The organism is Methylobacterium sp. Leaf361 (assembly GCF_001424445.1).
In the GTDB taxonomy this organism is placed as follows: domain Bacteria; phylum Pseudomonadota; class Alphaproteobacteria; order Rhizobiales; family Beijerinckiaceae; genus Methylobacterium.
Genome location: NZ_LMPY01000023.1, coordinates 278,712 through 333,960, shown reverse-complemented (window position 1 = coordinate 333,960; position 55,249 = coordinate 278,712). Strand labels below are relative to the sequence as shown.

Sequence of the window (55,249 nt, the reverse complement as noted above, 5' to 3'; positions counted from 1 at the left end):
TACATGCCGGCGGCATCCCCAAACCGGAGAGTCCCATGCCCGTAGACGTGAAGTACCGTACCACCGCCACGGCCACCGGCGGCCGCGACGGCGCCGCCCGGACTGCCGACGGCAGCTTCGAGGTCAAGCTCTCGACCCCGAAGGAACTCGGCGGCGCGGGCGGTCCGGGCGCGAACCCGGAGCAGCTCTTCGCGTCCGGCTACTCGGCCTGCTTCCTCGGCGCCATGAAGGCCGTCGCGCCGTCGCTGCAGCTGAAGGTCCCGGCCGAGACCACCGTCACCGCCGACGTCGGCATCGGCCCGCGCTCTGAGGGCGGCTTCGGCATCACCGCCGACCTGACCATCAGTCTTCCGGGCCTGGACCGCGCCGACGCGCAGAAGCTCGTCGACGCCGCCCATCAGGTCTGCCCGTACTCCAACGCGACCCGCGGCAACGTCAACGTCGGCCTGAAGCTGGCCTGATCCCGCCCGGGGCCGGCCCGCGGACGCGTCCGCGGGCCGCTGCGCCGCTTTTGCCCGCGCGCGGCGCGACGGCGGTGCCGATTCCGGCCTGGTCTCGGATGCGGACAGAGCGTCCGCGGCCGCTCACCCGTCGGCCCGGGCCCGCATGCAGACATGGCCCCCCGCGCCGAGGGTCACGCCCTCGAACGCCGTCCCGGCGACCCGCCCGCAGACTCGAAACACCTGGTTCGCCGTCATCGGCGCGACGCCGCGATACGTGAACGTCCGCGGCACGCGTCCGAGGAGCGTCGCGGCGAGGTTCATCAGCAGCGTCGCCTGCATCGGGCCGTGCACGACGAGGTCGGCGTAGCCTTCCACCCGCGTCGCGTAGGGCTGGTCGTAGTGGAAGCGGTGGCCGTTGAAGGTCATCGCCGAGTAGCGGAACAGCAGCGTCGGGGTCGCCGGCACCTCCCAGATCACCGCGTAGGATTCGGAACCGTCGCGCTCGGGCGCAGCGCCGGTTCCCGTCTGTGCACCCGCCGCCTCGCGGTAGACGATATCCTGCCGCTCGCGGATCGCGACGCCCCGTTCTGTCGAGACCGTGTGGTCGACGGTGACGAAGCACAGGCTCCCGCTCCGCCCGCTCTTGAAGGCGACGTCCCGCACGGTCTCGGTGCGCGTGACCGTGTCCCCCGCGCGCAGGTCCGAGAGCGTCTCGATCTCGCCCCCCGCCCACATCCGCCGCGGCAGCGGCACCGGGGGCAGGAAGCCGCCCTTGGCGGCGTGGCCGTCGGGCCCGAGGGAGTCGGCCGGCGGCGTCTCGGGCGCGAGGCACCAGTGCAGGGCCGGCGGCGCGATCCCGTCGGCGACCGGCGCCAGGTGCGGCGCGAAGGTCGCGCGGAACTCGGCGAGGAGGCGCGGGGTGACGAGGTCGGACGCCGCCCGGGTCCGGCCGATCCAGGCGCTGAGATCGGTCATGTCAGTACGAGCGCGGCAGGCCGAGGACGTGCTCGGACAGGTAGGCGAGGATCAGGTTCGTGGAGATCGGCGCGACCTGATAGAGGCGCGTCTCGCGGAACTTGCGCTCCACGTCGTACTCCTCGGCGAATCCGAAGCCGCCATGGGTCTGAATGCAGGCGTTGGCGGCCTCGAAGGACGCGTCGGCGGCGAGCATCTTGGCCATGTTGGCCTCGGCCCCGGGATTGGCCCCGCCCTCGTAGAGGGTCAGCGCCTCGCGGACCATGAGCTCGGCCGCGCGCATGTTCGCGTAGGCTTTGGCGATGGGGAACTGCACGCCCTGGTTGGCACCGATCGGCCGGCCGAAGACGGTCCGCTCGCCGGCATAGGCCCGGGCCCTGTCGATGAACCACTTGGCGTCGCCGACACACTCGGCGGCGATCAGGATCCGCTCCGCGTTCATGCCGGACAGGATGTAGCGGAAGCCCCTGCCCTCTTCGCCGATGAGGTTCTGCGCCGGAACGCGGAGATTGTCGAAGAACACCTCCGTGGTGGCGTGGTTCATCATCGTGCGGATCGGCCGGATCGTCAGGCCGTTGCCCTTCGCCGCGCGCATGTCGACGAGCAGCACCGACAGCCCGTCGGTGCGCTTCATGCCCTCGGCCCGCGGCGTGGTGCGGGCGAGGAGCAGCATCAGGTCCGAGTGCTCGGCGCGGCTGGTCCAGATCTTCTGGCCGTTGACGACGTAGTGGTCGCCCTCCAGGCGGGCCGTCGTCTTCAGGCTGCCGGTATCGGTGCCGGAGGTCGGCTCGGTCACGCCGAAGGCCTGGAGCCGCAGGCGACCCTCCGCGATGCCCGGCAGGTACTCGGCCTTCTGCGCCTCCGAGCCGTGCCGGAGCAGCGTGCCCATCGTGTACATCTGCGCGTGGCAGGCGCCGCCGTTGCAGCCCGCCCGCTGCACCTCCTCGAGGATCGCGGCGGCCGCCGAGAGCGGCAGGCCGGAGCCGCCGTACGCCTCGGGAATCAGCACCGACAGGTAGCCGCTCTCGGTCAGTGCGTTCACGAATTCGGTCGGGTAGGCCATCTCCCGGTCGAGGGCCCGCCAGTACGGTCCCGGGAAGCCGGCGCAGAGCTTGGCGACCGCCTCGCGGATCTCGGTATAGGCTTCCATCGGGGGCTCCTCAGGCCGTGCGGCCGCCGTCGACGGGGAGATCGACGCCGGTGATGAACGCCGCCTCGTCGGAGGCGAGGAACAGGGCGGCGGCGGCGATGTCGCTCGCCTCCGACAGGCGCCCGAGCGGGATCGTGGCGATGAAGCGGTCGCGGTTCTCGGGCGTGTCGAGGACGCCCATGAAGTGCTCGAGGAGCCCCGTGGCGCCCATGACCGGGCAGAGGGCGTTCACCCGGATCTTCCAGGGCGCCAATTCCAGGGCCAGCGATTTCGAGGCGAGGCTCGCCGCACCCTTGGAGGCGTTGTACCACGTCAGACCCGGGCGCGGCCGCAGCGCCGCCGTCGAGCTGACGTTGAGGATCGCGCCGCCGCCCGCGTCGCGCATCAGCGGGGCGACTTCCCGGACGTAGTGGAAGATCGACTTCACGTTGACCCGGAAGACCCGGTCGAAATCGTCCTCCGTCACCTCCATCAGCGGCTTGTTGCGGTGAGTGGTGCCGGCGTTGTTGACGAGAATGCTCGGCACGCCGAAGCGCTGCCGCGTCTCGGCGACGCTGGCGGCGACGTCGGCGGCCAGACCGACATCGGCGGCGATCGCGATGGCGTTCTCGCCGAGCGCCGCCGCGACGCGCCCGGCCGCCGCGCCGTCGATGTCGACGCAGGCCACCCTGGCGCCCTCCGCGGCGAAGCGCTGGGCGATCCCGGCCCCGAAGCCGCTGCCGGCCCCCGTCACGAGCGCGATCTTGCCGTCCAGTCTCATCGTCTCCTCCCGCCCATTCCGATGCGCTGTCAGATCACTGTCCTCGAGCCCGGGGCGCGAATTCCTCGCGGATCCGCGCCCCGTGCTCGTCGATGGCCGGGACCGGCCCGAGGGCGCGGACCGCGCCGTCGATCAGCACCGGCGGCGCCACGATCCGGGCCGGCCCCGAAGGCGTCCGGACCTCCGCGCGGATCAGCGCGGGGTGCGTGGCGAGGTCCGCCAGCGTGTTGACGAAACCGTAGGCGGTGCCCGCCGCCTTCAGCCGGGCGGCGGCCGCGTCGCGGGTCAGCCGCACCAGCGCGGCGCCGATGCGCAGGTCGACCGCGGCGCGGTTGGCCACACGGGCGTTGTTCGATGCGAAGCCCTCGGCCCGGGCGAGCTCCGGCTCCCCGAGCACGCCGGCGCAGAAATTCGCCCACTCGCGCTCGTTCTGGATCGAGATCAGCACGAGGCTGCCGTCGGCCGTGGGGAAGGCGCCGTAGGGGCAGATCGACGGGTGCGCGAGGCCGACCCGCTGGGGCGCCTTGCCGGTCCCCTCGAAGTAGAGCAGCGGGACGTTCATCCAGTCGGCGGCGCCACTGAACAGGCTGACCTCCAGGGCGCAGCCCTGCCCGGTGATCCCGCGGGCGATCAGCGCCTCGAGGACCGCGGCGTGGGCGTCCATCCCGCAGGCGACGTCGCAGACGGAGACGCCGACGCGGCCGGGCCCCGCCGGGTGGCCGGTGATCCCGGCGAGCCCGCTCTCAGCCTGGACCAGCAGGTCGTAGGCCTTCATGTCGCTGTAGGCGTTGCCGGCGCCGTAGCCGGAGATGTCGACGGTGATCAACCGGGGGTAGCGCGCGCGCAGCTCCGCCGAGCCGAAGCCCGCCCGGGCCGCCGCGCCGGGGGCGAGGTTCTGCACGAACACGTCGGCCTGGGCGAGGATCGCGTGCAGGAGGCGGGCGTCGGCCGGATCCTTGATGTCGGCGACGAGGCTCTCCTTGCCGCGGTTGAGCCAGACGAAGTAGCTCGCCAGCCCGTTGACCGCCGCGTCGTAGCCGCGGGCGAAATCCCCCTCCGGCCGCTCGATCTTGATGACCCGGGCCCCGGCATCGGCGAGCCGCGAGGTGCAGTAGGGCGCGGCGACGGCCTGCTCCAGGGCGAGCACGGTCAGCCCTCGCAGCGGCAGGTTCTGGCTCATCCGCATCCTTCGGCTTCCCGCGGTCTCAGAGGGCCGGTGCCGCATGAACTGGAACGGCGAGAAGCCCCGCCAAGCGGGCCGCGGTGACAGGGCTGCCCGGCCATCGGCTTCGGGACGCCTCTTCCGCGACGCTCAGCGTCTCTGCGCGCGGAGCGAAGCGATCCAGATGCGCCACGCTCGCCGACGGCGCGCTGCCCTGGATCGCTTCGCTCCGCTCGCAAAGAGGGCGGTCGGCCTCACTCCGCCGCGCGCAACGCCGGCGGGCCGCGGACCTCCTCCACCGGCTCGGGGTCATCGAGCGTCGCGTCCACCGCCTGCGGCTTGTCGCGGAACGAGAAGCGGTGCGCCAGCCGGTCGAGGTAGATGTAGATCACCGGCGTGGTGAACAAAGTCAGCACCTGGCTGACCGCGAGGCCGCCCACCATGGCGTAGCCCAAGGGTTGCCGGATCTCCGAGCCGGTCCCGGTGGCGACCATCAGCGGGATGCCGCCGAGCAGGGCCGCCATCGTGGTCATGAGGATCGGCCGGAAGCGCAGCAGCGCGGCCTTCCGGATCGCGACCTCGGGCGAGAGACCCTCCTCCCGCTCGGCGACGATGGCGAAGTCGACCAGCATGATGCCGTTCTTCTTCACGATGCCGATGAGGAGGATGATGCCGATCAGCGCGATCAGGCTGAAGTCGAACCCCGCCCACATCAGCACCGCCAGGGCGCCGACGCCGGCCGAGGGCAGCGTCGACAGGATGGTGATCGGGTGGATGAAGCTCTCGTAGAGGATGCCGAGGATCAGGTAGACCACGAACAGGGCCGCCAGGATCAGTAGCGGCACCGTCGAGAGCGATTGCTGGAAGGCCTGGGCGGTGCCCTGGAAGCCGCTCACCACAGTCGGCGGGACCTGCAGCTCCCGCATCGCCCGGCCGATCGCCTCCGTGGCCTGCCCGAGGGCGACGTCGGGGGCGAGGTTGAAGCTGATCGTCACCGCCGGGAACTGCCCCTGGTGGTTCACGGCCAGCGGCGCCACCGGAACCGTCGTCCAGCGGGCGAAGGCCGCGAGCGGCACCTGCCCGCCGCCGATCGGCGCCTTGATGTAGATCTTGTCGAGGCTCTCGACGCTGCCCTGCAGCGCCGGCAGCACCTCCAGGACGACGTGGTAGCTGTTGAGCTGCGTGAAGTACTGCGCGATCTGGCGCTGGCCGAACGCGTCGTAGAGCGTGTCGTCGATGAGCTGGGGCGTGATGCCGTAGCGCGAGGCGGCGTCGCGATCGATCGACAGCGTCAGCGTCGTGCCGCGGGTCTGCTGGTCGGTGGCGACGTCGCGCAGCCCCGGCAGCGTCTTCATCTTGTCGAGGATGCGCGGCGCCCAGGTGTTCAGCTCGGCGAGGTCCGGGTCCTGGAGGGTGTACTCGAACTGCGTCCGCGAGGTGCGGCCGCCGGTGCGCACGTCCTGGGTCGCCTGGATGAAGGTCCGGATGCCCTCGACGCGCTCCAGCTTGGGGCGCAACCGGCCGATCACCTGGAAGGCGTTGACGTCGCGCTCGTCGCGGGGCTTCAGCGTGATGTACATGCGCCCGGAATTGAGCGCCTGGCCGTTGCCGCCGAGCGACATGCCGACGGTGGCGACCGCGGGATCGGCCTGGACGATCGCGCCGACCTTCTCCTGCAGCGCCTTCATCGCCGAGAAGGAGATGTCCTGCGACGCCTCGGTGACGCCGATCATGAAACCGGTGTCCTGCTGCGGGAAGAAGCCCTTCGGGATGGCGACGAACAGGTAGCCGGTCAGCGCCAGCGTGGCGAAGAAGACCAGCAGCGTGACGCGGCGGAAGCGCAGCGCGACGTCGAGGGCGTCGGCGTAGACCGCCAGCAGCCAGTCGAAGGCGGCCTCGCTCATGCGGTAGAGGCGGCCGTGGCGCTCGGCGTCGTGGGACTTCAGCAGCCGCGAGGCCATCATCGGGGTCAGCGTCAGAGACACGAAGGCCGAGACCGCGATGGTCATCGACAGCACCACGGCGAACTCGCGGAACAGCCTTCCGATGATGCCGCCCATCAGCAGGAGCGGGATCAGCACGGCGATCAGCGACACCGAGATCGACACGATGGTGAAGCCGATCTCGCCCGCGCCCTTGAAGGCGGCCTCCATGGGCCGCATCCCCTCCTCGACGTAGCGGCTGATGTTCTCCAGCACGACGATGGCGTCGTCGACCACGAAGCCGACCGAGATGGTGAGCGCCATCAGCGAGAGGTTGTCGAGGGTGTAGCCCGCCATCCACATCAGCGCGCAGGCGCCGAGCAGCGCGAGCGGCACGGTCACGCTCGGGATCACGGTCGCCCAGAAGCTGCGCAGGAAGACGAAGATCACCCCGACGACCAGCGCGATCGTCAGCAGCAGGGTGAACTGCACGTCCTCGACCGAGGCGCGGATGGTCTGCGTGCGGTCGCTCAGGATGCCGACCTTGATGGCGGCCGGCAGTGTGGCGGTTAGGCGGGGCAGCTGGGCCTTGATGCTGTCGACCGTGTCGATGACGTTGGCGCCGGGCTGCTTGAACACGACCAGGAAGATGCCGCGCTTGCCGTTGGTCCAGCCGGCCTGCTTGGTGTCCTCGGGGCCGGCGACCGCCTGTCCGATGTCGCGGACGCGCAGCGGCGCGCCGTCGCGATACGCGACGATGACGTCGTTCCAGTTGTGCGCCGCGGTGAGCTGGTCGTTGGCGTAGATGGTGTAGCTGTGGCTGCCGCCGTCGATGCTGCCCTTCGGGTTGTTGACCGTCGTGAGGGTGAGCTGCGCGCGCACGTCCTCCAGCGACAGGCCCTTGGCGACGAGCTTGGCCGGGTCGATCTGGATCCGCACGGCGGGCTTCTGCTGGCCGCCGATGAAGACCTGGGCGACGCCCGAGATCTGGCTGATCCGCTGGGCGAGCTGGACGTCGACCGCGTCGTCGACGTCGATCAGCGGCATGCTGTCGGAGGTGGCCGAGAGCAGCAGGATCGGCGAATCGGCCGGATTGACCTTGCGGTAGGTCGGCGGGGTCGGGAGGTTCTTCGGGAGCTGGCCGCTGGCGGCGTTGATTGCCGCCTGGATGTCGCTCGCGGCGCCGTCGATGTTGCGGTTGAGGTCGAACTGGACCGTGACCGTCGAGATCCCGAGGGAGCTCGTCGAGGTCATCTGCGACACGCCGGGAATCTGCGAGAACTGCCGCTCGAGGGGCTGCGCCACCGACGAGGCCATCGTCTCCGGGCTGGCCCCGGGGAGCTGCGCGGTCACCTGGATGGTCGGGAAATCCACCTGCGGCAGCGGCGCGACGCCGAGCAGCGGGTAGGCCACGATCCCGAGGAACAGGATGCCGACCATGATCAGCGTGGTCGCCACCGGGAACCGGATGAACGGTGCCGAGATGCCGCCCTTCATGGCCGGGCCCCGCGCTGGGACGCGCCCGCCGTGAGGCGTGCAGCGCGCGTCACTGGACCGCCTCCGCCTGCGCGGTGTGGGCCGCGTGCGGATCGGCCACGAGGCTGCCGTCCTGCACCTTGTACTGGCCGGCGACGATCACCCGCTCGCCGGGCCGGAGGTCGCCGCTGAGAACGCGCGTCCGCCCCGAATCCGAGCGGCCCGCCTTCAGCGCGCGCTGATGCGCCCGGCTGGCATCGTCCACCACGAAGGCGAACAGCCCGTCGGGCCCGTGCTGGATCGCGTCGTCCGGCACGGTCGTGGCGACCGCGACCGTGCCGACCCGCATCTTGGTGGAGACCGACAGGCCCGGCCACAGCGCGTGGTTCCTGTTCTCGTAGACGGCCTTGAGGCGGATCGTGCCGGTCGCGGTGTCGACCTGGTTGTTGAACAGGGCGAGCTTGCCGTCGGCGAGCTTGGTCAGCCCGTCCGACGTCCAGGCCTCCACCGGCACGTCACCGGCTTTGAGGGCCGCGGTGATGGCGGGCAGCTGATCCTCCGGGGCCGTGAACACCACGAAGATCGGCTCGACCTGGGTGATCGTCACGATCGGGGTCTGGCCGGCCGCGTTGACGATGTTGCCGATATCGACCTGCCGGAAGCCCGTGACGCCGTCGATGGGCGCGCGGATCGTGGCGTAGCCGAGCTGCGTCGTGGCGTTGTCGATGGCCGCCTGGTCGGACGCCACCTGCGCGGTGAGCTGGGCGACCAGGGCCGTCTGCGTCTCGGTCTGCTGCCGAGAGGCGAAGGCGCCCAGCCCGGTGTAGCGGACGAGGTCCGCCTTCGCGTTGCCGAGGTTGGCCGTGTCCTGCTCCTTCTTGGCCTTCGCCTGATCCAGCGCCGCCTGGTAGGGCCGCGGGTCGATCTGCACGAGCACGTCGCCCTTGCGGACGGTCTGCCCCTCGCGGAACGCGACCTGCTGGATCTCGCCGTCGACGCGCGTGCGCACCTGGACGGTGTTGTACGCTTGGACGGTGCCGAGGCCGTTCGACACGAGGGCGAACGGCCCCTGCTCGACCGTGCCGAGGGTGACGGGCACCGGCAGCGGGGCCGCCGCCCGGGACTTCACCGCGGGCTGATTCAGGCGCGTGTAGCCGTAGGCGCCGCCGCCCGCGACGGCGAGCAGCAGGAGGATCAGGCCGGCCGCGCCCGAGCGCTTCTTCGCCGGTTTGGTCGCGGCGCGACGCGCGTCGCCGTGGCTCCGGTCCGTGACCGTCTCGTCCGCGCGAGACCCGTCGCGGTCGTGCACGTCCTCACTCAGCATGCGCCGCTATCCGCCCGTTGATCCGACCGCTTCGCGGACCGGGATAATTTTGCATTCAATAGCATACAATGGCCGCGCCGGACATCGCGGCGCTCCCCGGATCGCGGCAATGTTCCGTGAGCGGAAAGCGTGCTACCGCCGCCGAGAGTGGGCCGCGCCGCGGCGCCGGACGCTCCGCGCGGACGACAGGCGCCCGGCGTGCCCGCGCGGGATGGCCGCCGACGCCGCGCCGAGGATGTGAGACCGGGACGCCGCATGGCCTCGACCCTGGAACTGGACGGCCTGAACGAACTGCGCGACGCGCTGATCGAGGAGCGGCAGATCATCGTCGCGTCGGTGCGCAAGCTGCGCGACGCGCGGCGGCAGAAGGGCACCTTCGTGCTGGGCGACGGCGCGGATGCCGGGCCGCGGCTGGTCGCCGTGCAGGAGCAGATCGTCGTGGTCGAATCCATCATCGCCGCGCTGACGCGATCCCGGGCCTGAGGTGCTCGCGGTCCGATCGGACGCACCCGTGCGGCGCCCGGGCCCTGGCCGATACCGGTCGGGATTGTCACAGTTCGGTGTCCGAGATGTTTCTGAGGCTCGCGGCGTGCGCGGTCCCGGGCGGACACTGTTCGAGGCGACGGGCTGCGTGGCCGGTCGCGTATTCATCGACTATCGTCAATAAATTATTGAATTCATGTCCCGGCGGGCGCCGAAACAGCGGCTCCGGATGCAATTCGGTCGAGCCGGATCATCGCCCCGGTCGATCGACCGCCGTCAGCCTCCCCATCCTCGCCGATCTACGATCCGGTGTTCGATTTGCCGGCGATGGATTGCGCCGCGCGTGACGATCCCGTCGGCTTGTACAGGATCTGCTCAACTTTCGGGCTGGACGATCGCGATCTTGTCCTGTTAGCGGACCGCACCTCAAGGCGCGGAACCTCGAACATGGACGCCTTCGATCACGCCAATATCGCGCGCGATGCCGACGAAACCGTCGATTCGCCTCTCGAGGATGAGCTCGTCGTGCTCTGGCGGGCGCTCGCCGCGGACCGGCGCGCCCAGGACGAGCGGACCGCGCGCCTGCGCGTGATGCGCCTCATCGGCGGCGAGGACGGCGCCGACTGATCACGCGGTCTCCGGCGCGCCGCCCGGCAGCCGGCTCGCCAGCACGAAGCCGACCGCCATCGCCATGGCCTCGGCCTGCGCGATCAGCGTCGGCTCGCCGGCCTCGCGCGCCGCCTGCAGCAGCTCGATCGCGTGCCGGCCGAGGCGCAGGTCCACATCGTCGCCGGCCGGGACCCCCTCCGGAATCCCGTGATTCTGGCTTCGGTCAGTCATTGGCGTGCGTGGGTCTCGAAGCTGTGGGCAGGGGCCTGAAAGGCGCCGAGGCCGCGATCCAGGATTGCGTGTCGGTGACGTCGCCGAACACCCGCATCACCGCGCTCACCGACCGGTGGATCTCGTCGGCGGAGATCCCGTCGAGGTCGTGGCTCGCGGAGGCGTCGGACAGGAAGGTCACGTCCTGGCCGCGGTGGAAGCCGTCGACCGCCGTCGCGAGGCAGGACGACTCGCCGGCGAAGCCCGCGATGACGAGCGGCGGCGATCCCCGCTCCATCGCGTCCGCGAAGGCGGGGCTGGCGTAGCAGGACGGGCGGTCCCGGTCGAAGATCATGTCGCAGCCGTGCGGCTCGAACCCCTCGATCCAGCGGACGAAGCGGCTGCCCGCCTGGAACAGCGGCGCGCCGATCCAGCGGACGTAGACGACCTGCATGCCGCTCGCGCGGGCATGCGCGAGGGCGCGCCGGCAGTTGGACAGCGCGGGCTCGATCCCCGCCAGGGCGAGCGGGCGGCCCGCGATCTCGTATTCCTGCTGCATGTCCACCAGCACCAGGGCGGGGACGCTGCGCGGCCGGCGATACAGCGCCGGGTTGATCGGCCGGTTCATCGCGCGGCCACCGCCCGGTCGACGGACGGGCGGGTCACGGCGCGGCTCCGCGAGCGGTCGAGGGCGCCCGCCCGGTGCCAGCGCCCCTCCGGCCGGATGATGACGTAGGGGTCGGCGCCGAGGCCGATCGCCTGCGGGTGTGGCTCCGCCTCCATCAGCATCTCGACGTAGTCGAAATCCGAGAAGACCAGCTCCTGCGCGCCCTCGAAGACGCGGAAGCCGAAGCGGCTCCAGAAGCCGACGAGGCGCTTCTGGGCGTGGCCGTAGAGCCGCCGGTAGCCCTTGACCCGGGCCAGCTCGATCCCGGCGCGGACCAGCGCGAAGGACAGGCGCGTGTTGCGGAACTCGGCCCGGACCGCGAGGCGCTCGATCTTGGCGAAATCCGCGAAGAACCGGATTCGCAGGCAGCCCGCCGGCTCGTCGCCGAGGTAGCTGATCAGGTGCGTCGCCGAGAGGTCGTTGCCGTCGAACTCCTCCTCGTACGGGCAGGCCTGCTCCGCCATGTAGACGGCGGCGCGCAGGGCGATCACGCGGGACAGGTCCTCCATGTTCCGCGCGACCGCGACGCTGATGCCGGTCCCGCCGGACCGGTGGGTGTCGTACGGGGGCGCCGGCTCCGCCTTCGGCGCGCGGGCGAAATGGTACAGGGCACCGCGGGCGGAGGTCTGCGCCGTGAAGCCGAGGGTGGTCAGGAGGTCGGCGCCCTCGGGCGTGGCCGCGCGGGCGTAGAAGTCGACGCCCCGGTAGGTCGGGCTCGACAGACGGTCGAAGACGAGACCGACGCCGCCGGAGAGGCGCCGCCGCGCGTAGACGGCCCAGACGTAGATCCCGGCCGGACGTTCGTGCTGGCCGGCCAGCATCGCGGCGGGCGGATCGGACGCGTCGAGCGTCCCGGCCTTGAGCGCCGCCAGGCCGTCGGCGTTCAGCATCAGGCAGGCCACGAACCCCTCGCCCCGCGGATCCGCGGCGTCGAACCGGTGGCGCTGGGCGATCGCCAGGACGCTGTCGGGATTGAGCGACATCACCCGCTGGACGGTGCGCAGGGGCGCGAGATCGGGCAGATCCGCGCGCGCCGCCGCGATCAGCCGCGCCAGATCGTCCGGGGTCGGCGTGAAGATGACGAGGTGCCGGGCAATTCGGCCGACCTCGAGCGCATTCAGCGCGTGCCGCGGCTCGGGAGAGACTAGCGCTGTACCGAGTTGATCGGCGTCCTTGGCCACGAACTGCGCGCGAGCAATGTGCACCGTCATCGGATGACCTGTCATTCGGGTACGGATTGACGGTTAAGCACTTCGCATCTAGCGCTCTGGCTGTATGTGCAAAATTTGAAACAGGGGTGTTCCGTCGATGGAACAGGCGGAGGCGATCCGGGACCCGATGCCCGACTGGCAGAGCATCCGGGTCTTCCTGGCGCTCCAGCGGTCCGGCAGCTTCCGCTCGGCGGCGACGAAGCTCGGCCTGTCGGTGAACTCGGTGCGGCGCCGGATCGACGATCTCGAGGCGCTGATCGGCGCGCCGCTGCTGACCCGCCACGTCGACGGCATCCGCCTCACCGCCGAGGGCCACGCGATCCTCGAGGCCGCCGGCCGCATGGAGGCGGCGGCGTTCAGCCTGGTGCGCACCGGCGAGGGCGCGCCCTTCGCGGAGACCGGCGAGGTGCGGATCGCCGTGACGGAGGGGCTGGGCGCCTTCTGGCTCGCGCCGCGGCTCGTCGAGTTCCAGCGCGCCAACCCGCGCCTGACCGTCGACCTCCGCTGCGCGATGGAATCCGCCGACGTCCTGCGGCTGGAGGCCGACGTCGCGATCCAGCTGACGCGGCCGACCAGCCCGGACCTGCGCATCGTCAAGCTCGGCCGGATCCACATGGTGCCCTACGCCGCGCGGAGCTACGAGGAGACCTACGGGCTCCCGGCGCGCCCCGAGGACCTGGAGCGCCACCGGATCGTGGTGCAGGACGGCGGCCAGACCGTCGCCCTGGAGGATTACGTGCGCACGGTGCCGGGCTTCCCCGCGAAGGTCCCGATCACCCTGAAGATCAACGTCAGCAGCGCCTATTACTGGGCGATCGCCAAGGGGGCCGGGATCGGCCTGCTCCCGACCTATGCCAGCGCGATCGGCGCCCAGGTCGTCCCAGTGGACAATCTCGGCCGCTTCAGCGTCGACATCTGGCTGACCTATCACCCGGACGCCGAGCGGATCACCCGCGTGCGGCGGACGATCGACTGGCTCCGGGCCTCCTTCGATCCGAAGCGCTATCCCTGGTTCCGGGACGAGTTCATCCACCCCCGCGACCTGCCGGGTGCCGTGAAGGGCGCCCCCCTGCCCGACCTGTTCGCCGGCTTCATCGCCATGACGCCGTGACGCCTCCGTGGTTCCGGCGGGCCGCGACGGCCGCTGGTCCGGGTCCTGCAACGGCCGACGCCCGCCCTTGACCGCGCCGCGCGCATGATCCTTGCTCCGGCCGCCGCGACGACGAGGTTGCCCGTGCTGCTGACGCCCCGTGAGAAGGACAAGTTGCTCATCGCCATGGCGGCGCAGGTGGCGCGCAACCGCCTCGCCCGCGGCGTGAAGCTCAACCATCCGGAATCGGTGGCGTTGATCACCGACTTTGTGGTCGAGGGCGCGCGGGACGGCCGCACCGTGGCCGACCTGATGCAGGCCGGCGCCACCGTGCTGACCGCCGATCAGGTCATGGAGGGCGTGCCCGAGATGATCCACGACATCCAGGTGGAGGCGACCTTCCCGGACGGCACCAAGCTCGTCACCGTGCATCACCCGATCCGGGGCGCGGCCTCGTCCGACATCCCCGGTGCGGTGACGACGCTGCCCGGCGAGATCGTGTTCAACCCCGGCGCCGAGCGGACCGTGGTCGAGGTCGCCAATGTCGGGGACCGGCCGATCCAGGTCGGCTCGCACTATCACTTCTTCGAGGTCAATCCGGGCCTCGTGTTCCCGCGGGAGCAGGCCCGGGGCAAGCGCCTCGACATCGCGCCGGGCACCGCCGTGCGGTTCGAGCCGGGATCGACGCGGGAAGTGGCGCTGGTGCCGCTCTCCGGCGGGCGCACCGTCTACGGGTTCCGCGGCGACGTGATGGGCAAGCTCTGACCATGGCCAACACGCCCAAGCCCGCCAGCCTGCCGCGCTCGGCCTACGCCGACATGTTCGGCCCGACCGTCGGCGACCGCATCAGGCTAGCGGACACGAGCCTGGAGATCACGGTCGAGCGCGACTTCACCACCTACGGCGAGGAGGTGAAGTTCGGCGGCGGCAAGGTCATCCGCGACGGCATGGGCCAGAGCCAGGCCACCAACGCCGACGGCGCCGTCGACACGGTGATCACCAACGCGGTGGTCCTCGACCACTGGGGCATCGTGAAGTGCGATGTCGGCATCGTGCGCGGCCGGATCTTCCGGCTCGGCAAGGCCGGCAACCCGGACGTGCAGCCCGGGGTCGACATCGTGGTCGGGCCTGGCACCGAGGTCATCGCCGGCGAGGGCAAGATCCTGACGGCGGGCGGCTTCGACAGCCACATCCACTTCATCTGCCCGCAGCAGATCGAGGAGGCGCTCTGCTCGGGCGTCACCACGATGCTCGGCGGCGGCACCGGCCCGGCGCACGGAACCTTCGCCACCACCTGCACGCCGGGCCCCTGGCACATCGCCCGGATGATCGAGGCGGCAGATTCCTTCCCGATGAACCTCGCCTTCGCCGGGAAGGGCAACGCGTCCCGTCCGGAGAGCCTCGTCGAGATGGTGCGGGCGGGTGCCTGCGCGCTGAAGCTGCACGAGGACTGGGGCACCACGCCCGCGGCGATCGATACCTGCCTGTCGGTGGCGGACGCCCACGACATCCAGGTCATGATCCACACCGACACGCTCAACGAATCGGGCTTCGTCGAGGACACGATCGCGGCGTTCAAGGGCCGGACCATCCACGCCTTCCACACTGAGGGCGCGGGCGGCGGCCACGCGCCGGACATCATCAAGGTGGCCGGGCTGCCGAACGTGCTCCCGTCGTCCACCAATCCGACGCGGCCCTACACGTGGAACACGATCGACGAGCATCTCGACATGCTCATGGTGTGCCACCACCTCGACCCGTCGATTCCCGAGGATCTCGCCTTCGCGGAGAGCCGGATCCGGCGCGAGACCATCGCGGCCGAGGACATCCTGCACGACATTGGCGCGCTCTCGATGATGTCCTCCGACAGCCAGGCGATGGGCCGGGTCGGCGAGGTCATCATCCGCACGTGGCAGACCGCCGACAAGATGAAGCGCCAGCGGGGCGCCCTGCCGGGCGACGCGTCCGGCACCGACAACCTGCGGGCGCGCCGCTACGTCGCCAAGTACACGATCAACCCGGCCATCGCGCACGGCATCTCCCGGCATATCGGCTCGGTCGAGGCCGGCAAGCTCGCCGACCTCGTGCTGTGGAGTCCGGCCTTCTTCGGCGTGAAGCCCGACCTCGTGCTGAAGGGCGGCAGCATCGCGGCCGCGCCCATGGGCGACCCGAACGCCTCGATCCCGACGCCGCAGCCGGTCCATTACCGGCCGATGTTCGGCGCCTACGGACGGGTGCCCTTCGCCACCGCCCTCACCTTCGTCTCCCGGGCGGCGGTCGAGGATGGCCTGCGCGAGCGGCTGGGCGTGCAGAAGGAGCTGGTCGCCGTTGAGAACGTCCGCGGCGGCATCTCGAAGAAGAGCATGGTGCTGAACGACGCCACGCCGGTCATCGAGGTCGATCCGGAGACCTACGACGTGCGCGCCGACGGCGAGCTGCTGGTCTGCGAGCCGGCCGAGGTGCTGCCGATGGCGCAGCGCTACTTCCTGTTCTGAGGTAGGATGGGCTCGGTGGCAGGAGAGCCGCGATGACGAAGACCGCCCAGTTTCCGGCGAGGGACGACCTCTACACGACCGATCTCTGCCTCTGGACCGAGGAGCAGGCGGCCCTGCTCCGGGCCGGGCGCTGGCCCGATCTGGACCGCGCCAACGTCGCCGAGGAGATCGAGAGCTTGGGCGGATCCCAGAAAGCCGAGATCCGGAGCCGTCTCGCCATCCTGCTTCTGCACCTGCTGAAGTGGGAATTCCAGCCGGAGAAGCGGAAGTACGGCTGGCGCGCGACCATCCTCGAGCAGCGCATCCGGATCGATGACCTGATCGACGTGAGCCCCAGCCTCCAGTCCTGGCCGGGCGCGGTGCTCGCGAAGGCCTATTCCGTCGCTGTCCTCGGGGCCGCGAGCGAGACGGGCTTGCCCGGATCCGTCTTTCCGAAATCCTGTCCCTACGTGATCGAGCAGATCCGTGAGCTCGGCTTCTATCCGGGCACGCCGGAGACGGACGTTGTCTGACCGCGCCCGAGAACCCCACCCGAACCGTCGACCATGATCCGCGCCACCCGCATCCTCCGCCGCGACGCCCTGTCGGGTGGCGAGATCGTCGACCGCGTCGTCCTCGATCACGGCGACCGCCACCGCCGCCGCGTCGCCATGCGCGGCGCCGGGGGGCTGGGCTTCCTGCTGGATCTCTCGGAGCCGACCGTGCTGGAGGACGGCGACGCCCTCGTCCTCCAGGACGGGCGCCTCGTCTGGGTCGAGGCCGCGCCGGAGCGCCTGCTCGAGATCCGGGCTCCCAGCGATCACGCCCTCAAGCGCCTGATCTGGCACATCGGCAACCGGCACATCGCCGCCGAGATCGGCCCGGACGCGGTCTGGATCGCGCACGACCACGTCCTCGCCGAGATGGTCCGGGGCCTCGGCGGCACCGCCGAGCCGGTGGTGCGCCCGTTCCGGCCCGAGGGCGGCGCCTATTCCGGGGATCATGGCCACGGTCACGGGCACGACCACCCGCATGGCGGCCACCAGCACCACCATGCCGCGGGCTGAGGCCGTGGAGGCGTTGCGCCTGATGGCGTGGCTGTCGCCCGGCTACCCGGTCGGGGCCTACGCCTACTCGCACGGGCTCGAATGGGCGGTCGAGGCGGGCGACGTCCGCGACGAGGCGAGCCTGACCGCGTGGCTCCGGGACGTCTGCGACCGCGGCGCCCTGCGCAACGACCTGATCCTGGCCGCCCACGCCCACGCGGCGGCGCTGTCCGCGGACGGCGCCGCGCTGGTCGCCGTCAACGACCTCGCCCTGGCCCTGGCGCCGTCGCGGGAGCTGCACCTGGAGACGAGCCAGCAGGGCCGCAGCTTCCTCGACGCGACGCGCGGCGCGTGGCCCTGCGACGCCCTCGACGCCCTGGCCGGCAATCTGCCGGGGCCGGTCGCCTACCCGGTCGCCGTCGGCCTCGCGGCCGGCGCGCACGGCATGAATCCGGGGGCCGTGCTCGCCGCCTACGGCCTCGCCTTCCTGCAGAACCTCGTCTCCGCGGCCCTCCGGGCGGCGCCCGTGGGTCAGGCCGCCGGCACGCGGGTCGTGGCAGCCCTCGCGCCGCGCCTCGCCGGGCTCGCCGAGGCGGCCGCCGCGGCGGATCTCGACGCCCTCGGTGCCGCCACTTTCCGCCTGGATCTCGGCTCCTTCCGCCATGAGACCCAGTATTCCCGCATCTTCCGATCCTGAGCCCGTAGCATGACCTCCACGAACGGCCCCCTCCGCGTCGGCATCGGCGGACCTGTCGGTTCCGGCAAGACCGCCCTGATGGAGCAGCTCTGCAAGCGCTTCCGCGACCGCTACGAGATCTGCGCCATCACCAACGACATCTACACGAAGGAGGACGCGCGGATCCTCACCGTCGCGGGCGCCCTGCCGGAGGAGCGCATCCTCGGCGTCGAGACCGGGGGATGCCCGCACACGGCGATCCGGGAGGATGCCTCGATCAATCTCGCCGCCGTCGCCGAGATGAGCCGGCGCTTCCCGAAGCTCGACCTCGTGCTGATCGAGTCCGGCGGCGACAACCTCGCGGCGACGTTCTCGCCGGAACTCGCCGACATCACGCTCTACGTGATCGACGTCGCCGGCGGCGAGAAGATCCCCCGCAAGGGCGGTCCGGGCATCACCCGGTCCGACCTGCTGATCGTCAACAAGACGGATCTCGCGCCGCTCGTCGGCGCCGACCTGTCGGTGATGGAATCCGACACGCAGCGGATGCGCGGCACCCGGCCGTACGTGTTCGCGTCCCTGCGCGAGGGCGCGGGCGCGGACGCGGTGGCGCGTTTCGTGGAGGAGGCGGGCGGCCTGGGCCGCTGAGTCGACGCGCCGGTCCGGGCGGCCGGCGGGTCACGTTTCCTAGCGGCCGGCCTCGGCCGAGCGCGCGCGGACCGACGACCTGCTCGGGGTACCCATGAGCGCGTCCAGGCGGCTCATCCGCGCATTGAAATCGTTCAGGACGGTCTGGCGCGCCTTGATCGCGGCGCTGGGCTGCGCCTTGGCGGGGGTGTGCCGCGGGCGGGCCTCCGCCTGGACCGCCGGAACGGCGAGGAGCGCGGCCAGCGCCGCGATGGTCAGAGTGCGGGTCATCGTGAAATCCTTCGGCGGCCGCCGTGTCGGACGGCGCGACGCTGGGCTGAGGATATGCGCGCCCGGAGCGCGGCCGCGTGCGCGAGCGCACAGCACGCAGACGTGATCGGGATGAGCGCCGTTGGGCAATCGCGGCGTTGACAGCGGTCCGTGACTGATTCAACCCGCGATATCGGGGCCTTCTGAACGGTATCGCGCATGCGAAATCTGCGGTGGCTGGCCGCCCTTCCCTTCCTCGGTATCCTGGTCGGCCCGTTCTTCCTGAACCGGGTCGAGCCCTTCGTGTTCGGCTTGCCGCTGCTCCTCGCCTGGCTGGTGTTCTGCGTGATCGGAACCTCGGCCGTGATGGGGGTGATCTACCTGACCGACCCCCAGAACCGCGCGCCGGAGGATCCCCGATGAGCATCGCGCTCGTTATCGTGGCCGCCGGCTTCGCGCTGGCGATCGGGCTCGGCCTCTACGCGCGGGTCGGCCGCGAGATGGGGCTGGAGCAGTGGACCGTCGGCGGCCGCGGCTTCGGCACCGCCCTGGTCTTCCTGCTGATGGCCGGGGAGATCTACACGACCTTCACGTTCCTCGGCGGCTCCGGCATCGCCTACGGCAAGGGCGGCCCCGCCTACTACATCCTCTGCTACCTGACGCTCGCCTACGTCACCTCGTACTGGCTGCTGCCCCCGGTCTGGCGCTACGCCAAGCTGCACAACCTCTACACGCAGCCCGACTTCTTCGCGCGCAAGTACGGCAGCCGCGCGCTCGGCATGCTGGTGGCGCTCGTGGGGATCGTCGCCCTCGTCCCCTACCTCGTGCTGCAGTTCAAGGGCCTCGGGATCATCGTCTCGACGGCGTCCTACGGCGCGATCTCGTCGACGACCGCGGTCTGGATCGGCGCGGCCGCGCTCACCGCCTACGTCGTGGTGTCGGGCGTGCACGGCTCCGCCTGGACGGCCGTGATCAAGGACACCAGCATCCTGCTCGTGGTGGTCTTCCTCGGGATCTACCTGCCGGTCCACTATTACGGCGGCTACGAGGGCCTGTTCACGGCGATCGAGGCGGCGAAGCCCGGCTTCCTGGCCCTGCCCGACCGCGGCCAGAGCCCGACCTGGTTCACCACCACGGTCCTGCTGACCGCGCTCGGCGGCTACATGTGGCCCCACACCTTCGCGTCGCTCTACACGGCGCGGGAGCCCGGTGCCTTCCGCCGCAACGCCGTGATCCTGCCGATCTACCAGCTGATCAACCTGTTCGTGTTCGTGATCGGCTTCACCGCCGTGATGCAGGTGCCGGGCCTCACGGGGCCCGACGTCGACCTCTCGCTGTTCAAGCTCGCCCTCGCGACCTTCCCGCCCTGGGTCATCGGGCTGATCGGCGCCACGGGGGTGCTGACCGCCCTCGTCCCGGGCTCCATGATCCTGATCGCCGGCGTCACGCTGGTCGCGAACAACCTCGTCCGGCCGCTGCGCCCCGGCATGGACGACGCCGCGACCGCGCGGCTGTGCAAGATCCTCGTTCCGGTGCTGGCGCTGGTCTGCGTCGGCTTCACCCTGTCGGGCGGCGACACGATCGTGCAGCTCCTGCTCATGGGCTACAACTTCGTGACGCAGCTCTTCCCCTGCTTCATCACCAGCCTGATGCGCCGCAATCCCCTCGACCGCCGCGCCGCCATCGCCGGCATCGTGGCGGGCGTGGCCACCGTGGCGGCGACCGTCCTCTCCGGGTTCAGCCTGGCGAAGCTGCCGGTCCTGGGACCGCTCCAGGACGTGAATGTCGGCATCGTGGCGCTGGTGGTGAACGTCGTCGTGACGGTCGCCGTGGCGCAGACGGTGCGCGGGGGCGCGACCGCCGCGCAGGCCGCGGAGTGACGCCGCTTAGCCCTGTCCGCGGCGGGCGGTCAGCCAGGACGCCAGCAGCACCGCGACGCTCACCAGCCCGACGAGGAGGGTCGAGGCCGCGTTGATCTCCGGATTCACGCCGAGGCGGACCTGGCTGTAGAGCCGCATCGGCAGGGTGGTGGAGCCCGGGCCGGAGACGAAGCTCGCGATCACCAGGTCGTCGAGCGACAGGGTGAAGGCGAGGAGCGCGCCGGCCGCGAGGGCGGGCGCGAGCAGCGGCAGCGTCACGGTCATCAGCACGCGCGCCGGCGCCGCCCCGAGATCGGCCGCGGCCTCCTCGAGGGACCGGTCGAGGCCGCGCAGGCGCGCGCCGACCACCACCGCCACGAAGCCGGTGCAGAAGGTCGTGTGCGCGATGACGATCGTCAGGAGGCCGCGGTCCAGCCCGATCCCGATGAACATGAGCAGGAGCGACAGCCCGATCATCACCTCCGGCATCACGATCGGCCCGAAGACGAGACCCGTGAACAGGGCGCGACCGCGGAAGCGCCCCTGCCGCTCCAGGGCGAGCGCGGCCAGCGTCCCCAGGATCGTGGCGAGCAGGCTCGCGAGGAAAGCGACCTTCAGGGAGACCCAGGCGGCCGACAGGAGCGGCGCGTCGGCGAGCAGGGCGCCGTACCAGCGGGTCGAGAACCCGCCCCAGACCGTCACCATCGGCGAGGCGTTGAACGAGTACACGATCAGCACCGCGATCGGCCCGTAGAGGAAGCCCAGGCCGGCCACCAGGGCGGTGCGGGTCACCCAGGTCACGGCGCCTCGCCCTCGCCCGCGCGCAGGCTGTCCCGGAACAGGACCACCGGTCCGATGACGATGGCGAGGATCAGCACGGCGACCGCCGCGGCCAGCGGCCAGTCGCGGTTCGAGAAGAACTCGCTCCAGAGCACCCGGCCGAGCATCAGCGTCTCCGACCCGCCGAGCAGGTCCGGGATCACGAATTCGCCGACCATCGGGATGAAGCAGAGCCCCGTGCCGGCCGCGATCCCGGGCAGGCTGTGCGGCACGGTCACGGTCCAGAACACCCGGCTCGGCGAGGCGCCGAGATCCGCCGCGGCCTCGCGCAGGGTCGGATCGAGGCGGTTCATCACCGCGTAGAGCGGCAGCACCATGAAGGGCAGGTAGGCGTAGACGAGACCGACGATCACCGCCGCGTCGGTGTTGAGGATCGTCAGCGGCGCGTCGATCAGGCCGAGCCGGCGCAGGGCGAGATTGAGCAGCCCCTCGGGCTTCAGGATCGCGATCCAGGCGTAGATCCGGATCAGGAAGCTCGTCCAGAACGGCACGATCACCAGCGCCACGAGGAGCGGCTGCCAGCGGGACGGCGCTTGCGCCAGGGCGTAGGCGAGCGGCGTCCCGAGGGCGACGAGGATCAGGCTGGCGACGCCCGCGTAGGTCAGGGAGCCCAGGGCGGCGTCGCGGTAGAGGGGGTCGGCGGCGAGCGTGCGGTAATTGTCGAAGTTCAGGGCCTCGAGGAAGGCCGACCAGCCGTCGAGCCCGCCGCGCCAGTCGAGCAGCGGCAGGTAGGGCGGGATCGCCGTCGCCGGCTCCGAGAGGCTGATCTTCAGGGTGATGACGAAGGGCAGCAGAAAGAACGCCGCCAGCCACAGGAAGGGCGGCAGGCGCGCCAGACGGTCGAACAGCCGGCCGCGCTTGCGGACGCGCGCGGACCCGGCCTCCGTTCGCCCGGTCGCGCGGTCGGCCTCCGCTCCGGCGGCCCTCATGCCGGCAGGATCACGGCGACGTCGGCGGGGAAGCTGGCCCGTGCGTCCGAGCCCGGCGCCGCGGCGGCCTCCGCGGGCCGCCCGCTCGCCCGCAGCGTGGCGCCGTCGGGCAGGCGCAGCGTCCGGCGCACCCGGTCGCCCAGGAACACGGCGTCGGCGACGACCACCGGCAGCCCTTCCGCGCCCAGCACCACGTCCTCGGGTCGCACCGCCACCACGACCGCGGCCCCTTCCGCGAGCGCGGCCTCCGCGACGCCCCGCACGGGACCGTGCGCGGTCTCGACCGTGCGGACCGTGTCGGCGCCTCCGGCGCCGACACGGCCGGGGATGAGGTTCACGTCGCCGAGCAGGCTGGCGACGAAGCGGCTCGCCGGGCGCCGGTAGAGATCGGCCGGCGGCCCGACCTGGATCAGGCGGCCCGCCTCCATGACGCCGATCCGGTCGGCGAGCATCATCGCCTCCTCGGGATCGTGCGTGACGACGACGAAGGCGGTGCCGAGGCGGCGCTGGACCGCGCGCAGCTCGCCCTGGGTCTCCTCGCGCAGGCCGCGGTCGAGCGCGCCGAGCGGCTCGTCGAGCAGCAGCAGCTTCGGCTCCCGGGCGAGCGCCCGGGCCAGGGCGACCCGCTGGCGCTGGCCGCCCGAGAGAGTCTCCGGTCGACGGTCGCCGAACCCGTCCAGGCGCACGAGCTTGAGCAGTTCCGACACGCGCTCCGCCGAGGCGGAACGGCCGAGGCCCTTCAGTCCGTAGCCGATATTGCCGGCCACGCTCATGTGCGGGAACAGGGCGTAGGACTGGAACATCATGTTGACCGGCCGCCGGTGGGGCGGCAGCGCGGTCAGGTCCTGCGCGCCCAGCAGGATCCGTCCCGAGGTCGGGCTCTCGAAGCCCGCGATCATGCGCAGGAGTGTGCTCTTGCCGCATCCGGACGGGCCGAGCAGGCAGAAGAACTCCCCCGCCTCGAGGTCGAGGGACACGGCGTCGACAGCCCGATGGGTGCCGAAGCGCTTGGTCAGCTCCTCCAGTCGCAGGCGCGGCGCCGGCCCCTCGGACAACGGATCAGGAATCCTCGCGCAGCGCCTCGGCCACGCGCGCTTCCAGGAGGTCCGGCCGGCGCAGGACCAGGGCGCCGCGGGTGCGGTCGACCAGTCCCTCCGCCGCCATCGCGGTGAACTCCCGGGTCACCTGCTCGCGGCGGCAGCCGATCCGCGCGGCGAGGACGTGGTGGTAGGGCGGCGGCGAGACCACCCGCTCGCCCGCCGTGCCGGCCCGGGGCACGGAGAGGCGGAGCAGCTCGGCGTAGAGCCGGTGCTTCAGGTCGAGCAGGGCGTGTTCCATGAGCCGCGTGTTCAGCTCGCGCACGCGCTTGGCCAGGAGCCGGAACAGCCGGTCGGCGATCGCCTCGGAGGCGAACACGATCTGCCGGAAGACCGGCGCCGGCACCACGCAGACCTCGCCGCGGGTCAGCGCCGTGACGTTGGCCGAGCGGCCGATCCCGTCGATGGCGGCGAGCTCGCCGAAGAAGGCCCCGCCCCGCATCTCGCCCAGGATGACTTCCTTGCCGGACTGGGTCCGGTTCAGGATGCGGACCTCGCCGGAGGCGATGAAGTACACGTCGGTGGAGATATCGTCGAAGTCGACGAGGACCTCGTTCTCGTCGAAGCGGCGCCAGTGGCAGCGGGGCTCGTAGGGGCTGAGCTCGATGCCGGGATCCTTGAAGAAAGGTATTGTCCCCAACCGCGCCATCGATCGTGTTCCCTCAACTCCGGCCTCCGTCCCTGCCCTGACGGGGGCCGGCCAGCAGATCTGGGGACGGGAGCAGCCCGCACAGTGAAGCCGCGCCCCGCCGGGGCGGTGCTGGATCGATCGGGCGTCGCAATCGTGACGGTCGCGGGCGGGGCGGTCAAGCCGCGTCCCGATGAACAGGAGTTTATTAGCGTGGATCAGGTATCAGGGCTAAATTCCTGGCCCGCCGAGGCGGGCAGTATCGATGCATCAAGACGTACCTTTCCCGCGCTCGACATCCTCCACCGGTCCCCGCCAGCAGGCGACACTCGCGCGCCCCTTCGAGCGTTCGGGCCGCAGCCTCCATTCCGGGCGGCACGCCACGGTCCGCGTCAGCCCCGCCCCGGCCGGCCACGGCATCGTCTTCCGCCGCCACCTGAGGGACGGACGGGCGGTCGACGTGCCCGCCCACTGGCACTACCGGGAATCGCAGCCGCTCTCCTCGGCGCTGCGACGCGACGGCGTCCTCGTGCGCACGATCGAGCACCTGATGGCCTCGCTCAGCGCGCTGCGGATCGACAACGTGCTGGCCGAGATCGACGCCGACGAGTTGCCGATCTTCGACGGGAGCGCGACGCCCTGGTGTGAGGCGATACGGATCGCGGGCCGGCGCGAGCAGAGCCTGCCCTGCCGGGTGATCCGCCTGCTGCGCACGGTGGCGGTCGAGAACGGGCGGCGCCGCCTCGAGATCGAGCCGGGCCCGGGCCTGCACATCGCCGGCCACGTCGCGCTGGCGCATTTCGGATCGATCGACTGGTCGGGCGCGATCACGCCGGAATCCTTCGAGCGGGAGATCGCGCCGGCGCGCAGCTTCGGGCGCTACGCGCGGGCCATGGCGGGCCGCGCCTACGGCTACCTGATGCGGAACGACTTCCTGCAGGGCGTCTCACCCCGCTCGGCAGCGCTGCTGGTGCGCGGGCACGTGCTGGGCGGGATGCGCGTCCCCGGCGAGCCGGTTCGCCACCGCATCCTCGACCTCGTCGGCGACCTCGCGCTGGCGGGCCACCCGGTCGAGGGCCGGATCTCGGCGTTCCACACGGGGCACGAGCTGAACCACGCCCTCGTCACCGCCCTGATGCGGGACGGCAAGGCCTGGGAACTCGTCTGAGGGTCGGGTTCAGGCGGAGGCGCGGCGGGGCGTCTCGCAGGCGACCGCGACCGCTCCGAAGGCGCGGACGAGGTCCGCATCGAGCTTCGCCCTCATCGACTCAAGGATGGCGTAGGCCTCGCGCGGGGCCTTCGGCGCCTTGTAGGGGCGCGCCTCGATCAGCGCGGCGAAGATGTCGGCGATGGTGATCAGGCGGACGAGGTCGGGGATCTGCTGCCCGCGCAGCCCGTCCGGATAGCCCGACCCGTCGAGATACTCGTGGTGCGAGCGGACCACCGACAGGGTCAGCGCGTCGTAGTCGCCCGTGAGCAGCATCTCGTGTCCGAGCGCCGGGTGGCGAGCCATCTCGGCGCGCTCTGTCGGCGTCAGCGGCGCGGGCTTGTTCAGGATCGCGAGGGGGATCTTGGCCTTCCCGATGTCGTGGAGCAGCGCGCCTTTGACGAGGTAGCGGGAATCCGCCTCGTTGAGCCCCAGGACGCGCGCGAACTCGGCCGCGATCCCGGCCACGCTCAGGCAGTGGCGGTGCGTGACGTCGTCGAAGCTCGCCACGACCCTGAGCCATTCGCGCACCTTGGCCTCGCGGATCGCCTGGTTGACCAAGTCGGCGCCGTTCTCGACCAGCGCGGCCGGGGGCGCCTGATCGGCGCGGAACAGGCTGACGAAAGCCGAGCGGGCCTCGTTCACCTGCTCCTGCCAGTTGCCGGTCTGCGGCGGGGCCTTGGCGGTGCCGATCAGGGTCGCGACCGCGTTCAGCAGCATGGCGCTGACCGCGGCGGCCGGCATCGCGCGTGTCGCGCCGAGGGCGGTGGCCTGGATCTCGCCGCGGCCGAGGTTGCCGTGGATCAGGGCCAGGAACGGGATGCCGGGCCCGCGCGCGGTGGACAGCGCCTGGCGCAGCCGGCGCACGGATTCGGAGGTCAGCGCGCTGACGTCGCTGATGATCAGCCCCGCCCCCCGCGGCGGGACGGCGTCGCCGTAGAGGTCGTGCAGCACAACGGGCGTGACGACGCCGAGATTGCGCGCGAGCCTCTCGGCGCGCTCGACATCGTCGGTCAGGATCAGGGTCTGGCCCAAGATTCCCCCCTGTGGCTCGCCCCCGCCCGGGCGCTTTTCCGGCTCACGTGACGACGTTCTAGAGCCGATGAACGCCCTATCAGCGTCTATTTGCGCAGCACTCGCCACAGGTTTGACGGCATTCCGTTAAAAATCCGACAGCCGAAGCTGATGTTTCAAGCTTAAAATAGGCGTCGCGTTGTGTCGGAGGGCGACACGGGGATGCCGGCCTGCCCGCGCGACGGCGGCGCTTGCCTCGCGGCGTCCGGACCGCCAGAACGCCGGCATGCTGCGCGTCAACGACCTCACCTACCGCATCGGCGACCGTCTGATACTCGATTCCGCGAGCTTCACGATCCCGGAAGGCGCCCGCGTCGGGCTCGTCGGGCGCAACGGGGCCGGCAAGACCACCCTGTTCAAGGCCATTCTCGGCGACCTCCCGGTCGACGCGAAATCGGTGGCGCTGCCCAAGGGCATGCGGATCGGCGCCGTCGCCCAGGAGGCGCCCGCCGGACCGGAGACGCTGCACGCCGTCGTGCTGGCCGCCGACACGGAGCGCGCCCGCCTGATGGCGGAGGCCGAGCACGCCGACGGGCTGCGCCGGGCCGAGATCGAGACGCGGCTCGTGGATATCGGCGCCCACTCGGCGCCGGCCCGGGCCGCCGCGATCCTGCACGGGCTGGGCTTCGACGCGGCCGCCCAGGCGCGGCCCTGCGCGGACTTCTCCGGCGGCTGGCGGATGCGCGTGGCGCTCGCCGCCGTCCTTTTCTCGGAGCCGGACCTGCTGCTCCTCGACGAGCCGACCAACTACCTCGACATCGAGGGCACGCTCTGGCTGTACGATTACCTGGAACGCTACCCGCGCACCGCGATCATCATCAGCCACGACCGCGACCTGCTCGACACCAGCGTCGACCACATCCTGCACCTCGACCGCGGCAAGCTGGCGATCTACCGCGGCGGCTACACCAGCTTCGCCAAGCAGCTCTCGGAGAAGCGCGTTCTCCAGGCCAAGGCGAAGGCCAAGCAGGATGCCGAGCGCGCGCACCTGCAGAGCTTCATCGACCGCTTCAAGGCCAAGGCCACCAAGGCGCGGCAGGCCCAGTCGCGGATGAAGCGGCTCGCCAAGATGGAGCCGATCGCCGCGCTCCTCGAGGACGACGTGCCGGTGATCCACCTGCCGAGCCCGGAGAAGCCGCTGTCGCCGCCGATCGTCGCCATGGAGCGCGTCAAGGCCGGCTACGGGGACCGGATCGTCCTGACCGGCCTCGACCTCAGCCTCGCGCCGGACGACCGGGTCGCGCTGCTGGGCGCGAACGGAAACGGCAAGTCGACCTTCTGCAAGCTGATCGGCGGCCGGCTCGGGCCGGTCGCCGGCGAGGTGAAGCGCTCCTCCAAGATGGAGGTCGCCTACTTCGCCCAGCACCAGCTCGACGAGCTGCGCCCCGCCGAGAGCGCCTACGCGCATGTCCGGACCCTGATGCCGGATGTCCCCGAGGCGAAGGTCCGCGGCGCGACGGCGCGGCTCGGATTCGGCGCCAACAAGGCCGACACGCCGGTCGAGAAGCTGTCGGGCGGCGAGAAGGCGCGGCTGCTCATGGGGCTCGCCGCCTTCCACGGCCCGCACCTCCTGATCCTCGACGAGCCGACCAATCACCTCGACATCGAGAGCCGGCAGGCCCTCGTGGAGGCGATCAACGACTACGAGGGCGCCGTCATCCTCGTCTCGCACGACCGGTTCCTCGTCGAGGCCTGCGCCGACCGGCTCTGGCTGGTCGCGGACGGCACGGTGAAGACCTTCGACGGCGACATGGACGATTACCGGCGCTTCGTCCTGTCGGGGCCCGAGCGCGAGGCCGAGCGCGAGACCGAGCCGTCCGGCGGCCAGAAGGCCGAGGCGCGCCGCGCCGGCGTCGAGCGCCGCGCGGCCCTCGCGCCCCTGCGCAAGCGGCTGGAGGCGATCGAGGCGCGGATGGCCAAGCTGACCGCGGCGATCCAGAAGATCGACGCCGCCCTGGAGGACGGGTCCGCCTTCCGGGAGAACGCCGCCAAGGCCGGCGAGATCGCCAAGATGCGGTCGGACGCCGCGACCGCGCTCGCCGCCGCCGAGGAGGAGTGGCTGACGGTCAGCGCGGAGATCGAGGCGGCCTGACGGGGCCGCCTCACACCGAGGCTTCGATCGCCCGCTCCAGGATGTCGACCCCGAGGTCGATCTCCGCGTCCGTGGCCGTGAGCGGCGGGGCGATCCGGAACACGCCGCCCATGCCGGGCAGCTGCACGATGTTCATGCTCAAGCCGAGCTCGAGGCAGCGCCGCGTGATCGCGTCGCCCAGCTCCGGGGCCGGCACCTTCGTGTCCCGGTCGGCCACGATCTCCATGCCCTGCAGAAGGCCGCGCCCGCGCACGTCGCCGATGCAGGTGAAGCGCTGCTGCAGCGCCCGCAGCCGCGCCGCGAGCCGCGCGCCGGCCGCCTCGGCCCGGCCGACCAGGCCGTCGCGCCGGACGATCTCCAGCACCTTGAGGCCGACCGCGGCGGGAAGCGGGTCGGAGACGTGCGTGGTGTAGAACAGGAAGCCGCGGGCGTGGCAGAGATCCTCGATCTCCGGCGTGGTCAGGACCGCCGCGAGGGGCAGGCCGGCGCCCAGGGTCTTCGAGAGGGTGAGGATGTCGGGCACCACCCCGTCGCGCTCGCAGGCGAACATCAGGCCGGTGCGGCCGATGCCCGTCTGGGCCTCGTCGAGGATCAGCAGCATGCCCCGCTCGGTGCATTTGCGCTTCAGCGCCGCGAGGTAGCCGGGCGGGAGTTCGAGGATGCCGCCGGAGCTGAGGATCGGCTCCGCCAGGAACGCGGCGAGATTGCCGGTCGACTGCCGGTCCACCAGCGCGAAGGCGTAGTCGAGCTCGGTCTGCCAGTCGGCAGCCCCGTCCCGCGCGAAGGTCGGGCGGTAGGCGTTCGGGGCGGGAATCGCGAAGGATCCGACCGGGGCCGGGCCGTAGCCCTTGCGGCCGGCGCTGTAGGTGGCCGAAGCGGCGCCCGCCGTCATGCCGTGCCACGACTGCGCGAAGCTCACGATCTCCCAGCCGCCTGTGGCGAGCTTGGCCATGCGCAGGGCGGCCTCGTTGGCCTCGGCGCCGGTGGTCAGGAGAAGCGCGCGCTCCAGCCCGCCGGGGGCGAGGCCGGCCAGCGCGGTCGCGAGGTCGACCACCGGCCGGCTCAGCATGCCGCTGAACAGGTGATCCAGGCGCCCGACGTGGTCGGCGACGACGGCGGCGATCTCGGGATGTCCGTGACCCAGGATCGCGCTCATCTGGCCGGAGGTGAAGTCGAGGATCTTCCGGCCGTCCGCGTCGTAGACGAAGCTGCCCTCCGCCCGCTCGATGATGACCGGCGCGAAGGCGCCGCCGTAGCGCACGAGGTGCCGGCGCGCGCGCGTCCAGAAGTCGGGGTCGTCGTTCCGCGTCGTCATCGATCCGGGTCCCGTGGCAGGCCCCGCCATGCTAGGACCGCCCGCAACCCCAGAGAAGCTTATAGTTCTGAACCGAGGGTTCAGCGATCCTGATGGCCCAGAGCCTCGACATCGACCTCCTGCGCAGCTTCGCCACGGTGGCGGAGACGGGCGCGCTGAGCCGGGCCGCGGAGCGGGTCGGGCGCAGCCAGGCCGCCCTCAGCATGCAGATGAAGCGGCTGGAGGATCTGGTCGCGCAGCCGCTGCTGCGCCGGACCGGGCGCGGGGTGGTGCTCACGGTGCAGGGCGAGCGGCTCCTCGTCCACGCGCGCCGGATCCTGGCCTCGCACGACGACGCGGTGGCGGAACTGTCCGGCGGCCGCCTCAACGGCACGCTCAGGTTCGGCTGCCCGGACGATTACGCGCAGGCCTTCCTCCCCACCCTGCTGCGCGGCTTCGCGCACCTGCATCCCGACGCGGCGATCGAGGTGGTCTGCGGCGCGACGCCCCGTCTGGAGGAGCGGCTCGCCCGCGGCGGGCTCGATCTGGCCCTCGTCTCGGTCCCGCTGGCGGCCGGGCGGGAGATCCTGCGGCGCGAGGACCTCGTCTGGGTGGCGCCGCGCGGCGCCGCCGCGCCGTGGCCCGACCCGTTGCCGCTCGCGCTCGGCGACCCCGACACGCTGGACCACCGGGCGGCGCGGGCCGCCCTCGACGCGGGCGGGCGCGCGTACCGGATCGCCTACGCGAGCGGCAGCCTGTCCGGGCTGCTGGCGGTGGCGCGCTCCGCCCAGGCGGTCGCGGTCCTCACCCGGGCCGCGGTCCCGCCCGACCTGCGCATCCTGAGCCGCGGCAGCGGCCTGCCCGCGCTGCCGCGGATAGGCCTGACGATCCGCCTGGACGAGGCGCACGCCGCGCCGCTGACCCGCGCCTTCGCCGCCCACCTGCGCGCGGTGCTGCCGACGCTCTGACCGGGCGGTCCCGCCGGGCTCCCGTTCGTCCGGGCGGGGTAGCCCTGGTCCGGTCGCGATCCCGGCCGTCCCGATCCGGTCGGGAGCGTCCCTAGCCCTCCTCGGACGGCTTCCGCCAGACGACGACGATCTCGTCGTTGTCGACGTTGATCCAGTTGATGTGAGTGCGCGGGTGGGCTTGGCGGATCGTCTCGAAATGCGCGCTGTTGCAGAGCAGGTAGATGTCGCTCCCCGTGTCGTCCAACCCGGCCTCCGCGTCGTGCAGGACGGAGCGGAGGCTCGGACCCGGCAATTGCACGGCCCGGAACCGCCGGCCGGGCACGTCCGGAAAGGCCAGGCTCCAGGCCGCCGTGACCCGCGGGCTGTCGTACGCCACGACCGTGTCGGCGCCGACGAGTCGGGACGGGCTGTGATCCAACCGGACATCCTCGCTCCAGTTGCGATTGGCGGCGCCGATCGTCTTCGTCGTCTCCGGCGACACGACCGGGGTCGTCGCCGTGGCCGTCGCCATCGCCGCGGCAGCGACCTGCGTGCCCCGCCGGTCGGTCACGTCGAGCGCGGCGTCGATCACCTGGATGCGGTTCTCGACGAGCGCGAAGACGGCCCCGGCCGCCTCCGGCGTGAGCGTGTAGATCGACCGCGGATCCGGCGCCGCGACGGGATTCAAATCGCGCGCCGGGGTAAGCACGGTCGCCTCGCCGGGCGGCGCCTTCTGTGCGGCCGCCGCGATCGCGGCCATCGGAGGTACGTAATCCATCGCGCAGTCTCCAGCTTTCGACCCGATGCGGAACCCGGCCTCCGACCCGCGCAGCGCCGTCGCCCGCGCATCGACCGGTTGCCGACGGCCATGCGGGCGTGGATCGACGACCGTCGCGGCGATGCGGAGGGGCGCCACCGCGGGCATGCCGCGGCTGCGCCGTCCGAGCGGCTCGGACCGTGGCCCGTTGTCCAGGCAGGTCGGTCGGAAGCGCCCCGCGCCCGTCGGAGCGGCCGCTGACGCGGAGTCACGGCGAGAGAGGGGATCCACCTCGGTCATCGGGGGCCTGCCGGTCCTCATGACCGCGAGCGCCCAGTCCGCGAGCTTCATGCTTCGTTGAATCGGATTTGTATCCAACGACTTGACTCTGTCAACGGCGCGCAAGTTGAATCGTCTCCGTGACAGACTTTCATGGCCCGTATATCTGGGCGAGATCGTCGGAATTCGGCGGTCCGCTGTACGCGTTGCTTCCGCTCTTCTCAGAAATGGCGGGCGGTGCTCCGAATAATCGGAGATCGACGAGCGCGTCCCTCCGAGCCCGGGCGATCCACAGGCGGCGCGCGTCGCCGTGAGCCGCGGTTCCGCCGCGCGGGTCGCGCAGTCCGTCCGACGGTCGGCACCGCGAGGGGGCTCCTCCCGATGGGCGCGATCGGCGGTCCCGGCCCGCGAGATCCGCACGGGTGCGGTGTTTGCCCGCGGCCTGCGGACATGCGAGAGAGGCCGGATGTTGACCGTCGATAGCCTCTGGCGCGCGCGGCACCGGCTCGCGCAGTTCGGGAAAAAGCGGACCGGCTCGCCGCGCATCCTCGTGATCGGCGTCTGTCAGGCCGGATCCATCGCCAAGACGATGCGCTACCTGCTGCCGCACGCGCAGGTCGATTTCGTCTCGGCGTTCACGGCGTCCCGCCGGTTCCCGCGGCTCGCCGACCTGATGGCGCACGCGGACGGGTACGACCACGTCTTCACCAGCATCTACCTGCCCAAGTTCAAGGGCGGCGGCTCGATCGACACGCTTCGGACGCACCCGAAGGTCCGCCTGATCCCGACCATCGTGTTCAGCGCCTACCATCCCGACCTCGTCCACGTGGGCGTTCAGGATCACGTCACGCTCAACGGCCTGATCTCGGGGCCGATGGGGCACTCGCACTCGGCGATCACGCTGTTTGCCTACCTGTCGGGCTTCTCGCAGGCGCAGGCGCTGCGGCTGTTCTCCGAGCCGGTCTTCGAGCGCCTCGGATACTTCAATCTCTGGGACGAGTCGGTCGCGTACCTGCGCGGCCTCGGCGTCCAGGCCGGGTACGATCTCGACACGCACCTCACGCGCTGGGCGCGTCGGGGCTGCTTCATGCACTCGATCAACCACACGAAGCTCTACGTGGTGGCCGACCTCGCCCGCGGCCTGCTGACCCGGGCCGGCGTGCCCTTCGAGGAATGCGACCTCGACGCGTTCCTCCCGGACGATCTCGGTGGCCAGGGCAGCTGGCCGGTCTATCCGGAGATCGCCCAGCATTACGGCGTGCCCGGCAGCGCCCTGTTCTTCAAGGCGGAGACGCGCCGGTCCGGCCCCGCGCGCACGATGAGCCGGCCCGAATTCGTCGCCGCCTCCTACGCGAACTACGACCGGCGCGAGCGGAAGCTCCTGATCTCGCAGCGCGTCCAGGGCTGGCTCAACGACGCGCCGACGGTGGATTTCCTGCGCGAGGCCGCGGGCCGGGGCGACGCGCCGGCGCGGCCGGCGAGCCGGGCCCCGGCGGTGAATGCCGGCAGCCTCGCCGGCCACGCCTCGTAGCGTCCGGAAGGGCACTTCCCCGCGGGCCCGGCGTTGTCGGCCACGGCCCGCCGCCGCGGGAAGGACGTCGAGGTGTTCCGATGAGTTCCGTGTCCCGCCATCGCACCGGTCGCGCCGCGACCGCGGCGGCCCTGACGCTCGCCGGCTCGGCGGCGGCGCTGGTCGGCTGGAGCGCGCTGGCCGTGGACCGGCGGATGACCCTGCCGCCTGCCCTGCCGGGCCGCCACGAGCGGATCCGAACCCGCCGCGCCGGCGCGCTGTCGCTCTACGGCTCCGCTGAGGCCGAGGGCGTGCCGCTCCTGCTGATCCACTCGATCAACGCGGCGGCCAACGCCTACGAGATCCGGCCGCTGTACCTGCGCTACCGCGGCACGCGCCCGGTCTACGCCCTGGAACTCCCGGGGTTCGGCTTCTCGGAGCGCTCGCGCCGCCGCTACACGCCGCGCCTGATGGTGGAGGCGATCCACGCGGCGGTCGACGAGGTCCGGAGCCGGCACGGCGGCTGGGCGATCGACGCCCTCGCCCTGTCGCTCTCGTGCTCGTTCCTGGCGCGGGCGAGCCTGGAGCGGTCCGACGCCTATCGCAGCCTCGCGCTGATCAGCCCGACGGGGTTCGACGCCCGGCTCTCCGGGGAGGGTCCGCCGGACGGCCATCGCGGCCGCGACTGGCTGCTCCGCGTCCTCGACCGCCCTCCGCTCGGCCGGCCGCTCTTCGACGTGCTGGTCACGCTGCCGAGCATGCGGTTCTTCCTTGAGAAGACCTTCGGTTCCTCCGAGATCGACGAGGGTCTGCTCGCATACGATCACGCCTCGGCTCACCAGCCCGGCGCCGAGCACGCCCCGTTCTGCTTCATCGCGGGCCACCTGTTCCCCACCGACGCGACCCGCCTCTACGAGCGCCTGCGCCTCCCGGTCTGGATGGTGCACGGGGAGCGCGGCGACTTCGTCGACTACCGGCTGGTGCCGCGCGTCGCCGACCGGCCCAACTGGCGCGTCGACACCCTGCCGACCGGCGCGTTCCCGCATTTCGAGCGGCCGGAGGCGGTGGCGGCCGGCTACGACGCGTTCCTGGCGAGCATCATCCGCCTGCCGGCCGCGCGACCGGCGTGATCCGTTAGCGGGCTCGCGGGACACCGGCGCGCAGGCGCTCGCAGACCGGCGGGTCGAGCTCGCGCCGGCCGCAGACCGACGAGGTCGTGTGTCGGAGGCCGCAGCGATCCGCGTCGGTGGACCCGGCGCGCCCCCGTCCGTAAGGATGGAGACGCCGCCCGGAGCGGCGTCCGTGTTGGAATCCGATGATCGACCTGACCCTCGAGGCCGCCCGCACCGTCGTCGACACCGCCCTGCGGGAGGCACGCGCCCGCAACCTCAAGCCCCTCGCCGTCGTCGTCTACGATGCTCGCGGCGCGCTGAAGGCGGTCGCGGTCGAGGACGGCACGTCCCTGCGCCGGGCCGAGATCGCGAGCGGCAAGGCCAACGGTGCCCTGGCGCTGGGCCTCGGCTCCCGGGCGATCCACGCGCGGGCGGAGCAGCAGCCCTATTTCGTCGCCGCCGTGACGCACCTCGCCGGGCCCGACGCCCTCGTGCCGGTGCCGGGCGGCGTGCTGATCCGCTCCGGCGAGGGACGCCTTCTCGGCGCGGTCGGCATCTCCGGGGACACCTCCGACAACGACGAGATCTGCGCCGTGGCGGGGATCGCGGCGGCCGGCCTGAAGCCGGACACCGGCGCCTGACCGTGCGCCCGCGCCGGCGCGACTGGCTGGCCGGCGCGTTCGCCCTCGCGGCCGTGCGGCCCGCCCGCGCGGCCGACGCGCTCTACCGCCGCGGCAACGACGCCGATCCCGAGACGCTGGACCCGCACCGCTCGTCGACCGTCGCGGAGGCGCACATCCTGCGCGATCTCTGCGACGGGCTGCTCACCTACGACAACCGGGGCACGATCATCCCGGGCGCGGCGCGCGCCTGGTCGGTCTCCGAGGACGGGGTGAGCCTGCATTTCGACCTACGCCCCGACGGCCGCTGGTCGAACGGCGAGCCGGTCACAGCGAACGACTTCGTCTACGCGTTCCGCCGGATGCTCGACCCGGCCACGGCGGCGAAATACGCCGAGATCCTGTTCCCGATCCGCAACGCCGCCGCCGTGAACCGCGGCGAGACGCCGGCCGACGCCCTCGGCGTCGCCGCCGAGGCGCCGCTCCGGCTCGCGATCACGCTGGAACAGCCGACGCCCTACATCCTGGAACTCCTGACCCACCAGACCGCGCTTCCGGTCCACCGCGCGTCGGTCGAGCGCTACGGCGACAGCTTCACCCGGCCGGGAAACCTCGTGACCAACGGACCTTACCGGCTCGCCGACCGCGTTCCGGGCGGCGCGATCACGCTGGAGGCCAACCCGCACCATCCGGACGCCGCGAGCCTCGCGATCCGGCGCGTCGCCTTCCTGCCGACGCCCGACATCGCCGCCGCGGTGCGCCGCTACGCCGCCGGGGAGATCGACTCCCTCTCCGACCTGCCCGTCGACCAGATCGCCGACCTGCGCCGCCGCTTCGGGCCGCAGGTGGTGCTCGGCCCTTCGCTGGGGCTCGCGGCGCTGGTGGTGAACACCCGCAAGGCGCCGTTCTCGGATCGGCGTGTCCGCCGGGCGCTGTCGCTCGTGATCGACCGCGAGTACCTCGCTGACGGGCTCAACGGCGGCACCATGAGCCCGGCCTACTCCCTGTGCCCGCCCGGCCTCGACAATTACCGCACGCCCCCCGAGACCGAGGGCCGCCTCGGCCTACCGATCGACCACGAGGCGGAGGCGCGCCGCCTGCTCGCGGAGGCGGGGTTCGGCCCGGACCGGCCACTCACGGTGGAGTACCGGTTCAACATCAGCGACAACAACCGCACCATCGCGGTGGCGCTCGGCGAGATGTGGCGCGACCTCGGGATCGTGACGCGCTACGTCTACACGGACGCGAAGACGCATTTCGCCTACCTGCGCGACGGCGGCGACTTCGACGTCGCCCGCTACAGCTGGATCGCCGACTATTCCGATCCGCAGAACTTCCTTTTCCTGCTTCAGAGCGGGAATGACGGCATGAACGCCGGCCACTGGTCGGACGCCGCCTACGACGCCCTGATGGCGCGGGCCGCCACCGAGCGCGACCTCACCCGCCGGGCCGGCCTGCTCTACGACGCCGAGGCGATCGCCCTGCGCGAGCTGCCCTGGATCCCGCTGATGCACTACCGCTCCAAGGCGCTGATCGCGCCGCGGCTGCACGGCTACCACCCGAACCTGCGCAACGCCGCGCCGACCCGCTTCATGAGGCTCGACGCGTGATCTGCTTCATCCTGCGCCGCCTCCTCCAGGCGGTGCCGACGCTGCTCGCGGTGGTGACGGTCAGCTTCTTCCTGATGCGGCTCGCCCCGGGCGGGCCCTTCGACCTAGAGCGGCCGCTGGCGCCCGCCGCCATGGAGAACCTGCGCCGGGTCTACGGCCTCGACCGGCCTCTGATCGCGCAGTTCGGCAGCTACCTCGCGGCGCTGGCGCGGGGCGACCTCGGGCCCTCCTTCTCGTTCCGCGACCAGAGCGTCCTCGGCCTGATCGCGCGGGGCCTGCCGGTCTCCGCGACGCTCGGCGCCCTCGCCCTCGCGCTGGCCACCGCGCTCGGCGTCGGGCTCGGGATCGTGGCGGCGCTCCGGCGCGGCGGGCTCGTCGACCGGCTCCTCAGCGTCGGGGCCGCCCTGACCCTCTCGCTGCCGAGCTTCGTCGTCGCGCCGCTGCTGCAGATCGCCTTCGGCCTGACCCTGCGCTGGCTGCCGCTCGGCGGCTGGAACGACGGCGCCCCGAGCCACCTCGTCCTGCCGGTGGTGACGCTGGCCCTGCCGCAGGTCGGCGCCCTGGCCCGCCTGACCCGGACCTCGCTGGCCGAGGCCCTGCGGACGCAGCCGGTCCGCACCATGCGCAGCCTCGGCCTTCCGCCGGCCCGCGTCACCCGGCACGCCCTGCGGGGGGCGCTGCTGCCGGTGGTCGCCTATCTCGGACCGCTGGCGGCGGCCCTGCTCACCGGCTCGGTGGTGGTCGAGACGATCTTCGGGCTGCCGGGGATCGGCCGGTACTTCGTGGAGGGCGCGCTCAACCGCGACTACACGCTGGTGATGGGCACGGTCCTGCTCGTCGCCGGGCTGGTGATCCTGCTCAACCTCGCCGCCGACCTCGCCTGCGCGTGGCTCGACCCGCGTCTCCGGGTGGCGGCGTGACGGCGGTTTCCACGGCGCCGGCCCGGCGCGCCGTCCTCCGGTTCGCGCGGGAGCGGACCGCCGTGGCGGCGCTCGCCGTGCTGGTCCTGATCGCCCTCGCCTGCCTGATCGGCCCGGGCCTCACCGGCCACGATCCCGAGCGCGCCTATCCGGACCTGCGCCAGCTCCCGGCCGGCCTCACCGCGCAGCCCGACGCCGCGCGTCTCCGGCCGGCGCTCGAGCGTCTGGCCTTCCGCATGCGCGCGCGGCTCGACGCGGTCGAGCGCGACGGCGACACGTTGCGGCTCACCCTCGGCTCCGACGCGGGCGTCGACCGGCGCAGCCTCGTCTACCTGCCGCGCTCGGCCCTGTTCGGGACCCCGACCGTCCTCGACGAGCGGGACGGCGGCCGCGGGCTCGTCGTGGCGGTGCCGGTACGGCGCCTGCACTTCCCCCTCGGCACCGACATCCAGGGCCGCGACCTGCTGACCCGCTGCCTCGTCGCGGGCCGGATCTCGCTGGCGCTCGGGCTCGCGGCCAGCCTCGTCGCCCTGCTCATCGGCGTCGCCTACGGGGCGACGGCGGGCTTCGTGGGGGGCGCCGTCGACGCCGTGATGATGCGCGCCGTCGACGTGCTCTACGCGCTCCCATTCGTGTTCTTCGTGATCCTGCTGCTGGTGTTCTTCCGCCCGAGCCTGCTGCTCATGCTGGTGGCGATCGCCGCGGTGGAGTGGCTCGACATGGCCCGGGTGGTGCGCGCCGTGACCCTGTCGCTGCGCGAGCGCGACTTCGTCCGCGCCGCGCGGGCGCTCGGCCTCGGAACACCCCGGATCATCCTCCGGCACATCGTGCCGAACACCCTCGGCCCGGTGGCCGTGACCGCGACGCTGCTGGTGCCGCAGGTGATCCTGCTGGAGAGCTTCCTGTCGTTCCTCGGGCTCGGCGTGCAGGAGCCGCAGACCAGCTGGGGCGTCCTGATCGCCGAGGGCGCCCGCTCCATCGAGGCGGCGCCGCACCTGCTCGCGGCCCCGGCCGCGTTCCTGATCGCGACCCTGGTGGCGCTCAACCTGATCGGCGACGGCCTCGCGGACGCGCTGGACCCCCGCCGGGACTGAGTCCGGGTCCGGCAAGCTCCGCGACGTCAGCCCAGTTGCCGGATCGGGGCGCCGGCGAGCCAGGCCTCGATGTCCTCCACCGCCTGGGTGAAGAAGGTCCGGTAGTTGTTGCGCGACACGTAGCCGAGATGCGGCAGCGCCAGCACGTTCGGCAGGCGCCGGAACGGGCTGTCGGCCGGCAGCGGCTCGGTCTCGAACACGTCGAGGCCCGCGCCTGCGATCCAGCCCTCCTCCAGCGCCTGGACCAGCGCGGCCTGATCGATGATCGGCGCGCGCGAGGTGTTCACGAGAAACGCGTCGCGGCGCATGCGGCGCAGCTCGGCCGCGCCCAGGAGGCCGCGGGTCCGGTCGCCCAGCACGAGGTGGATCGTGACGACGTCGCTCGCCTCCAGCAGGGCTTCCTTCGAGGTCGCCCGCTCCACCCCGGCGGCGGCGGCGCGGCCATCGTCGAGGTTCGGGCTCCAGGCGATCACCCGCATGCCGAAGGCGCGCCCGATCTCGGCCACCCGCGTCCCGATCTTCCCCAGGCCCAGAACGCCGAGGGTCGCGCCGGCGAGATCGGTCCCGATGGTGCTCTGCCAGGGGCCGCCCGCGCGCAGGGTCAGGCTCTCCGGCGCCACGTGGCGCGCCAGTCCGAGGATCAGCGCCCAGGTCAGCTCCGTCGGCGGCGTCGGGCTGGAATCGGTGCCGCAGACGACGACGTTGCGCGCGCGGGCCGCCGCGAGGTCGATGGCGAGGTTGCGCATGCCGCTGGTGACGAGGAGCTCCAGCCGTGGCAGCCGTTCCAGCAGAGCCGCCGGGAACGGCGTCCGCTCCCGCATGATCACGAGGATCTCGGCCTGCGCGATCCGCGCCACGAGGTCGTCCGGGTTCGGGATGTGCTGGCTGATCGCGGAGATCGCGACGCGGTCGGAGAGGCGCGCCCAGTCCGCGAGCGCGAGGGCCGCCTGCTGGTAATCGTCGAGGATCAGGCCGGTGCGCATGGGGATGGGGTAGGCCTCGACGGGTGGAGCGTCAACGGATGCCGGGCGACGGCGCGCGGCGCCTACGCCCCGGCCAGGGCCGCGAACGCCGCCGCGACGCCGGCGGCGCCGGGATCCTGGACACCGGCGAGGTCCCCGGCGGCCAGGTAGCTGGAGCGGCCCGCGCCGGCGCGATCCATGCCGGCCGTGGCCTCGGCGCCGGCCCGGGCCGCCGCCGCGGCGGCCGCGAGGTCGCCGCCCGTCAGGGCCTCGACGGCGGGGATCAGGGCGTCGAGCAGCGTGCGGTCGCCGGCCCGGGCGCCGCCGTAACCCTGGACGCGCGCCACGCCCTGCCCGAGCGCCTCGGGCCACGCGGCGCCGCCGGTGAGGGCCGAGGCCGTCGCGGCGAAGAAGATCGAGCCGAGCACGCCGCTCGATCCGCCCACCGCGCGCCCGATCCGCTCGGCGAGCGCCCGGCACAGGGCCGCGGGTTCCGCCTGCGGCAGCCGGTCGAGCTCGGCCAGGACGGCCCGCGCCGCGCCCGCGAAGGTCGTGCCGGCATCGCCGTCCCCGACCTTGGCATCGAGGCCGTTCAGGGTGTCCTCGGCCCCGATCAGGGCCTCGGCGACGGCCCGGATCCGGGCGGCGGTGACGGCGTCGTGCGACGGCACGAAGGCCTCGCCCGCGAGTCCCTCGGGCACCGGCCTCAGGATCGGCGGCGCGACCCGCACCGCCGCGGGCCAGGCCGGGACCGGGACGGGCTCCGACAGGGCGCGCTCCAGCGCGTCGTCGAGCGGCAGGACCGACAGCGAGGCACCGTGCATGTCGAGCGCCGTCATCAGCGGCGCGGGCCCGAGCAGCAGGCGGACGCGCCGCCCCAGGTCGGTGGCGAGCACGGCGCGGGTGAGGACCTGCATCTCGAGCGCGGAGGCGGAGCCGAGATTGTTCACGAGCAGCGCCAGCCGGTCCGCACCTTCGACGGCCCGCGCGAGACGCTCGGCCATCAGCTCGGCGAGGTCGCTGGCCTTCGGCAGCGCGATGCGCTCCGCGCCGGGCTCGCCGTGGATGCCGAGGCCGAGCTCGGCCTGTCCCTCCGCCAGCCGCTCGCTCCGCGGCGAGCCGGGGATCGTGCAGGTGGAGACCGCGATGCCGAGCGACTTCGCCGCCCCGGCCGCCCGGCGGGCGAGCGACGCCACGGTCTCGAGCGGTTCCCCGGCCTCCGCGGCGTGACCCGCCACCTTGTGGACGAACAGCGTCCCGGCGACGCCGCGCGGCTGCTTGGCGTCCGGCAGCGCGATGTCGTCCGCGACGATCACGGTCTCGACCCTGTGGCCCAGCGCCCGGGCGCGCTCGGCGGCGAGCCCGAAGTTCAGCCGGTCACCCGCGTAGTTCTTGATGACGAGCAGGCACCCCGCCGGCCCCGTCACCGCGAGGATCCCGGCCAGCACCGCGTCGACGCTCGGCGAGGCGAAGACGTCACCGCAGACAGCGGCGCTGAGCAGGCCCTGTCCCACGAAGCCCGCATGGGCCGGCTCGTGGCCGGAGCCGCCGCCGGAGATGACCGCGACCTTCCCGGGATCCGGAGCGGCGCGGAGGACGACGCGGATGCCCGGGTCGCCCTTGAGCCGTGCCAGGCGTCCGCCGCTCGCGGCGACGAGGCCGTCGACGGCGTCGTTGACCAGGGTGGACCGCGCGTCGATGAAGTGGGCCATGGCGTGACCTTCGATGGGGCCGGTCCGCGATTCGGCGCCCGCGGATCCGCGCGCATTCTCGGCGTCGTCGAGCCCTGCTGGCAACGGTCTCCGTCTTCGCGAGCACAGCGATCCGGCCCGCGCCACGCCGACCGAGGTCCCGCCGCCCCGGCACGCTTCGCTGCGCGCGCGAAGACGACGGTCCTGCCCGTCCCCTATTCCTTCACGGCGCCGGTGAGCGCGGAGACGTAGTACTCGACGAAGAAAGAGTAGAGGATCACCAGCGGCAGCGAGCCGAGCAGCGCCCCGGCCATCAGCGACCCCCACTTGTAGACGTCGCCGTCCACGAACTCGCTCACCACGGCGATGGGCACCGTCTTGTTCTGCGTCGAGGACAGGAAGGTCAGCGCGTAGATGAACTCGTTCCAGCACAAGGTCAGGGAGAAGATCCCGGCGGAGATCAGCCCCGGAAAGGCGAGCGGCAGGATGATCTTGGTGAGGATCTGCCACCGGCTGGCGCCGTCCATCAGCGCGCATTCCTCCAGCTCGTAGGGAATGGTCTTGAAGTATCCCATCAGGAGCCACGTCGAGAACGGGATCAGGATCGTCGGGTAGGCGAGGATCAGGGCGATCGGCGAGTCGAACAGGCCGTAGGCCTGGATGATCGTGGCGAGCGGGATGAACAGGATCGAGGGCGGCACGAGGTAGGCGAGGAAGATCGCCGCCCCGACCCAGCCGGCACCCCGGTAGCGCACGCGGACGCAGGCGTAGGCGGCGAGCACGCTCGCGAACAGCGACAGCACGGTCGCCGCCACCGACACGTACATCGTGTTCCAGAGCCAGCGCGGATACTGCGTCTCGAAGAGGAGCTTGTTGATGTGCTTGAGCGTCGGATCCACGACCCAGAACGGGTTGAACCGCTCCATGTCGATCAGCTGCTCGTCCGGTTTGATGGCCGTCAGCGCCATCCAGTAGAACGGGAACAGCAGCACGGCGAGGATGAGGAGGAGCGGCAGGTAGGTCGTCACGAGCCGCCGGGGCAGGCGCTCGAGATAGGCCATGCCCTCCGAATTGTCCGTGAGCCCGGCGGGCCGCGCCTCCAATACGGCGTTGAGATGCGGATCGGCATGGGCGGGCGGTGCGGGCGCGCTCATCGGTCGTTCCCCCCGGATTGCCAGGCCCTGCGCTGCAGGCCGAACCACGAGATGCCGATGGCCGCGAGCAGGAACGGCACCATGGCGGTGGCGATGGCCGCGCCCTCGCCGAGCGTCCCCGAGAGGATGCCGCGCTGGTACGACAGGGTCGCCATCAGGTGGGTGGCGTTCACCGGGCCGCCGCGCGTCATGGCCCAGATCAGCTGGAAATCGGTGAAGGTGAACAGCACCGAGAAGGTCATCACGACCGCGATGATCGGGGTCAGCAGCGGCAGGGTGATCCGCGAGAAGATCTGCCAGTTGGAGGCGCCGTCCAGCGTCGCGGCCTCGTAGAGCGAGGGCGAGACAGTCTGGAGACCGGCGAGCAGCGTGATGGCGATGAACGGCACGCCCCGCCAGATGTTGGCGAAGATCACGCAGGCCCGCGCCATGGCGGGATCGCCGAGGAAGTCGATGTTGCCGTCGATCACCCCGAGATGGCGCAGCGACCAGGAGATGATCGAGAACTGGCTGTCGAAGATCCACCAGAAGGCGATGGCCGACAGCACGGTCGGCACAACGAACGGGATCAGCACGATCGACCGGATGATCGACTTGAACGGCATGTTCTTGTTGAGCAGCAACGCGAGGTAGAGCCCGACCCCGAACTTCACCACGGACGCCACCGCCGTGTAGAGGCAGGTGTTGAACACCGAGAGCCAGAAGACGTCGTCGTCCCAGAGCCACGCGTAGTTCTCCAGGCCGACGAAGACCCCGTCGCGGCCGATCCGCGCGTTGGTGAAGGACAGCCAGATGCCCTTCAGGAGCGGGTAGGCCAGGAACAGGCCGAGGATCAGCGCCGTCGGGAGCATGAACCAGAACCCCGCCCAGCCCCGGCTCGCTCGGACGCGCTGCCAGGCCGAGCGGGTCGGGATTGCGGCCGGGGCGGGCTGCGTCAGGGCCGTGTGCGCCATCGTCTCGCCTCCGGCGGGTGCGGTCAGGTGTTCCGGAAGATGCGGGTGGCGGCGCGCTCGGCGTTCTTGATGGCGCCCTTCACGTCCTCGCGGCCGGTGCAGTGACTGGCGAACATGTCGACGATCACGAAGTCGGCCAGCACCGCGGCGATCCGCTCGCTCACCGGCGCGAGGCCGCCCGCCGCCAGGGAGCGCCGTCCCGCCTCGGCGAAGACCGCGTTCTTCGGGTCGCTCGTCCAGATCGGGTTCTTCGGATAGTTCGACAGCGGCTCGCAGAGGTAGCCTTGGGCCGCCTCCAGCCAGGGATTGTAGTTCGCCGCCTCCATCATGAAGGCGATGAAGGCCTTACAGGCGTTCGGCGCCTTCGAGTACTTGAAGGCCAGGATCGGGAAGGCGAGCTGGAACTCGGTGGGCTTGCCGACCGGGCCGATCGGCCAGACCGCGTGGTCCATGTCCTCGGCGAGCTTCGGGTTGTCCTTCTTGGCCGCCGCGTAGATCGAGATGCCGTTGTTGGTCAGGTACAGGTCGCCGGCCAGGAAGGCCTTGTTGTTCGAGGAATCGTTCCACGACACCGTGCCGGGCACGAAGGTCTCGTACAGGGACTTGACGTATTCGAGCGCCTTGGCGGTCTCGGGTGAGTTGATGACGATCTTCTCGTTGGCGTCGACGAGGTTGCCGCCGTGCGACCACAGCGCCCAGTGGCACCACGTGTTGCCGTCGCCGGTCGCGTGGCCGAGGGCGAAGCCGGCGGGCGTGTTGTTCTTCTTCAAGCCGCGGCAGAGTTCGAGGAAGCCCGCCGTGTCGGTCGGGAACTTGTCGAACCCGGCCTTCTTCATCGCCGAGATGCGGTAGTTCGGATAGCCGCCGTTGAACGCGACGGGGATCGCGATCCACTTGCCCTTGACCTTGCCGTAGGCCTCGGCCGACGGGAACCAGGGGCCGTATTTCTTGCCGAGGGATTCCGCCACGTCCTCGAGCGGCAGGCATTTGTCGGGAAAGAGTGCCGGGAACGAGAACAGACCCCAGACCATGTCGGGCCCTTGGCCCGTATTGGCGGCGACCGACGCCTTGGGCTGGATGTCGTCGAAGGACTCGTTGGTCACCGTGACCTTGACGCCCGTCGCCTTGGTGAAGGCGTCGACGAGCTTCATGAAGGCCTCGTCCTCGGCCGGCACGAAGCGCTTCCAGCGCAGGAGCGACAGGCTCGCCCCCGGCTCGGGCTTCCACTCCGCGTTCTGCGCCCAGGCCTTGGCGAAGCCGAGGAGGTCGCCGCCGGCGGCGAGGCCTGTCGCTGCGGCACCCGCGAGGAGGGACCGGCGATCGAGAACGGACATCGTTTCTTCTCCCTCGGTGATCGTGATCCTGGAGGCGCCGCGCGCCTCGAATCCGCGCCGGATCCGACGCGGGTCAGCTCGGCAGGCGACGGCCGGTCTCGGCGTCGAAGAAGTGCACGCGGTTCGGCCGCAGGGAGACCGTCTCGCCCGGCCGCTCGCGCACGCGCTCGCGCAGCACGCAGGTGAGGTCCTGGCCCCCGGCCCGCACCGCCAGCATGGTCTCGGAGCCGGTCGGCTCCACGACGACGACCTCCGCGGCGATTCCCTCGGGCGCGAGGTCGAAATGTTCGGGGCGAACCCCCAGGATGAGCGGCCGGCCGTCGACGCCGGAGGGCGCGTCGGCGAGCGGGATCGACAGGCCGGTCTCGGTGGTGAAGGTCAGACGCCCGTTCGCCCGGACCTTGCCGGGCATGAAGTTCATGGCCGGCGAGCCGATGAAGCCGGCGACGAACAGGTTGTCGGGCCGGTCGTAGAGTTCGAGGGGCGGCCCGATCTGCTCCACGACCCCGTCATGCATCACCACGATCCTGTCGGCCATGGTCATGGCCTCGATCTGGTCGTGGGTGACGTAGATCGTCGTCGTCTTCAGGCGCTGGTGCAGCTCCTTGATCTCGGTGCGCATCGCCACGCGGAGCTTGGCGTCGAGGTTGGACAGCGGCTCGTCGAACAGGAAGACCTGCGGGTCGCGCACGATCGCCCGGCCCATGGCGACGCGCTGGCGCTGGCCGCCCGAGAGCTGGCGCGGGTAGCGGTCCAGCAGGGGAGCCAGCCCGAGGATCTGGGCGGCCTTGTTGACCCGGAGATCGATCTCGGAGGCCGGCGCCTTCCGGATCCGCATCGAGAACGCCATGTTCTCGCGGACGGTGAGATGCGGATAGAGGGCGTAGTTCTGGAACACCATGGCGATGTCCCGCTCCTTGGGCGGCACATCGTTCACCACGCGCTCGCCGATGCGGATCTCGCCGCCGGAGATGTTCTCGAGCCCGGCGATCATCCGCAGGAGCGTTGATTTCCCGCAGCCCGACGGGCCGACCAGGATCACGAATTCACCGTCCCGGATATCTACCGACACGCCGTGCAGGACATTCGTCGATCCGAAAGCCTTGCGAACCTCGCGGATTCCCACCGAGGCCATGCTTCCTCCCGATCAAGGCCGCTCTGTCGGCGGCTCTAGGGCAGCAGTACAAATGAGGGTTCGCGGGAAAGCAAGCCGGCCTCCTGGCAAAGCTGCAGATATTCTTGGATCTGTCAGGCGAGCCCCCCGGCGCCCGTGACGGGCGCGGCCCGGTGAAACTTCCGGCGGGATGACGGGCGGCGGGGAATGCTATGGGATCGCGCGCCGGCCGCGGTGCCGGAACCGAGCCCGTCGCGCGCGGGCATTCAGCGGCTGACATCCAAGGCGGACATCCAGGGGACGTGAGCACATGTCGTTATCGGGCCTGACCGCGCGGGAGATCCTGCCCGCCGACGGATGCCGCGGCGCCCTCGTGGGCCGGGTGTGGCGGCCGGACGTGGCCGGTCCGAGCGTCGTGGCGATCCGCGCCGACGCGGACGGCACGGCCCGAATCGTCGACGTCACCGCCGCCTTCCCCACCGTCAGCGACCTATGCGAGGCCCGAGACCCCGCCGCCGCCCTGCGCGGCGCCCAGGGCGAGGACCTCGGCAGCCTCGACGCGGGGCTGGCCAACACGCCGCCCGACGCGCGCGACGCCACCAAGCCCTGGCTCCTGGCCCCGGTCGACCTCCAGGCGCTCAAGGCGGCGGGCGTGACCTTCGCCACGTCCATGCTGGAGCGGGTCATCGAGGAGCGCGCCCGGGGCGACCTCGCCGCCGCTGCGGCGATCCGCGCCGAGGTCGAGCGCCTGGTCGGCCGCGACCTGCGCCGGCTGAAGCCCGGCTCGCCCGAGGCCATGGCCCTGAAGAAGGTGCTCGTCGCGCAGGGCGCCTGGAGCCAGTACCTGGAGGTGGGCATCGGCCCGGACGCCGAGATCTTCACCAAGGCGCAGCCGCTCTCGGCCGTCGGCTGCGGCGCGGATGCGGGCCTGCACCCGGACTCGCACTGGAACAACCCCGAGCCCGAGGTGGCGCTCGCGGTCGCCTCCGACCAGCGCATCGTCGGGGCGACGCTCGCCAACGACGTGAACCTGCGCGACTTCGAGGGCCGGTCGGCGCTGCTCCTCGGGAAGGCCAAGGACAACAACGCCTCCTGCGCCCTGGGGCCGTTCCTGCGCCTGTTCGACGGGACATTCGGCCTCGACGACGTGCGCCGCACGACCGTGACCCTCGAGGTCACCGGCACGGACGGCTTCCGGCTGGAGGGCACCTCGCCGCTCTCCGAGATCAGCCGCGATCCAGAGGAGCTCGCGGACGCGCTGATGGGGCGGACGCACAACTACCCCGATGGCGCCCTCCTCCTCCTCGGCACGATGTTCGCGCCGATCCAGGACCGGCACGGGCCGGGCCTCGGCTTCACCCACGCCGACGGCGACCGCGTCGCGGTGGCGAGCCCGGAGCTCGGCTGCCTCGTCAACCGCATGCGCCCCTGCGACGCCTGCGAGCCCTGGACCTTCGGTGCCCGCGCGCTGATGCGGAACCTCGCCGCGCGCGGGATTCTGTGACAGAGCGGCGACCCGACCGAGCCCCGAGATGATGCCGATGACCGACACCGCCTTCCTCGACCGCCTCGCCGCGATCGTCGGACCGTCCGGTCTCGTCACCGGCGCGGAACTGCGCGGGCGCTCGGCCAACTGGACGCGCCCGACCGAGCCCTGCGCCGCGCTGGCCCTGGTCCGCCCGCGCAGCACCGAGGAGACCGGCGCCGTCATGGCCGCCTGCCACGCGGCGGGCGTCGCGGTGGTCCCGCGGGGCGGCGCCACCGGCCTCGTCGACGGCACGCTCTGCCAGCCCGACGAGATCACCCTGTCGACCGAGCGCATGACCGGCATCGAGCCGGTGGACCCGCTCGGCATGACGGTGGTGGTCGGCACCGGCGCGACCCTCGAGAGCGTGCAGGACGCCGCGTCCGCGGCGGGCCTGTTCTTCCCCCTCGATCTCGGGGCCCGCGGCTCGGCGACGATCGGCGGCGCGATCTCCACCAACGCGGGCGGCCTGCGGGTGCTGCGCTACGGCATGATGCGCGACATGGTGCTCGGCCTGGAGGCGGTGCTCGCCGACGGCACGGTCGTGTCGTCGATGCGGCCGCTCATCAAGAACAACACCGGGCTCGACCTCAAGCAGCTCTTCCTCGGCACCGAGGGCACGATGGGCATCGTCACGCGGGCGGTCATCCGCCTGCGGCCGGAGCCCGCCGGCTACGCGACGGCGCTGATCGCGTGCCCCGGGGTCGACGACGGCGCGCGGGTGCTGCGGGCGGCGCAGAGCGCCTTCCAGGGGCGTGTCTCCTCGTTCGAGGGCCTGTGGCCGGACTTCTACCGGCTGATGACGGCACCCGGGCGCGCGACCCCGCCGCTCGGTCCGGACTACCCGTTCTACGCGATCATCGAGGTCGAGTGCGTCCCCGAGGAATCGGACCGGTTCCTGGGCCTGCTGGAAGGGCTGATGGGCGACGGCACGATCCTCGACGCCGTGGTCGCCGCCTCGGAGGAGCAGCGCCGCGGCATGTGGCGGATCCGCGACCGCGTCGAGCACCTGAACGCCGACGGGATCGACCGGGCCTTCGACGTGAGCGTGCCGCTCGCGCGGATGGACGGCTACGTCCGCGGGGCGCTCGACCGGCTCGCGGCGATCCCGGGCTGCCGGGCGGTCGTCTACGGGCATATCGGCGACAACAACCTCCACTGGAACACCACCCGCCTCGACGCCGCCGGCAACGCGGCGATCGACGCGGCGATCTACGAGCCGCTGGCGGAGCTGAACGGCTCCGTCTCGGCGGAGCACGGGATCGGGCTCGAGAAGCGGGCCAAGCTGAAGCTGTCGCGCTCGCCCGAGGAGATCGCCGTCATGCGGCTCGTGAAGCGGGCGCTCGATCCGGACAACCGGCTGAATCCGGGCAAGATCTTCTGAGGGCTCCGCCGTGGCGATCCGCTTGGCGGTGCGCCTCACGCCGCGCGGGGGCCGCGACGCCGCGGAGGGCTGGGCCCGGGACGAGAAGGGGCAGCCCTACCTGAAGGTCCGCGTCGCCGCCCCGCCGGTCGAGGGCGCGGCCAACGGTGCGCTCGTGGCCCTGATCGCCAAGGCGCTGAAGGTCAGCCGCGGCTCGGTCCGCATCGTGACCGGCGAGCAGAGCCGGCTGAAGATCCTGGAGATCGACGGCGCCGCGCAGGCGGATCTGGATCGCGTGTTCGGTTCACCGTGAGCGGTCGCCTACGTCTTTGCGAGCGCAGCGAAGCAATCCAGTGTTGCGCGACATCGGAGGCCTGAGGCGCGCCTGGATTGCTTCGCTGCGCTCGCAAGGACGGAAGAGCCTGAACGTCAGCCGCTCTCGGACGATGCGTCCCACCTTCCGCGACGCATCGTCCATCGACTGATCGATCAGAACGCGACCTTGTCGCCGCCCTTCAGCGCCAGCATCTCGCGCGCCTCGTCGGGCGAGGCGACCGCGAGGCCCAGCCCCTCGATGATCGCGCGCACCCGCCGGACCTGCGCGGCGTTGGTCTCGGCGAGCTTGCCCGGACCGTTCCAGAGGCTGTCCTCGAGCCCGACGCGGACGTTGCCGCCCATCGCGGCCGCCATGGCGGCGATGTTCATCTGGTTGCGGCCCGCGCCCAGCACCGACCAGCGGTACTGATCGCCGAACAGACGGTCGGCGGTGCGCTTCATGTGCATCACGTCGTCCGGATGCGCGCCGATCCCGCCCTGCAGGCCGAAGACCGTCTGGATGAACAGCGGCGCCTGCACCAGCCCGCGGTCGAAGAAGTATTTCAGGTTGTAGAGATGCGCGGTGTCGTAGCACTCGAACTCGAACTTCGTCCCGTTCGGGCCGCAGGTCGTCAGGATGTGCTCGATCTGGCCGAACGTGTTGCGGAAGATGATGTCCTTGTTGCCGAGATAGTCCCGCTCCCACTGGTGCTTCAGGTCCTTGAAGCGGTCGAGCATGCCGAACAGGCCGAAGTTCATCGAGCCGAGGTTCAGCGAGGCGACCTCCGGCTGGAAGGTCGCGGCCGGGCGCACCCGCTCCTCGATGGACATGGTCGGCGCGCCGCCCGTGGTGATGTTCACCACGCAGTTCGAGCGCTGCTTGATCACCGGCAGGAACTTGGCGAAGGCCTCGGGTGTCTGGTCGGGCTGGCCGTTCTCCGGGTTGCGGGCGTGCAGGTGCACGATGGCGGCGCCGGCCTCGGCGGCGCCGATGGCGGCGTCGGCGATCTCCTCGGGCGTCACGGGCAGGTGCGGCGACATGCTGGGCGTGTGGATCGCGCCCGTCACCGCGCAGGTGATGATGACTTTCCGCTGTGAGGCCATGCTCAGTCCTTCCGTGAAGCCTTGTGGGCGCGGAGCGCCGCCAGCCGCGCGTCGCGGCGGTTCATGCGTGCGGGCAGATCGGTCGGCGGTTGCCACTTGGCCAGGATCGCCTCGGTGGCCGGCGCCTCGTAGACCGCGGGCGGCGCCGGGTCGGCGGCGAGGCTCTTGTAGAAACCGGTGTAGCGCGCGCAGTAATCGGAGATGCCGCCGGGCGCGTTGAGCTCGATCGTCTCGAACGGACCCATGAAGCTCCAGCGCAGGCCGAGGCCGTCCGCCACGGTCTTGTCGAGGTCCTGCGGGGTCACGTAGCCCTCCGAAGCGAGGCGGAACGCCTCCGCCAACAGGGCGCCCTGGAGCCGGTTGAGGATGAAGCCCTCGATCTCCTTCAGCACGGTGATCGGGGCCTGCCCGATCTGCTCGTAAACCTGACGGGCCCGCACCAGTGCCTCGGGCGCCGTCCACGGCGCGCCGGAGATCTCCACCAGCGGGATCAGGTGCGGCGGATTGACCGGATGGCCGACCAAGCAACGGGCCCGACCCGGTAGGTCCTCGGTGAACAAGGAGCAGCGGATCGCCGAGGAGGACGAGGCGATGACGGCCTCCCGCGGCGTCGCGGCGTCGAGGTCCGCGAACAGGCTTCGCTTCACCTCCAGCCGCTCCGGTCCGTTCTCCTGCACGAAGGCGACGCCGTCGAGGGCGGCTGCGAGGGTGCCGGCCGCGCGGATGCGCGCCGCGGCACCCTCGGGATCCGCGCAGAGGTCGTTCGCCGCCAGCGTCCGCAGCCCCTCGGCGCAGAGCGGGATCGCGGCCTCGGCGACGCCCGCCGCGGGGTCGAACAGGCGCACGTCCCAGCCTGCACGGGCGAAGATCATCGCCCAGGCCCGGCCGATCAGGCCGGCGCCGACGATCGCGACGCTCTCGGTCATAGCCACAGCACCTTCCGCCTCAACTCCTGATCCTCGCGCAGGAGACGCGACTTGCCCGTCCACTGCACGCTGCCGCGCTCCAGGGCGACGGTGCGGTCGGACAGCGCCAGGGCGAGGTCGAGGTGGTGGTCCACCAGGATGATCGCGATCTCCCGGCGCAGCCGGTCGAAGGCCTCGAACAGCTCCTCGGTCACGGCCGGCGACAGGCCCTCGAAGGGCTCGTCGAGGAGGAGAAGCCGCGTGTCCCCCGAGAGGGCGCGGGCCACCGCCACCATCTGCTGCTCGCCGCCGGACAGGCGGGCCGCGTCGACGCTCCAGCGCTCCTTCAGGCGCGGGAAGAACTCGAGGACCTTCTCCTCGTCCCAGTGGATGCCGGCGCCGGTGAGCCGCCGCAGCCGGCCGAGGCCCAGATTCTCCGCGACGGTCATGCCGGCGAACAGCGCCCGCCCCTGCGGCACGTAGCCGATCCCGAGCCGGGCGATCCGGTCGGGCGACAGGCCGGCGATGTCCTTGCCGGCGAGCACGATCCGGCCGGTGGCCGGCGGCGCGGTGCCGATCAGGGTCTTGAGCAGAGTCGACTTGCCGGCCCCGTTGCGTCCGAGGAGCGCCACGACCTCGCCCCGGCGCACCGCCAGGTTCACCCCGTTCAGGATGTGCGACTTGCCGTAGAAGGTGTCGACGCCCTCCATGGCGAGCAGCGTCTCGGCCTCGGCGGCGCTGGCGCGAGGCTTCGCGGCGATCGCCGCCGTGCCCGAGCCGAGATAGACCGCCTGCACCCGCTCGTCGTCCCGGGCGTCCGCGACCGAGCCGTCGACCAGCACGGCGCCGTCGGCCATCACGGTGACGCGGTCGGCGAGGCGGAAGACGCGGTCGATGTCGTGCTCGACGAGGAGCACCGGGATGTCGGCCGACAGCGCCTTGATCAGGTCGCCGACCCGCTCGCGCTCGGCCGCCGCGAGCCCGGCGAGGGGCTCGTCGAGCAGCAGCACGCGCGGCCGCGTGGCCAGGGCCAGCCCCATGTCGAGCAGCCGCTGGCCGCCGTAGGACAGGCTGCCGGCCTCGGCCCGCTCGATGCCGGACAGGCCGGTCCAGCGCAGCAGCTCGGCGGTGTCGTCGGCGATCTCCCGGACGGCCAACGCGTCCCGCCAGGGGCTGAAATGCGCGGCGTGCCGGGCCTGCACCGCGAGGCGAACGTTCTCCTCCACGGAGAGGCCCGGGAACAGGTTGGTGATCTGGAACGACCGGCCGATCCCGGCCCGGGTGATGGCGTGCGGCTCCAGGCCGGCGATCTCGCTTCCGTCGAGGCGGATGCTGCCGCCGCTCGGGCGGAACATCCCGGACAGTAGGTTGAAGGCGGTGGTCTTGCCGGCGCCGTTCGGTCCGATCAGGGCGTGGAGCGTCCGGTCGGCGACCGCGAAGGACACGCCGCGCACCGCCTTCACGGGCCCGAAGCTCTTCCGGATCTCGTCGGCGACCAGCACCGGACCGTCGCCGCGCCCCTCGGCGATGAAGCGGGCCGGAACGCGGCCCGAGGCGCCGGCGCGGCGGGCCGACATGGCCGCGCCCTCGGTCGGGACGCGCCGGAACGGTTTCAGCAGCCGCGCCGCGATGCCGACGAGCCCGTCCGGCGAGAACACGATGAAGGCGACGAACAGCAGGCCGAAATACAGCAGCCAATCGGCGGTGTAGATCGACAGGAACTCGCGGAAGAGGATGTAGAACAGCGCGCCGAGCGCCGGCCCGAGGAACGAGCGCATCCCGCCGATCACCACCATGGCGAGCAGCTCGCCCGAGAAGGCGATGGAGATCGGGTCGGCCGAGGTGAAGCGGTGGCTGTAGGCCGCGAGCGCCCCCGCCAGCCCGGTGATCGTCGCCGAGATCACGAAGGCCGCGAGCTTGTAGCGGTTGGTGGCGTAGCCGAGGAATCCCGCGCGCTGCTCGTTCTCGCGGATGGCCACCAGGACGGTGCCCATCGGCGAGCGCCGGAAGCGCCACAGGGCGATCAGGACCGCGAAGGCGATTCCGGACACTGCGGCGTAGTAGGCGCCGGGTTCCTGCAGCGCCGCCCAGCGGTGCAGGTTGCCGATACCGTTCTCGCCACCGGTGAGGTCGGTCCAGCGGAACGCGATGGCGTAGAGCATCGCCGTGAAGGCGAGGGTCAGGAGCGAGAAGTAGACGCCCCGCCGCCGGAGGATCAGGCCGCCGGCGGCGAGGGCCGCGAGCCCGGTGATCGCCAGGGCGCCGAGGAGCGGCAGGGCCATGTCGCCGGGGAAGAGGCGCGTCTGGAGGATCGCCACCGCGTAGGCGCCGATCCCGAACCACGCCCCGTGGCCGAACGAGGTGAGCCCGGTCCAGCCGACCAGGATGTTGAGGCCGAGCACCGCCAGGGCGAAGATCACCACGTCGGTGGCGGTGATCAGCGTCAGGCCGATCGCGTCGAGGGCGAAGGGCAGGACGATCAGGGCGGCGAGCGCCGCCCAGAGCTGGCGGCTCTCGCGCAGGATCAGGCCGCGCTGCGGCAGGGCGAGCGGCAGCGGCTCGGCGGTTCCGGACATGGGACGCTCTCCGCTCACTCGAACCGGGCGATGTGCTCGCCGAACAGGCCGCGCGGGCGCAGCAGCAGGACGAGCACCATGAGGGCGTAGACGGCGGCCTCGGTGGCCGGCGGGTAGGCGTAGGCGGTGAGGCCCCGGACCACGCCGACGATCAGCGCGGCGAGCACCACGCCCCAGAAGGAGCCGAGACCGCCGATCACCACGACCACGAAGGCGAAGGTCAGGATCTCGGCGCCCATGGCGGGCTGCACGCCCGTGACCGGCGCCATCATGGTCCCGGCCAGCGCCGCGAGCCCGACCGCGATCGTCACCACGGCGGTCATGTACGGCCGGAGCGAGATGCCGAGCGCCGCGACCATGTCGGGGTTCTGCACGCCCGCCCGGACCACCCGCCCGAAGCTGGTGCGGGTCAGGAGCAGCCACAGGCCGGCGACGCAGGCGAGGGCCACGACGAGGATCGAGAGCCGGTAGCGCGAGTAGATCAGGTCGCCGATGAAGACCTGCCCGCGCAGCCACAGCGGGATCCCGAAGGGCACCGGCGCGGCCCCGAAGGCCATGCGCAGCGCCTGCTCCGCCACCATCGCGAGCCCGAAGGTGAGGAGCAGGCCGAGCGTCGGGTCGCCGCGGTAGAAGCGCCGGAGCAGGAACCGCTCGATCAGGAGGCCGAGCACCGCCACCGCGAGCGGCGAGGCGATGAGGGCGCCGCCGAAGCCGATGGTCGGCGTCAGCAGCACGGTCATGTAGGCGCCGATCGCGTAGAAGGCGCCGTGGGCGAGGTTCACGATCCCGCCGAGGCTGAAGATCAGCGACAGGCCCAGCGCGATCAGCAGGTACTGCACGCCGATCAGCAGGCCGTTGAGCACCTGCTCCAGGATGAAGACGAGCTGCATGGAAGCCTCACGCCGGGAAGGTGCAGGCGTTCTCGTCGCGGGTGGTGGCGAGCACTTCCAGGCTCTCGCCGGGACCGGGCAGCGGCCCGGTCGAGGTGAAGATGTCGTAGGGGTTCTTGACCTGGTCCGCCGGCAGGGCGGTGATCGCGAACATCTCCTGCATCAGCTCGTGGTCCCAGGGGCGGAAATAGCCCTCGCGGACCTTGGCGATGTCGAACTTCGCCCCCGATTCCAGGTGCTCCACGACCTTGATCGACTCGGTCGATTTGAGCTCGTTCATCGATTGCGCGACGATCTTCATCGCCGTGTAGTCGCCCCAGCCCTGGTTCTCCGGCGGCTTCTTGTACTTGGCCTTGAAGGCGGCGACGAACTTCTTCGCCGAGGGCGAATCGATCTGGTGATGCCAGATCACCGGCCACGTGCCGAGGAAGTTGCCGGGCCCGGCGCCCCAGGCGAGCGCCGTGTCGAAGCCGAAGCCGGCGACCGGGAACGGCAGGCCGAACTCGCTGTACTGTTTCAGGAAGTTGGTGATCTGCGCGCCCGCGAGGTTGCAGATCACGAGGTCCGGCTTGGCCTGACGGAGCTTGAGCAGGAACGGCGAGAAGTCGGTGAGCTCGGTCGGGATCAGATCCTCGCCGACGAGTGTGGCGTCGTTGGCGGCGAAGTACTTCTTGGCCTGCTTCAGGAGATCGTGGCCGAAGGCGTAGTCGGCGGTGAGCGCGTAGACCTTGCGGCCCTTGATCAGGCCCCGGTCGAGCAGTGCTCGGCCGCAGGCCCGCACCATCATGGTGTTCTGCGATTCGACGTGGAACATGAACCGCTTGCAGTCGGAGCCGCGCAGCGCGTCCGAGTTGGCGCCGGTGTTGATGAACAGGATCTTCTCGCGCTGGGCGACCTGGCTGATCGCCAGCGCCGAAGC

General features: G+C 71.6%; 52 protein-coding genes (1 of these 52 running past the window's edge). 24 read left to right on the top strand and 28 right to left on the bottom strand.

Annotated elements, in window-relative coordinates; genetic code table 11:
* The first annotated feature begins 35 nt into the window (after window positions 1-35).
* Window positions 36-461 (top strand): organic hydroperoxide resistance protein, encoded by a 426-nt coding sequence (locus ASG32_RS17465; RefSeq protein ID WP_020091957.1) that lies wholly within the window; start codon window positions 36-38, stop codon window positions 459-461.
* 123 nt (window positions 462-584) lie between these two features.
* Here ASG32_RS17465 and ASG32_RS17460 read toward each other — a convergent pair whose 3' ends face one another.
* From ASG32_RS17460 to ASG32_RS17435, 6 genes are all read right to left on the bottom strand, one after another.
* A complete protein-coding gene (locus tag ASG32_RS17460; RefSeq protein WP_056528577.1) occupies window positions 585-1,418 on the bottom strand; it encodes a MaoC family dehydratase N-terminal domain-containing protein in 834 nt (277 codons plus the stop codon).
* Between the two features lies 1 nt (window position 1,419).
* Complete coding sequence (locus ASG32_RS17455; protein ID WP_056528575.1) at window positions 1,420-2,568, bottom strand: acyl-CoA dehydrogenase family protein; 1,149 nt, start codon at window positions 2,566-2,568, stop codon at window positions 1,420-1,422.
* 10 nt (window positions 2,569-2,578) lie between these two features.
* A complete protein-coding gene (locus ASG32_RS17450) occupies window positions 2,579-3,328 on the bottom strand; it encodes an SDR family oxidoreductase (protein WP_056528572.1) in 750 nt (249 codons plus the stop codon).
* 34 nt (window positions 3,329-3,362) lie between these two features.
* Window positions 3,363-4,508, bottom strand: coding sequence for a CaiB/BaiF CoA-transferase family protein (locus ASG32_RS17445; protein ID WP_056528570.1), 1,146 nt, complete (start codon window positions 4,506-4,508; stop codon window positions 3,363-3,365).
* 236 nt (window positions 4,509-4,744) lie between these two features.
* The gene (locus tag ASG32_RS17440; RefSeq protein WP_056528568.1) at window positions 4,745-7,909 is read right to left on the bottom strand and encodes an efflux RND transporter permease subunit; all 3,165 of its coding nucleotides are present in this window, start codon (window positions 7,907-7,909) and stop codon (window positions 4,745-4,747) included.
* A gap of 49 nt (window positions 7,910-7,958) precedes the next feature.
* The gene (locus tag ASG32_RS17435; RefSeq protein WP_056528557.1) at window positions 7,959-9,212 is read right to left on the bottom strand and encodes an efflux RND transporter periplasmic adaptor subunit; all 1,254 of its coding nucleotides are present in this window, start codon (window positions 9,210-9,212) and stop codon (window positions 7,959-7,961) included.
* A 255-nt stretch (window positions 9,213-9,467) separates the two neighbouring features.
* Here ASG32_RS17435 and ASG32_RS17430 point away from each other — a divergent pair, with 255 nt between their 5' ends.
* Both ASG32_RS17430 and ASG32_RS17425 read left to right on the top strand, forming a co-directional pair.
* Window positions 9,468-9,695 carry a hypothetical protein gene (locus ASG32_RS17430; protein ID WP_056528555.1) on the top strand — a complete coding sequence of 76 codons (228 nt, stop codon included), beginning with the start codon at window positions 9,468-9,470 and terminating at the stop codon, window positions 9,693-9,695.
* A gap of 447 nt (window positions 9,696-10,142) precedes the next feature.
* Window positions 10,143-10,322, top strand: a complete 180-nt coding sequence (locus tag ASG32_RS17425) for a hypothetical protein (RefSeq protein ID WP_056528551.1) — start codon at window positions 10,143-10,145, stop codon at window positions 10,320-10,322.
* Here ASG32_RS17425 and ASG32_RS17420 read toward each other — a convergent pair whose 3' ends face one another.
* From ASG32_RS17420 to ASG32_RS35825, 3 genes are read right to left on the bottom strand one after another with little or no spacing between them, the layout of a single operon-like run.
* Window positions 10,323-10,535, bottom strand: coding sequence for a hypothetical protein (locus ASG32_RS17420; RefSeq protein ID WP_026604754.1), 213 nt, complete (start codon window positions 10,533-10,535; stop codon window positions 10,323-10,325).
* Window positions 10,528-11,142, bottom strand: a complete 615-nt coding sequence (locus ASG32_RS17415) for a cysteine hydrolase (protein WP_020091947.1) — start codon at window positions 11,140-11,142, stop codon at window positions 10,528-10,530. Before ASG32_RS17415 ends, ASG32_RS17420 begins: the two co-directional genes overlap by 8 nt.
* Window positions 11,139-12,392: a GNAT family N-acetyltransferase gene (locus ASG32_RS35825; RefSeq protein WP_082557924.1), complete on the bottom strand. Its 1,254-nt coding sequence runs from the start codon at window positions 12,390-12,392 to the stop codon at window positions 11,139-11,141. The genes ASG32_RS17415 and ASG32_RS35825 overlap by 4 nt, the downstream gene beginning before the upstream one ends.
* Window positions 12,393-12,489: 97 nt before the next feature.
* On the opposite strand from ASG32_RS35825, the gene ASG32_RS17405 reads away from it, so the two are divergent.
* The 7 genes from ASG32_RS17405 to ureG all read left to right on the top strand — a co-directional run bounded on the left by ASG32_RS17405 (window position 12,490) and on the right by ureG (window position 18,326).
* Window positions 12,490-13,503 (top strand): LysR family transcriptional regulator, encoded by a 1,014-nt coding sequence (locus ASG32_RS17405; RefSeq protein ID WP_056528549.1) that lies wholly within the window; start codon window positions 12,490-12,492, stop codon window positions 13,501-13,503.
* A gap of 123 nt (window positions 13,504-13,626) precedes the next feature.
* Window positions 13,627-14,247, top strand: coding sequence for an urease subunit gamma (locus ASG32_RS17400; protein WP_056528547.1), 621 nt, complete (start codon window positions 13,627-13,629; stop codon window positions 14,245-14,247).
* A 2-nt stretch (window positions 14,248-14,249) separates the two neighbouring features.
* The gene (ureC, locus tag ASG32_RS17395; protein ID WP_056528543.1) at window positions 14,250-15,977 is read left to right on the top strand and encodes an urease subunit alpha; all 1,728 of its coding nucleotides are present in this window, start codon (window positions 14,250-14,252) and stop codon (window positions 15,975-15,977) included.
* Window positions 15,978-16,009: 32 nt separating this feature from the next.
* On the top strand, window positions 16,010-16,489 hold the full coding sequence (locus tag ASG32_RS17390; RefSeq protein ID WP_056528540.1) for a DUF29 domain-containing protein: 480 nt from the start codon (window positions 16,010-16,012) through the stop codon (window positions 16,487-16,489).
* 33 nt (window positions 16,490-16,522) lie between these two features.
* Window positions 16,523-17,023 carry an urease accessory protein UreE gene (locus ASG32_RS17385; RefSeq protein ID WP_056528538.1) on the top strand — a complete coding sequence of 167 codons (501 nt, stop codon included), beginning with the start codon at window positions 16,523-16,525 and terminating at the stop codon, window positions 17,021-17,023.
* On the top strand, window positions 16,989-17,699 hold the full coding sequence (locus ASG32_RS17380) for an urease accessory UreF family protein (RefSeq protein ID WP_056528536.1): 711 nt from the start codon (window positions 16,989-16,991) through the stop codon (window positions 17,697-17,699). The genes ASG32_RS17385 and ASG32_RS17380 overlap by 35 nt, the downstream gene beginning before the upstream one ends.
* 9 nt (window positions 17,700-17,708) lie before the next feature.
* Entirely contained in the window at window positions 17,709-18,326 is a 618-nt protein-coding gene (ureG, locus tag ASG32_RS17375) for an urease accessory protein UreG (protein WP_020091939.1), read from the top strand.
* A gap of 39 nt (window positions 18,327-18,365) precedes the next feature.
* Here the strand turns inward: ureG and ASG32_RS17370 are convergent, their stop codons facing one another.
* Entirely contained in the window at window positions 18,366-18,596 is a 231-nt protein-coding gene (locus tag ASG32_RS17370) for a hypothetical protein (RefSeq protein ID WP_056528533.1), read from the bottom strand.
* A 198-nt stretch (window positions 18,597-18,794) separates the two neighbouring features.
* On the opposite strand from ASG32_RS17370, the gene ASG32_RS17365 reads away from it, so the two are divergent.
* Together ASG32_RS17365 and ASG32_RS17360 are read left to right on the top strand one after the other, a co-directional pair.
* Window positions 18,795-18,998, top strand: coding sequence for a DUF3311 domain-containing protein (locus ASG32_RS17365; RefSeq protein WP_056528530.1), 204 nt, complete (start codon window positions 18,795-18,797; stop codon window positions 18,996-18,998).
* A complete protein-coding gene (locus tag ASG32_RS17360) occupies window positions 18,995-20,455 on the top strand; it encodes a sodium:solute symporter (protein ID WP_056528525.1) in 1,461 nt (486 codons plus the stop codon). The genes ASG32_RS17365 and ASG32_RS17360 overlap by 4 nt, the downstream gene beginning before the upstream one ends.
* Window positions 20,456-20,461: 6 nt before the next feature.
* On the opposite strand, the gene ASG32_RS17355 is transcribed toward ASG32_RS17360, so the two are convergent.
* Genes ASG32_RS17355 through ASG32_RS17340 form a run of 4 tightly spaced genes read right to left on the bottom strand, consistent with a single transcriptional unit; the run spans window position 20,462 to window position 23,949 of the window.
* Window positions 20,462-21,235 (bottom strand): ABC transporter permease subunit, encoded by a 774-nt coding sequence (locus tag ASG32_RS17355; RefSeq protein WP_056528522.1) that lies wholly within the window; start codon window positions 21,233-21,235, stop codon window positions 20,462-20,464.
* The gene (locus tag ASG32_RS17350) at window positions 21,232-22,203 is read right to left on the bottom strand and encodes an ABC transporter permease subunit (RefSeq protein WP_056528519.1); all 972 of its coding nucleotides are present in this window, start codon (window positions 22,201-22,203) and stop codon (window positions 21,232-21,234) included. Before ASG32_RS17350 ends, ASG32_RS17355 begins: the two co-directional genes overlap by 4 nt.
* Complete coding sequence (locus tag ASG32_RS17345; RefSeq protein ID WP_082557923.1) at window positions 22,200-23,258, bottom strand: ABC transporter ATP-binding protein; 1,059 nt, start codon at window positions 23,256-23,258, stop codon at window positions 22,200-22,202. Before ASG32_RS17345 ends, ASG32_RS17350 begins: the two co-directional genes overlap by 4 nt.
* A gap of 4 nt (window positions 23,259-23,262) precedes the next feature.
* A complete protein-coding gene (locus tag ASG32_RS17340) occupies window positions 23,263-23,949 on the bottom strand; it encodes a Crp/Fnr family transcriptional regulator (protein ID WP_026604752.1) in 687 nt (228 codons plus the stop codon).
* Between the two features lie 244 nt (window positions 23,950-24,193).
* Here ASG32_RS17340 and ASG32_RS17335 point away from each other — a divergent pair, with 244 nt between their 5' ends.
* Window positions 24,194-25,096, top strand: coding sequence for a UDP-3-O-acyl N-acetylglycosamine deacetylase (locus ASG32_RS17335; RefSeq protein ID WP_056528515.1), 903 nt, complete (start codon window positions 24,194-24,196; stop codon window positions 25,094-25,096).
* A 9-nt stretch (window positions 25,097-25,105) separates the two neighbouring features.
* On the opposite strand, the gene ASG32_RS17330 is transcribed toward ASG32_RS17335, so the two are convergent.
* Window positions 25,106-26,170 (bottom strand): HD domain-containing phosphohydrolase, encoded by a 1,065-nt coding sequence (locus tag ASG32_RS17330; protein ID WP_056528512.1) that lies wholly within the window; start codon window positions 26,168-26,170, stop codon window positions 25,106-25,108.
* A 265-nt stretch (window positions 26,171-26,435) separates the two neighbouring features.
* Between ASG32_RS17330 and ASG32_RS17325 the strand changes: the two genes are divergently transcribed.
* Window positions 26,436-28,301, top strand: coding sequence for an ABC-F family ATP-binding cassette domain-containing protein (locus ASG32_RS17325; protein ID WP_056528509.1), 1,866 nt, complete (start codon window positions 26,436-26,438; stop codon window positions 28,299-28,301).
* Between the two features lie 10 nt (window positions 28,302-28,311).
* Here ASG32_RS17325 and ASG32_RS17320 read toward each other — a convergent pair whose 3' ends face one another.
* Entirely contained in the window at window positions 28,312-29,616 is a 1,305-nt protein-coding gene (locus ASG32_RS17320) for an aspartate aminotransferase family protein (RefSeq protein ID WP_056528507.1), read from the bottom strand.
* A gap of 92 nt (window positions 29,617-29,708) precedes the next feature.
* Here ASG32_RS17320 and ASG32_RS17315 point away from each other — a divergent pair, with 92 nt between their 5' ends.
* The gene (locus ASG32_RS17315; RefSeq protein WP_056528504.1) at window positions 29,709-30,563 is read left to right on the top strand and encodes a LysR substrate-binding domain-containing protein; all 855 of its coding nucleotides are present in this window, start codon (window positions 29,709-29,711) and stop codon (window positions 30,561-30,563) included.
* Window positions 30,564-30,654: 91 nt separating this feature from the next.
* On the opposite strand, the gene ASG32_RS17310 is transcribed toward ASG32_RS17315, so the two are convergent.
* Window positions 30,655-31,320, bottom strand: a complete 666-nt coding sequence (locus ASG32_RS17310; protein WP_244492014.1) for a hypothetical protein — start codon at window positions 31,318-31,320, stop codon at window positions 30,655-30,657.
* Between the two features lie 724 nt (window positions 31,321-32,044).
* Here ASG32_RS17310 and ASG32_RS17300 point away from each other — a divergent pair.
* The 6 genes from ASG32_RS17300 to ASG32_RS17275 all read left to right on the top strand — a co-directional run bounded on the left by ASG32_RS17300 (window position 32,045) and on the right by ASG32_RS17275 (window position 38,444).
* A complete protein-coding gene (locus tag ASG32_RS17300; RefSeq protein ID WP_020091925.1) occupies window positions 32,045-33,109 on the top strand; it encodes a WcbI family polysaccharide biosynthesis putative acetyltransferase in 1,065 nt (354 codons plus the stop codon).
* An 80-nt stretch (window positions 33,110-33,189) separates the two neighbouring features.
* Window positions 33,190-34,218: an alpha/beta hydrolase gene (locus ASG32_RS17295; RefSeq protein ID WP_056528498.1), complete on the top strand. Its 1,029-nt coding sequence runs from the start codon at window positions 33,190-33,192 to the stop codon at window positions 34,216-34,218.
* Between the two features lie 185 nt (window positions 34,219-34,403).
* The gene (locus ASG32_RS17290; RefSeq protein ID WP_056528495.1) at window positions 34,404-34,841 is read left to right on the top strand and encodes a heme-binding protein; all 438 of its coding nucleotides are present in this window, start codon (window positions 34,404-34,406) and stop codon (window positions 34,839-34,841) included.
* A gap of 2 nt (window positions 34,842-34,843) precedes the next feature.
* Window positions 34,844-36,430, top strand: a complete 1,587-nt coding sequence (locus ASG32_RS17285) for a peptide ABC transporter substrate-binding protein (RefSeq protein WP_056528491.1) — start codon at window positions 34,844-34,846, stop codon at window positions 36,428-36,430.
* A complete protein-coding gene (locus tag ASG32_RS17280; protein ID WP_056528488.1) occupies window positions 36,427-37,350 on the top strand; it encodes an ABC transporter permease subunit in 924 nt (307 codons plus the stop codon). Before ASG32_RS17285 ends, ASG32_RS17280 begins: the two co-directional genes overlap by 4 nt.
* Window positions 37,347-38,444: an ABC transporter permease gene (locus ASG32_RS17275; RefSeq protein ID WP_056528485.1), complete on the top strand. Its 1,098-nt coding sequence runs from the start codon at window positions 37,347-37,349 to the stop codon at window positions 38,442-38,444. The genes ASG32_RS17280 and ASG32_RS17275 overlap by 4 nt, the downstream gene beginning before the upstream one ends.
* A 26-nt stretch (window positions 38,445-38,470) precedes the next feature.
* On the opposite strand, the gene ASG32_RS17270 is transcribed toward ASG32_RS17275, so the two are convergent.
* The 6 genes from ASG32_RS17270 to ugpC form a co-directional block, all read right to left on the bottom strand.
* Window positions 38,471-39,427, bottom strand: coding sequence for a D-2-hydroxyacid dehydrogenase family protein (locus ASG32_RS17270; protein WP_199866132.1), 957 nt, complete (start codon window positions 39,425-39,427; stop codon window positions 38,471-38,473).
* A 62-nt stretch (window positions 39,428-39,489) separates the two neighbouring features.
* Window positions 39,490-41,118 carry a dihydroxyacetone kinase subunit DhaK gene (locus tag ASG32_RS17265; protein WP_056529269.1) on the bottom strand — a complete coding sequence of 543 codons (1,629 nt, stop codon included), beginning with the start codon at window positions 41,116-41,118 and terminating at the stop codon, window positions 39,490-39,492.
* Window positions 41,119-41,312: 194 nt separating this feature from the next.
* Entirely contained in the window at window positions 41,313-42,158 is an 846-nt protein-coding gene (locus tag ASG32_RS17260; RefSeq protein ID WP_234082978.1) for a carbohydrate ABC transporter permease, read from the bottom strand.
* An 89-nt stretch (window positions 42,159-42,247) separates the two neighbouring features.
* Window positions 42,248-43,204 (bottom strand): sugar ABC transporter permease, encoded by a 957-nt coding sequence (locus ASG32_RS17255; RefSeq protein WP_056528479.1) that lies wholly within the window; start codon window positions 43,202-43,204, stop codon window positions 42,248-42,250.
* A gap of 23 nt (window positions 43,205-43,227) precedes the next feature.
* Window positions 43,228-44,538 (bottom strand): extracellular solute-binding protein, encoded by a 1,311-nt coding sequence (locus tag ASG32_RS17250; RefSeq protein ID WP_020091915.1) that lies wholly within the window; start codon window positions 44,536-44,538, stop codon window positions 43,228-43,230.
* A 73-nt stretch (window positions 44,539-44,611) separates the two neighbouring features.
* Window positions 44,612-45,673, bottom strand: a complete 1,062-nt coding sequence (gene ugpC / locus ASG32_RS17245; protein WP_056528476.1) for a sn-glycerol-3-phosphate ABC transporter ATP-binding protein UgpC — start codon at window positions 45,671-45,673, stop codon at window positions 44,612-44,614.
* 289 nt (window positions 45,674-45,962) lie between these two features.
* Between ugpC and ASG32_RS17240 the strand changes: the two genes are divergently transcribed.
* From ASG32_RS17240 to ASG32_RS17230, 3 genes are read left to right on the top strand one after another with little or no spacing between them, the layout of a single operon-like run.
* Window positions 45,963-47,156: a fumarylacetoacetate hydrolase family protein gene (locus ASG32_RS17240; RefSeq protein WP_056528473.1), complete on the top strand. Its 1,194-nt coding sequence runs from the start codon at window positions 45,963-45,965 to the stop codon at window positions 47,154-47,156.
* 37 nt (window positions 47,157-47,193) lie between these two features.
* On the top strand, window positions 47,194-48,561 hold the full coding sequence (locus tag ASG32_RS17235) for an FAD-binding oxidoreductase (RefSeq protein ID WP_244492012.1): 1,368 nt from the start codon (window positions 47,194-47,196) through the stop codon (window positions 48,559-48,561).
* 10 nt (window positions 48,562-48,571) lie between these two features.
* A complete protein-coding gene (locus ASG32_RS17230) occupies window positions 48,572-48,853 on the top strand; it encodes a DUF167 family protein (RefSeq protein WP_056528470.1) in 282 nt (93 codons plus the stop codon).
* Between the two features lie 176 nt (window positions 48,854-49,029).
* Here ASG32_RS17230 and ASG32_RS17225 read toward each other — a convergent pair whose 3' ends face one another.
* The 5 genes in view from ASG32_RS17225 to ASG32_RS17205 are tightly spaced (at most 14 nt apart) and all read right to left on the bottom strand, a layout consistent with a single transcriptional unit that may run on beyond the window.
* Window positions 49,030-49,959 carry a 3-keto-5-aminohexanoate cleavage protein gene (locus ASG32_RS17225; RefSeq protein ID WP_056528467.1) on the bottom strand — a complete coding sequence of 310 codons (930 nt, stop codon included), beginning with the start codon at window positions 49,957-49,959 and terminating at the stop codon, window positions 49,030-49,032.
* A gap of 2 nt (window positions 49,960-49,961) precedes the next feature.
* Window positions 49,962-50,885 carry a 3-hydroxyacyl-CoA dehydrogenase gene (locus ASG32_RS17220; protein WP_056528464.1) on the bottom strand — a complete coding sequence of 308 codons (924 nt, stop codon included), beginning with the start codon at window positions 50,883-50,885 and terminating at the stop codon, window positions 49,962-49,964.
* Window positions 50,882-53,440, bottom strand: coding sequence for a branched-chain amino acid ABC transporter ATP-binding protein/permease (locus tag ASG32_RS17215; RefSeq protein ID WP_056528462.1), 2,559 nt, complete (start codon window positions 53,438-53,440; stop codon window positions 50,882-50,884). The genes ASG32_RS17220 and ASG32_RS17215 overlap by 4 nt, the downstream gene beginning before the upstream one ends.
* 14 nt (window positions 53,441-53,454) lie before the next feature.
* On the bottom strand, window positions 53,455-54,330 hold the full coding sequence (locus tag ASG32_RS17210) for a branched-chain amino acid ABC transporter permease (RefSeq protein WP_056528459.1): 876 nt from the start codon (window positions 54,328-54,330) through the stop codon (window positions 53,455-53,457).
* Window positions 54,331-54,337: 7 nt separating this feature from the next.
* Window positions 54,338-55,249, bottom strand: partial view of an ABC transporter substrate-binding protein gene (locus ASG32_RS17205; RefSeq protein ID WP_056528456.1) — the 3' portion only. It continues 348 nt past the right edge of the window; 912 of the gene's 1,260 nt are visible here — the last part of the coding sequence; its start codon lies off the right edge, out of view — the gene reads right to left on this strand; it ends in the stop codon at window positions 54,338-54,340.

What these genes read in the sequence shown, in the direction of transcription:
- ASG32_RS17440 (WP_056528568.1), bottom strand. Translation starts at nt 7,909, where the DNA reads ATGAAGGGCGGCATCTCGGCACCGTTCATCCGGTTCCCGGTGGCGACC.
- ASG32_RS17315 (WP_056528504.1), top strand. Translation starts at nt 29,709, where the DNA reads ATGGCCCAGAGCCTCGACATCGACCTCCTGCGCAGCTTCGCCACGGTG.
- ASG32_RS17235 (WP_244492012.1), top strand. Translation starts at nt 47,194, where the DNA reads ATGACCGACACCGCCTTCCTCGACCGCCTCGCCGCGATCGTCGGACCG.
- ASG32_RS17260 (WP_234082978.1), bottom strand. Translation starts at nt 42,158, where the DNA reads ATGGCCTATCTCGAGCGCCTGCCCCGGCGGCTCGTGACGACCTACCTG.
- ASG32_RS17310 (WP_244492014.1), bottom strand. Translation starts at nt 31,320, where the DNA reads ATGGATTACGTACCTCCGATGGCCGCGATCGCGGCGGCCGCACAGAAG.
- ASG32_RS17210 (WP_056528459.1), bottom strand. Translation starts at nt 54,330, where the DNA reads ATGCAGCTCGTCTTCATCCTGGAGCAGGTGCTCAACGGCCTGCTGATC.
- ASG32_RS17430 (WP_056528555.1), top strand. Translation starts at nt 9,468, where the DNA reads ATGGCCTCGACCCTGGAACTGGACGGCCTGAACGAACTGCGCGACGCG.
- ASG32_RS17460 (WP_056528577.1), bottom strand. Translation starts at nt 1,418, where the DNA reads ATGACCGATCTCAGCGCCTGGATCGGCCGGACCCGGGCGGCGTCCGAC.
- ASG32_RS17380 (WP_056528536.1), top strand. Translation starts at nt 16,989, where the DNA reads ATGGCGGCCACCAGCACCACCATGCCGCGGGCTGAGGCCGTGGAGGCG.
- ASG32_RS17215 (WP_056528462.1), bottom strand. Translation starts at nt 53,440, where the DNA reads ATGTCCGGAACCGCCGAGCCGCTGCCGCTCGCCCTGCCGCAGCGCGGC.
- ASG32_RS17445 (WP_056528570.1), bottom strand. Translation starts at nt 4,508, where the DNA reads ATGAGCCAGAACCTGCCGCTGCGAGGGCTGACCGTGCTCGCCCTGGAG.
- ASG32_RS17455 (WP_056528575.1), bottom strand. Translation starts at nt 2,568, where the DNA reads ATGGAAGCCTATACCGAGATCCGCGAGGCGGTCGCCAAGCTCTGCGCC.
- ASG32_RS35825 (WP_082557924.1), bottom strand. Translation starts at nt 12,392, where the DNA reads ATGACGGTGCACATTGCTCGCGCGCAGTTCGTGGCCAAGGACGCCGAT.
- ASG32_RS17320 (WP_056528507.1), bottom strand. Translation starts at nt 29,616, where the DNA reads ATGACGACGCGGAACGACGACCCCGACTTCTGGACGCGCGCGCGCCGG.
- ASG32_RS17240 (WP_056528473.1), top strand. Translation starts at nt 45,963, where the DNA reads ATGTCGTTATCGGGCCTGACCGCGCGGGAGATCCTGCCCGCCGACGGA.
- ASG32_RS17295 (WP_056528498.1), top strand. Translation starts at nt 33,190, where the DNA reads ATGAGTTCCGTGTCCCGCCATCGCACCGGTCGCGCCGCGACCGCGGCG.
- ASG32_RS17415 (WP_020091947.1), bottom strand. Translation starts at nt 11,142, where the DNA reads ATGAACCGGCCGATCAACCCGGCGCTGTATCGCCGGCCGCGCAGCGTC.
- ASG32_RS17425 (WP_056528551.1), top strand. Translation starts at nt 10,143, where the DNA reads ATGGACGCCTTCGATCACGCCAATATCGCGCGCGATGCCGACGAAACC.
- ASG32_RS17360 (WP_056528525.1), top strand. Translation starts at nt 18,995, where the DNA reads ATGAGCATCGCGCTCGTTATCGTGGCCGCCGGCTTCGCGCTGGCGATC.
- ASG32_RS17255 (WP_056528479.1), bottom strand. Translation starts at nt 43,204, where the DNA reads ATGGCGCACACGGCCCTGACGCAGCCCGCCCCGGCCGCAATCCCGACC.
- ASG32_RS17250 (WP_020091915.1), bottom strand. Translation starts at nt 44,538, where the DNA reads ATGTCCGTTCTCGATCGCCGGTCCCTCCTCGCGGGTGCCGCAGCGACA.
- ASG32_RS17335 (WP_056528515.1), top strand. Translation starts at nt 24,194, where the DNA reads ATGCATCAAGACGTACCTTTCCCGCGCTCGACATCCTCCACCGGTCCC.
- ureC (WP_056528543.1), top strand. Translation starts at nt 14,250, where the DNA reads ATGGCCAACACGCCCAAGCCCGCCAGCCTGCCGCGCTCGGCCTACGCC.
- ASG32_RS17405 (WP_056528549.1), top strand. Translation starts at nt 12,490, where the DNA reads ATGGAACAGGCGGAGGCGATCCGGGACCCGATGCCCGACTGGCAGAGC.
- ASG32_RS17450 (WP_056528572.1), bottom strand. Translation starts at nt 3,328, where the DNA reads ATGAGACTGGACGGCAAGATCGCGCTCGTGACGGGGGCCGGCAGCGGC.
- ASG32_RS17265 (WP_056529269.1), bottom strand. Translation starts at nt 41,118, where the DNA reads ATGGCCCACTTCATCGACGCGCGGTCCACCCTGGTCAACGACGCCGTC.
- ugpC (WP_056528476.1), bottom strand. Translation starts at nt 45,673, where the DNA reads ATGGCCTCGGTGGGAATCCGCGAGGTTCGCAAGGCTTTCGGATCGACG.
- ASG32_RS17390 (WP_056528540.1), top strand. Translation starts at nt 16,010, where the DNA reads ATGACGAAGACCGCCCAGTTTCCGGCGAGGGACGACCTCTACACGACC.
- ASG32_RS17350 (WP_056528519.1), bottom strand. Translation starts at nt 22,203, where the DNA reads ATGAGGGCCGCCGGAGCGGAGGCCGACCGCGCGACCGGGCGAACGGAG.
- ASG32_RS17365 (WP_056528530.1), top strand. Translation starts at nt 18,795, where the DNA reads ATGCGAAATCTGCGGTGGCTGGCCGCCCTTCCCTTCCTCGGTATCCTG.
- ASG32_RS17465 (WP_020091957.1), top strand. Translation starts at nt 36, where the DNA reads ATGCCCGTAGACGTGAAGTACCGTACCACCGCCACGGCCACCGGCGGC.
- ASG32_RS17370 (WP_056528533.1), bottom strand. Translation starts at nt 18,596, where the DNA reads ATGACCCGCACTCTGACCATCGCGGCGCTGGCCGCGCTCCTCGCCGTT.
- ASG32_RS17300 (WP_020091925.1), top strand. Translation starts at nt 32,045, where the DNA reads ATGTTGACCGTCGATAGCCTCTGGCGCGCGCGGCACCGGCTCGCGCAG.
- ASG32_RS17270 (WP_199866132.1), bottom strand. Translation starts at nt 39,427, where the DNA reads ATGCGCACCGGCCTGATCCTCGACGATTACCAGCAGGCGGCCCTCGCG.
- ASG32_RS17385 (WP_056528538.1), top strand. Translation starts at nt 16,523, where the DNA reads ATGATCCGCGCCACCCGCATCCTCCGCCGCGACGCCCTGTCGGGTGGC.
- ASG32_RS17420 (WP_026604754.1), bottom strand. Translation starts at nt 10,535, where the DNA reads ATGACTGACCGAAGCCAGAATCACGGGATTCCGGAGGGGGTCCCGGCC.
- ASG32_RS17220 (WP_056528464.1), bottom strand. Translation starts at nt 50,885, where the DNA reads ATGACCGAGAGCGTCGCGATCGTCGGCGCCGGCCTGATCGGCCGGGCC.
- ASG32_RS17225 (WP_056528467.1), bottom strand. Translation starts at nt 49,959, where the DNA reads ATGGCCTCACAGCGGAAAGTCATCATCACCTGCGCGGTGACGGGCGCG.
- ASG32_RS17435 (WP_056528557.1), bottom strand. Translation starts at nt 9,212, where the DNA reads ATGCTGAGTGAGGACGTGCACGACCGCGACGGGTCTCGCGCGGACGAG.
- ASG32_RS17290 (WP_056528495.1), top strand. Translation starts at nt 34,404, where the DNA reads ATGATCGACCTGACCCTCGAGGCCGCCCGCACCGTCGTCGACACCGCC.
- ureG (WP_020091939.1), top strand. Translation starts at nt 17,709, where the DNA reads ATGACCTCCACGAACGGCCCCCTCCGCGTCGGCATCGGCGGACCTGTC.
- ASG32_RS17325 (WP_056528509.1), top strand. Translation starts at nt 26,436, where the DNA reads ATGCTGCGCGTCAACGACCTCACCTACCGCATCGGCGACCGTCTGATA.
- ASG32_RS17340 (WP_026604752.1), bottom strand. Translation starts at nt 23,949, where the DNA reads ATGGCGCGGTTGGGGACAATACCTTTCTTCAAGGATCCCGGCATCGAG.